General features: G+C 60.6%; 51 protein-coding genes and 2 pseudogenes (2 of these 53 only partly in view). 22 read left to right on the forward strand and 31 right to left on the reverse strand.

The genetic code is table 11. From position 1 onward, the window contains the following. Nucleotides 1-1,436, reverse strand: the 5' portion of a protein-coding gene (gene cls, locus JKA62_RS23745; RefSeq protein ID WP_011336657.1) for a cardiolipin synthase. 4 nt of this gene lie to the left of the window's left edge; 1,436 of the gene's 1,440 nt are visible here — the first part of the coding sequence; it begins with the start codon at nt 1,434-1,436; its stop codon lies beyond the left edge, outside the window. Nucleotides 1,437-1,582: 146 nt separating this feature from the next. On the opposite strand from cls, the gene JKA62_RS23750 reads away from it, so the two are divergent. Beyond that, nucleotides 1,583-2,101, forward strand: coding sequence for a DUF3617 domain-containing protein (locus JKA62_RS23750; RefSeq protein ID WP_007954220.1), 519 nt, complete (start codon nt 1,583-1,585; stop codon nt 2,099-2,101). A gap of 46 nt (nt 2,102-2,147) precedes the next feature. On the opposite strand, the gene JKA62_RS23755 is transcribed toward JKA62_RS23750, so the two are convergent. From JKA62_RS23755 to folE2, 6 genes are read right to left on the reverse strand one after another with little or no spacing between them, the layout of a single operon-like run. Beyond that, the gene (locus JKA62_RS23755) at nt 2,148-3,485 is read right to left on the reverse strand and encodes a dihydroorotase (RefSeq protein ID WP_201819731.1); all 1,338 of its coding nucleotides are present in this window, start codon (nt 3,483-3,485) and stop codon (nt 2,148-2,150) included. Between the two features lie 3 nt (nt 3,486-3,488). Further along, nucleotides 3,489-4,049, reverse strand: coding sequence for a gamma carbonic anhydrase family protein (locus JKA62_RS23760; RefSeq protein WP_011336655.1), 561 nt, complete (start codon nt 4,047-4,049; stop codon nt 3,489-3,491). Then, nucleotides 4,046-4,921, reverse strand: coding sequence for a metal ABC transporter substrate-binding protein (locus JKA62_RS23765; protein ID WP_201819733.1), 876 nt, complete (start codon nt 4,919-4,921; stop codon nt 4,046-4,048). Before JKA62_RS23765 ends, JKA62_RS23760 begins: the two co-directional genes overlap by 4 nt. Before the next feature lie 11 nt (nt 4,922-4,932). After that, a complete protein-coding gene (locus JKA62_RS23770) occupies nt 4,933-5,799 on the reverse strand; it encodes a metal ABC transporter permease (protein WP_201819735.1) in 867 nt (288 codons plus the stop codon). After that, nucleotides 5,799-6,467 (reverse strand): metal ABC transporter ATP-binding protein, encoded by a 669-nt coding sequence (locus tag JKA62_RS23775; RefSeq protein WP_011336652.1) that lies wholly within the window; start codon nt 6,465-6,467, stop codon nt 5,799-5,801. Before JKA62_RS23775 ends, JKA62_RS23770 begins: the two co-directional genes overlap by 1 nt. Continuing rightward, the gene (gene folE2 / locus JKA62_RS23780; protein ID WP_011336651.1) at nt 6,464-7,360 is read right to left on the reverse strand and encodes a GTP cyclohydrolase FolE2; all 897 of its coding nucleotides are present in this window, start codon (nt 7,358-7,360) and stop codon (nt 6,464-6,466) included. Before folE2 ends, JKA62_RS23775 begins: the two co-directional genes overlap by 4 nt. A gap of 84 nt (nt 7,361-7,444) precedes the next feature. Between folE2 and JKA62_RS23785 the strand changes: the two genes are divergently transcribed. Next, nucleotides 7,445-8,644 (forward strand): N-acetylmuramoyl-L-alanine amidase, encoded by a 1,200-nt coding sequence (locus tag JKA62_RS23785; RefSeq protein WP_201819739.1) that lies wholly within the window; start codon nt 7,445-7,447, stop codon nt 8,642-8,644. Here JKA62_RS23785 and JKA62_RS23790 read toward each other — a convergent pair. Next, the gene (locus tag JKA62_RS23790) at nt 8,641-9,015 is read right to left on the reverse strand and encodes a hypothetical protein (protein ID WP_011336649.1); all 375 of its coding nucleotides are present in this window, start codon (nt 9,013-9,015) and stop codon (nt 8,641-8,643) included. The two genes, JKA62_RS23785 and JKA62_RS23790, sit on opposite strands and share 4 nt — an antisense overlap. A gap of 223 nt (nt 9,016-9,238) precedes the next feature. On the opposite strand from JKA62_RS23790, the gene zigA reads away from it, so the two are divergent. Beyond that, the gene (gene zigA / locus JKA62_RS23795; protein WP_201819742.1) at nt 9,239-10,444 is read left to right on the forward strand and encodes a zinc metallochaperone GTPase ZigA; all 1,206 of its coding nucleotides are present in this window, start codon (nt 9,239-9,241) and stop codon (nt 10,442-10,444) included. Continuing rightward, the gene (locus tag JKA62_RS23800) at nt 10,444-11,094 is read left to right on the forward strand and encodes a DUF1826 domain-containing protein (protein WP_201819747.1); all 651 of its coding nucleotides are present in this window, start codon (nt 10,444-10,446) and stop codon (nt 11,092-11,094) included. Before zigA ends, JKA62_RS23800 begins: the two co-directional genes overlap by 1 nt. 4 nt (nt 11,095-11,098) lie before the next feature. Here JKA62_RS23800 and JKA62_RS23805 read toward each other — a convergent pair whose 3' ends face one another. Then, nucleotides 11,099-11,455: an NADH:ubiquinone oxidoreductase gene (locus tag JKA62_RS23805; RefSeq protein WP_201819750.1), complete on the reverse strand. Its 357-nt coding sequence runs from the start codon at nt 11,453-11,455 to the stop codon at nt 11,099-11,101. A 24-nt stretch (nt 11,456-11,479) separates the two neighbouring features. On the opposite strand from JKA62_RS23805, the gene JKA62_RS23810 reads away from it, so the two are divergent. Next, entirely contained in the window at nt 11,480-12,451 is a 972-nt protein-coding gene (locus tag JKA62_RS23810; RefSeq protein ID WP_201819753.1) for a CobW family GTP-binding protein, read from the forward strand. A gap of 1 nt (nt 12,452) precedes the next feature. Here JKA62_RS23810 and JKA62_RS23815 read toward each other — a convergent pair whose 3' ends face one another. Then, nucleotides 12,453-12,866, reverse strand: a complete 414-nt coding sequence (locus tag JKA62_RS23815) for a DUF3301 domain-containing protein (protein WP_011336644.1) — start codon at nt 12,864-12,866, stop codon at nt 12,453-12,455. 117 nt (nt 12,867-12,983) lie between these two features. Between JKA62_RS23815 and pdxY the strand changes: the two genes are divergently transcribed. After that, on the forward strand, nt 12,984-13,856 hold the full coding sequence (pdxY, locus tag JKA62_RS23820; RefSeq protein WP_011336643.1) for a pyridoxal kinase PdxY: 873 nt from the start codon (nt 12,984-12,986) through the stop codon (nt 13,854-13,856). Between the two features lie 43 nt (nt 13,857-13,899). Here the strand turns inward: pdxY and JKA62_RS23825 are convergent, their stop codons facing one another. After that, nucleotides 13,900-14,382, reverse strand: a complete 483-nt coding sequence (locus tag JKA62_RS23825; RefSeq protein WP_003229693.1) for an acyl-CoA thioesterase — start codon at nt 14,380-14,382, stop codon at nt 13,900-13,902. A gap of 282 nt (nt 14,383-14,664) precedes the next feature. On the opposite strand from JKA62_RS23825, the gene JKA62_RS23830 reads away from it, so the two are divergent. Further along, nucleotides 14,665-16,428 carry a cation:proton antiporter gene (locus tag JKA62_RS23830; RefSeq protein ID WP_011336642.1) on the forward strand — a complete coding sequence of 588 codons (1,764 nt, stop codon included), beginning with the start codon at nt 14,665-14,667 and terminating at the stop codon, nt 16,426-16,428. Nucleotides 16,429-16,449: 21 nt separating this feature from the next. Here the strand turns inward: JKA62_RS23830 and JKA62_RS23835 are convergent, their stop codons facing one another. The 4 genes and pseudogenes from JKA62_RS23835 to uvrD all read right to left on the reverse strand — a co-directional run. Then, nucleotides 16,450-16,857: an SMI1/KNR4 family protein gene (locus tag JKA62_RS23835; RefSeq protein ID WP_007954245.1), complete on the reverse strand. Its 408-nt coding sequence runs from the start codon at nt 16,855-16,857 to the stop codon at nt 16,450-16,452. Between the two features lie 138 nt (nt 16,858-16,995). Continuing rightward, nucleotides 16,996-17,874: a Tim44 domain-containing protein gene (locus JKA62_RS23840; RefSeq protein ID WP_007954246.1), complete on the reverse strand. Its 879-nt coding sequence runs from the start codon at nt 17,872-17,874 to the stop codon at nt 16,996-16,998. 175 nt (nt 17,875-18,049) lie between these two features. Further along, a complete protein-coding gene (locus tag JKA62_RS23845) occupies nt 18,050-18,490 on the reverse strand; it encodes an EamA family transporter (RefSeq protein ID WP_011336641.1) in 441 nt (146 codons plus the stop codon). A gap of 56 nt (nt 18,491-18,546) precedes the next feature. After that, nucleotides 18,547-20,727 (reverse strand): annotated as a pseudogene (uvrD, locus tag JKA62_RS23850) (DNA helicase II); the annotation flags it as partial. Between the two features lie 259 nt (nt 20,728-20,986). Here uvrD and JKA62_RS23855 point away from each other — a divergent pair. From JKA62_RS23855 to JKA62_RS23865, 3 genes are all read left to right on the forward strand, one after another. Further along, entirely contained in the window at nt 20,987-23,860 is a 2,874-nt protein-coding gene (locus JKA62_RS23855; RefSeq protein ID WP_201819757.1) for a GGDEF domain-containing phosphodiesterase, read from the forward strand. 150 nt (nt 23,861-24,010) lie between these two features. Beyond that, nucleotides 24,011-24,877 (forward strand): transcriptional regulator HexR, encoded by an 867-nt coding sequence (gene hexR / locus JKA62_RS23860; RefSeq protein WP_007954250.1) that lies wholly within the window; start codon nt 24,011-24,013, stop codon nt 24,875-24,877. Between the two features lie 108 nt (nt 24,878-24,985). After that, on the forward strand, nt 24,986-25,192 hold the full coding sequence (locus tag JKA62_RS23865; protein ID WP_007954251.1) for a PA3496 family putative envelope integrity protein: 207 nt from the start codon (nt 24,986-24,988) through the stop codon (nt 25,190-25,192). On the opposite strand, the gene JKA62_RS23870 is transcribed toward JKA62_RS23865, so the two are convergent. Further along, nucleotides 25,134-26,096, reverse strand: coding sequence for a LysR family transcriptional regulator (locus JKA62_RS23870; protein WP_007954252.1), 963 nt, complete (start codon nt 26,094-26,096; stop codon nt 25,134-25,136). The two genes, JKA62_RS23865 and JKA62_RS23870, sit on opposite strands and share 59 nt — an antisense overlap. Nucleotides 26,097-26,286: 190 nt before the next feature. On the opposite strand from JKA62_RS23870, the gene JKA62_RS23875 reads away from it, so the two are divergent. Together JKA62_RS23875 and oadA are read left to right on the forward strand one after the other, a co-directional pair. Continuing rightward, the gene (locus JKA62_RS23875; RefSeq protein WP_007954255.1) at nt 26,287-27,702 is read left to right on the forward strand and encodes an acetyl-CoA carboxylase biotin carboxylase subunit; all 1,416 of its coding nucleotides are present in this window, start codon (nt 26,287-26,289) and stop codon (nt 27,700-27,702) included. 11 nt (nt 27,703-27,713) lie between these two features. After that, entirely contained in the window at nt 27,714-29,522 is a 1,809-nt protein-coding gene (gene oadA, locus JKA62_RS23880; RefSeq protein ID WP_011336637.1) for a sodium-extruding oxaloacetate decarboxylase subunit alpha, read from the forward strand. Nucleotides 29,523-29,626: 104 nt separating this feature from the next. On the opposite strand, the gene JKA62_RS23885 is transcribed toward oadA, so the two are convergent. The 5 genes from JKA62_RS23885 to JKA62_RS23905 form a co-directional block, all read right to left on the reverse strand. Further along, nucleotides 29,627-31,093 carry an autotransporter outer membrane beta-barrel domain-containing protein gene (locus JKA62_RS23885; RefSeq protein WP_201819839.1) on the reverse strand — a complete coding sequence of 489 codons (1,467 nt, stop codon included), beginning with the start codon at nt 31,091-31,093 and terminating at the stop codon, nt 29,627-29,629. Nucleotides 31,094-31,293: 200 nt separating this feature from the next. Then, the gene (locus JKA62_RS23890; RefSeq protein ID WP_201819771.1) at nt 31,294-34,251 is read right to left on the reverse strand and encodes an autotransporter outer membrane beta-barrel domain-containing protein; all 2,958 of its coding nucleotides are present in this window, start codon (nt 34,249-34,251) and stop codon (nt 31,294-31,296) included. Between the two features lie 221 nt (nt 34,252-34,472). Continuing rightward, on the reverse strand, nt 34,473-35,144 hold the full coding sequence (locus JKA62_RS23895) for a GNAT family N-acetyltransferase (protein ID WP_201819774.1): 672 nt from the start codon (nt 35,142-35,144) through the stop codon (nt 34,473-34,475). 12 nt (nt 35,145-35,156) lie between these two features. After that, on the reverse strand, nt 35,157-35,603 hold the full coding sequence (locus JKA62_RS23900) for a GNAT family N-acetyltransferase (protein ID WP_085708799.1): 447 nt from the start codon (nt 35,601-35,603) through the stop codon (nt 35,157-35,159). A 10-nt stretch (nt 35,604-35,613) separates the two neighbouring features. Next, on the reverse strand, nt 35,614-36,237 hold the full coding sequence (locus tag JKA62_RS23905; RefSeq protein WP_041475468.1) for an FMN-binding negative transcriptional regulator: 624 nt from the start codon (nt 36,235-36,237) through the stop codon (nt 35,614-35,616). Nucleotides 36,238-36,329: 92 nt separating this feature from the next. On the opposite strand from JKA62_RS23905, the gene pdxR reads away from it, so the two are divergent. Beyond that, nucleotides 36,330-37,883, forward strand: coding sequence for a MocR-like pyridoxine biosynthesis transcription factor PdxR (gene pdxR / locus JKA62_RS23910; RefSeq protein ID WP_201819776.1), 1,554 nt, complete (start codon nt 36,330-36,332; stop codon nt 37,881-37,883). Between the two features lie 59 nt (nt 37,884-37,942). Here pdxR and JKA62_RS23915 read toward each other — a convergent pair whose 3' ends face one another. From JKA62_RS23915 to JKA62_RS23925, 3 genes are all read right to left on the reverse strand, one after another. Next, nucleotides 37,943-39,043, reverse strand: coding sequence for a polyamine ABC transporter substrate-binding protein (locus JKA62_RS23915; protein WP_011336630.1), 1,101 nt, complete (start codon nt 39,041-39,043; stop codon nt 37,943-37,945). After that, a complete protein-coding gene (locus tag JKA62_RS23920; protein WP_011336629.1) occupies nt 39,040-40,065 on the reverse strand; it encodes a histone deacetylase family protein in 1,026 nt (341 codons plus the stop codon). The genes JKA62_RS23915 and JKA62_RS23920 overlap by 4 nt, the downstream gene beginning before the upstream one ends. Nucleotides 40,066-40,197: 132 nt before the next feature. Continuing rightward, nucleotides 40,198-41,196 (reverse strand): AraC family transcriptional regulator, encoded by a 999-nt coding sequence (locus tag JKA62_RS23925; protein WP_011336628.1) that lies wholly within the window; start codon nt 41,194-41,196, stop codon nt 40,198-40,200. 397 nt (nt 41,197-41,593) lie between these two features. Between JKA62_RS23925 and JKA62_RS23930 the strand changes: the two genes are divergently transcribed. Next, entirely contained in the window at nt 41,594-42,058 is a 465-nt protein-coding gene (locus JKA62_RS23930; protein ID WP_011336627.1) for a hypothetical protein, read from the forward strand. Nucleotides 42,059-42,197: 139 nt separating this feature from the next. Here JKA62_RS23930 and JKA62_RS23935 read toward each other — a convergent pair. Then, nucleotides 42,198-42,344, reverse strand: a pseudogene (locus tag JKA62_RS23935) (asparaginase); the annotation flags it as partial. 519 nt (nt 42,345-42,863) lie between these two features. Here JKA62_RS23935 and JKA62_RS23940 point away from each other — a divergent pair. After that, entirely contained in the window at nt 42,864-43,319 is a 456-nt protein-coding gene (locus JKA62_RS23940) for a hypothetical protein (protein WP_146615280.1), read from the forward strand. 75 nt (nt 43,320-43,394) lie between these two features. Here JKA62_RS23940 and JKA62_RS23945 read toward each other — a convergent pair whose 3' ends face one another. From JKA62_RS23945 to aspA, 3 genes are all read right to left on the reverse strand, one after another. Beyond that, the gene (locus tag JKA62_RS23945) at nt 43,395-44,402 is read right to left on the reverse strand and encodes an asparaginase (RefSeq protein WP_011336626.1); all 1,008 of its coding nucleotides are present in this window, start codon (nt 44,400-44,402) and stop codon (nt 43,395-43,397) included. Nucleotides 44,403-44,501: 99 nt separating this feature from the next. Continuing rightward, on the reverse strand, nt 44,502-45,947 hold the full coding sequence (locus JKA62_RS23950; protein ID WP_011336625.1) for an alanine/glycine:cation symporter family protein: 1,446 nt from the start codon (nt 45,945-45,947) through the stop codon (nt 44,502-44,504). Nucleotides 45,948-46,388: 441 nt separating this feature from the next. Beyond that, complete coding sequence (gene aspA, locus JKA62_RS23955) at nt 46,389-47,813, reverse strand: aspartate ammonia-lyase (protein WP_039765095.1); 1,425 nt, start codon at nt 47,811-47,813, stop codon at nt 46,389-46,391. Between the two features lie 180 nt (nt 47,814-47,993). On the opposite strand from aspA, the gene JKA62_RS23960 reads away from it, so the two are divergent. Further along, complete coding sequence (locus JKA62_RS23960; RefSeq protein ID WP_011336623.1) at nt 47,994-48,905, forward strand: LysR substrate-binding domain-containing protein; 912 nt, start codon at nt 47,994-47,996, stop codon at nt 48,903-48,905. A 56-nt stretch (nt 48,906-48,961) separates the two neighbouring features. Here JKA62_RS23960 and JKA62_RS23965 read toward each other — a convergent pair whose 3' ends face one another. Next, nucleotides 48,962-49,588: a hypothetical protein gene (locus tag JKA62_RS23965; protein ID WP_011336622.1), complete on the reverse strand. Its 627-nt coding sequence runs from the start codon at nt 49,586-49,588 to the stop codon at nt 48,962-48,964. Between the two features lie 480 nt (nt 49,589-50,068). Here JKA62_RS23965 and purE point away from each other — a divergent pair, with 480 nt between their 5' ends. From purE to JKA62_RS23985, 4 genes are all read left to right on the forward strand, one after another. Next, nucleotides 50,069-50,560 (forward strand): 5-(carboxyamino)imidazole ribonucleotide mutase, encoded by a 492-nt coding sequence (purE, locus tag JKA62_RS23970; RefSeq protein WP_007954291.1) that lies wholly within the window; start codon nt 50,069-50,071, stop codon nt 50,558-50,560. A 10-nt stretch (nt 50,561-50,570) separates the two neighbouring features. Next, nucleotides 50,571-51,653: a 5-(carboxyamino)imidazole ribonucleotide synthase gene (locus JKA62_RS23975; RefSeq protein WP_011336621.1), complete on the forward strand. Its 1,083-nt coding sequence runs from the start codon at nt 50,571-50,573 to the stop codon at nt 51,651-51,653. A gap of 113 nt (nt 51,654-51,766) precedes the next feature. After that, nucleotides 51,767-52,012, forward strand: a complete 246-nt coding sequence (locus tag JKA62_RS23980; protein WP_003229635.1) for a GlsB/YeaQ/YmgE family stress response membrane protein — start codon at nt 51,767-51,769, stop codon at nt 52,010-52,012. A gap of 104 nt (nt 52,013-52,116) precedes the next feature. Further along, on the forward strand, nt 52,117-52,653 hold the full coding sequence (locus tag JKA62_RS23985) for a DUF3299 domain-containing protein (protein WP_201819780.1): 537 nt from the start codon (nt 52,117-52,119) through the stop codon (nt 52,651-52,653). Nucleotides 52,654-52,701: 48 nt separating this feature from the next. Here JKA62_RS23985 and JKA62_RS23990 read toward each other — a convergent pair whose 3' ends face one another. After that, entirely contained in the window at nt 52,702-53,601 is a 900-nt protein-coding gene (locus JKA62_RS23990; RefSeq protein ID WP_011336619.1) for a D-hexose-6-phosphate mutarotase, read from the reverse strand. A gap of 80 nt (nt 53,602-53,681) precedes the next feature. Beyond that, a complete protein-coding gene (locus JKA62_RS23995) occupies nt 53,682-54,086 on the reverse strand; it encodes an acyl-CoA thioesterase (RefSeq protein WP_003229628.1) in 405 nt (134 codons plus the stop codon). 377 nt (nt 54,087-54,463) lie between these two features. On the opposite strand from JKA62_RS23995, the gene JKA62_RS24000 reads away from it, so the two are divergent. Both JKA62_RS24000 and JKA62_RS24005 read left to right on the forward strand, forming a co-directional pair. After that, on the forward strand, nt 54,464-55,762 hold the full coding sequence (locus tag JKA62_RS24000) for an MFS transporter (protein WP_011336617.1): 1,299 nt from the start codon (nt 54,464-54,466) through the stop codon (nt 55,760-55,762). 154 nt (nt 55,763-55,916) lie between these two features. Continuing rightward, nucleotides 55,917-56,095, forward strand: partial view of a phosphate ABC transporter substrate-binding protein PstS gene (locus JKA62_RS24005; protein ID WP_011336616.1) — the beginning only. It continues 823 nt past the right edge of the window; the window shows 179 of its 1,002 coding nt (coding positions 1-179); it begins with the start codon at nt 55,917-55,919; its stop codon lies off the right edge, out of view.

The following is a 56,095-nucleotide window of genomic DNA, read 5'->3' on the forward strand; positions in this document are numbered from 1 at the left end:
AGAATCGGTGAAATCAGCCGGGCGATCCGCATGCCGACCTGTTGCAGGCGGTGGATCTCCCGGCTTTCTTCTTTGGCGACCTCGTAGGCCTGGGCGAAGTCGTCGTTGAGCATCTGTTCCACGCTGGCGGCGAATTCGCTGTCGACGGTCAGCAGCATCACCTCGAAATTAAGCCGGAACGAACGATTGTCCAGATTGGCGCTGCCGATGGCGCTGATTTCACTGTCGATCAACACCACCTTCTGATGCAGAAAACCCGGTTCATAGCGGAATACCCGCACGCCGGCGCGTACCGCTTCGAAGGCGTACAGGCTGGAGGCTGCGTAGACGATGCGGTGGTCGGGACGCGAAGGCAGCAACAGGCGCACGTCGACCCCGCGCAAAACTGCGAGGCGCAACGCCGCGAACACGGCTTCGTCAGGAATGAAGTAGGGGCTGGTGATCCACACGCGTTCGGTGGCGGCGTGTATGGCCTCAACGAAGAACAGCGAGCAGGTTTCGTAAGCATCCGCCGGGCCGCTGGCGAGCAATTGGCAAAGCACGCCGTCCTCTGGGTACGCGTCCGGCAGGATCAGCGGCGGCAATGACCGCGCGGCCCAGAACCAGTCTTCGGCAAATGACTCCTGCATGCACGCCACCACCGGGCCGCGCACCTGGACGTGGGTGTCGCGCCACGGTGCCAGCGGTGGTTTTTCACCCATGTATTCGTCGCCTACGTTGTGCCCGCCGACAAACCCGATCAGCCCGTCGACCACCACGATCTTGCGGTGGTTGCGGAAATTCACCTGGAAACGATTGAGCCAGCCGCTGCGGGTGGCGAACGCCTTGACCTCGACACCGCCATCGCGCAGCGCTTGCACGTAGCTGTGGGGCAGGGCGTGGCTGCCGATGCGGTCGTAGAGCAAATGAATCACCACGCCTTCGGCCGCTTTTTTCAGCAGCAGGTCGCGTAGGCGCTGACCAAGACGATCGTCGTGAATGATGAAAAACTGGATCAGCACCGCTTCCCGCGCCTGGTCGATTGCGTGGAAAATCGCCTCGAAGGTGGCGGCACCGTTGATCAGCAATCGCACTTCATTGTTGGCCAGGCACGGCATGCGTCCCAGCTTCGGCATCGCTCGCAATGAGTCGTAAGCATTCGAGGCGCGGGCGGTCAGGGCTTCTTCCACCCACGGCCGCCAGTTGAGTTCGGAAATCGCCTGGCGCATCTGTTCGTTGGCCTGGCGGCGGGCCTTGATGTAGCCATCGAAGGTGCTGCGGCCGAACACCAGATAAGGAATCAGGGTGAGGTAGGGAATGAAGATCAGCGACAGCGCCCAGGCGATCGAGCCTTGGGCGGTGCGGACGGTCAATACGGCATGGATCGCGGCGATCGAGCCGAGGGTGTGTATCAGGGCGATCAGATAACCGAAAATGTGCGGTCCGAAATAATCCATGGGGCAACCTTGCTCCTGAAGATTCAATGCTTAACAGACCATGTTCCATGGCGATTGTCGCTATTTGTTTTCAAGCTGCCAGCGCCGGTCATGAACCGAAACAGACGGCCGGCGTCTAACGGCCACTACTGATCAGGAGTTTTTCAATGAACGTTCGTCTGCTGGGTTTAGCGCTGGGCCTGGGTTTGGCCTTGCCGGTGGTTGCTCAGGCGCAAATGCTGCAGCCGGGATTGTGGGAAATGACGTCGAGCAATGTGAAGGTCGACGATCAGGTGATGGATGTGCAATCGATCCTCGGTCAGATTCAAGGCCAGATCACCCCGCAGCAGCGGGCTGAACTGGAGAAGCAGGGGATCAACATCGGCGGCAAGGGCATCCGCGCCTGCCTGACGCCGCAGCAGGTGGCGACCAACGATATTCCGCTGGCGGATCCGCAGTCGGGCTGCAAACAGCAGATCACCGAGCGTGTCGGCAACCAGTGGAAATTCCGCTTCAGTTGCCCGAAAGCCCAGGGCACCGGCGTCGCGACGTTCCTCAGTGACCGTGAGTTCACCACCGTCGCCAACGGTACTTTCAATGCCATCGGGATCAACCAGAAGGGCAGTCTGGAAACCCGGGCAGTCTGGTTGGGTCAGGATTGCGGCACAGTCAAACCGCGAGCGTAACGTCACTGTCGAAACCGCCTCCACATCGAGTGGAGGCGGTTTTTTTTCAGCGCATGAACCGCAGCGGCAATCCCTGGCAATTGTCATGGATCCGTTGGTCATGCCATGCAATCTGCCCCGACACTATCGTCGTGCTGACCCTATGCCGAAAGCTGCGCTGAGCGAACGGCGTCCAGCCGCATTGCGACAGAACCAGCTGGCGTGAAACCGCGACACCTTTTGGCTCCGGTTGAATCAACACCAGATCCGCCCAATACCCCTCACGCAAATAGCCTCGATCCGGAATGGCAAACAGATCCGCAACCCGGTGACTGATCTTGGCCACCAGCGTGGTGATCGGCAGCACGCCATCCGCCACCAGTTCCAACAACGCCGGCAGAGCGTGCTGCACCAGTGGCAGCCCGGACGGTGCCTGCTCATACGCTTGCTGTTTTTCTGCCCAGGTATGCGGTGCGTGATCGCTGCCGATCACGTCCAGTCGATTGCTCAGCAGTGCCTGGCGCAGAGCGTCACGATCGCTCTGGGATTTGATCGCCGGGTTGCATTTGATCAGGTTGCCGAGGTTCGGATAGTCACGGTCATCGAACAGTAAATGGTGCAGGCAGACTTCGGCGGTGATGCGTTTTTGCGTCAGCGGTTTATCTTCGAACAGGGCCAGCTCGCGGGCCGTGGTCAGGTGCAGGACGTGCAGGCGAGTGCCGTGACGTCGGGCCAGATCCACCGCCAGAGACGATGAACGAAAGCAGCTGTCGGCATTGCGGATCTGCGCGTGGGCATCGGGCGGCAGTTGGTTGCCGAAGCGTTCGCGCAGGTTTGTGGCATTCGCCTCGATGCTCGGTGTGTGTTCACAGTGGGCCAGCAGAATCGTCGGCACTTCAGCGAACAGGCGCTCGAGGGTGTGCGGGTCGTCCACCAGCATGTTGCCGGTGGACGCGCCCATGAACACTTTGACCCCGGCCACTTCGCTCGGGTTGAGTGCTGCGACCGTGTCCAGATTGTCGTGACTGACGCCAAAGTGAAAACCGTAGTTGGCCACCGAGCTGATCGCTGCCCGGCGCTTTTTGTCGGCCAGCGCGTCAAGGGTCAGGGTGGCAGGGTTGGTGTTCGGCATGTCCATGAAACTGGTGATGCCCCCGGCCACGGCTGCACGGGATTCGGTGTGGATACTGCCCTTGGCCGGCGCACCCGGCTCACGGAAATGCACCTGGTCGTCAATCATTCCCGGCAGCAGCCATTGGCCGTTGGCGTCGATTTCCCGGGTCGCGTTTTCACCTTCGATGCTGCCGGCGATCTTGACGATGCGCCCGTTGCTGACCAACAGATCGGCGTCGAACTCACGCCCCTCGTTCACCAGCCGCGCATTGCGAATCAGCACACTGCTCATGATTCAGAACTCGTTCTGCAGGGCTTTGTAGCCGCGCACCAGGTCGACGTTGGTGCGCGCCACGTCTTCGGAAAACTCCGAAGCGCTGACGCTCACTGGCGGGAATTGTGAGAGGTCGGTGCCCGGGCCGATGCGGGTGGTGGAGGGCACGTAGAACGCGTCCGGCAGATCCCGACCGTCGACCACCGAGTTGTGGCGCACTACGCAACCGTTGCCGACCACGCAGTTGAACAGAACGCTGTTGAAACCGATGAACACCCGGTCGCCGACCGTGCACGGGCCATGCACGATCGAGCGGTGGGCGATCGAGCTGAATTCGCCGATGGTCACCGCCGCGCCGGATTTGGAGTGGATCACCACGCCGTCCTGGATGTTCGAATTGGCGCCGATGGTGATCGGTTCCATCTCGCCCGTGGCGTCCACTTCATCAGCGCGGATCACCGCGTACGGGCCGACGAACACGTTTTCGCCGATCACCACTTTGCCGCAGATGATCGCGGTTTTATCGACGTAGGCAGACTCGGCAATCTGTGGCAAATCACCGGAAGGATTTTTACGGATCATGGTTGGCTCAGGGCTTGGTAAAGGGTGTTGAGGTTGTATTCGAACAGCCCGGTGAAGGTGCTGGCCGGGCCGCTGGCGGCGAGGGCGTCGGAGTACAGCGTGCCGCCGATGTGTGCGCCGCTTTCGTCGGCAATCTGTTTCAGCAGGCGCGCGTCCTTGATGTTTTCCATGAACACCGCTTTGACCTTGGCCTGGCGAATCTGGGTGATCAGCGCGGCGACTTCGGCAGCGGAGGGTTCGCGTTCGGTGGACAGACCTTGTGGCGCCATGAAGTCGATGCCGTAGGCCTGACCGAGATAACCGAAGGCGTCGTGGCTGGTAACGATCTTGCGGTTGCCCGGCGGCAGTGAACCGAGCTTGGCTTTCGCTTGGGCGAGGAGGGCGTAGATCTGTTTCAGGTAAGCCTGGCTGTTGCGCTCGTAGTCAGCTTTGTTGGCCGGGTCAGCAGCGATCAGCGCTTTGGTGATGTTGGCGACGTACAGCTCGGCATTCGCCAGGTTGTGCCACGCGTGAGGGTCGGGGACGGTTTCGCCGTCCTCATCCAGCGAGCGCGGAATCACGCCGCGACTGGCGCTGATCACCGGGGCTCTGGTGTCGGTGCTGGCGACCAGCCGATCCAGCCAGGGCTCGAAACCCAGCCCGTTCTTTACGATCAGTTTCGCCTTGAGCAGGGCCTTGGCGTCATCCGGCGTCGGTTCGTAAGTGTGGGCATCGGCGTCAGGGCCGACCATGTTGGTGATCTGGATATGCTCGCCGCCGACCTGATGCACCATGTCGGCAAGGATACTGAAACTGGTGACCACCGGCAGTTTTTCCGCCGCCGATAACGACATCGACAGCATCAGGCTGAACAGCACGAGTAGAGCGCGCATCGGGAAACACCTCATTGGGATGTGAGCAAAGGCGGGCGGCGCAACAGACCGTGAACCGGTCCGAACACCACGGACAACAAGTAGCCGGCACCGGCGACCAGCACGATGGCCGGGCCACTGGGCAGCGAGTAGTAGAACGACAGCAACAGTCCAAGCCATACCGAGGCGCAACCGATGAGCGCGGCGATGGCGATCAGGATCGGCAGGCGTCGGCTCCAGAAGCGAGACGCGGCGGCGGGCAGCATCATCAGGCCGACCACCATCAAGGCACCGATCGCCTGGAAACCGATTACCAGATTGAGCACCACCAGCGTCAGGAACACGCCATGGGCGACGGGGCCGAGTCGGCTGACCGTGCGCAGGAAAAACGGATCGAGCGTGTCGAGCAGCAACGGTTTATAGATCAGCGCCATGGCCATCAGGCTGAGCGCCGATACCCACAACATGCCGTGGAGGGTCGCGCCGTCCACCGCCAGTGCGGAGCCGAACAGCAGGTGCAGCAAATCGAGTCGCTTGCCGGCGATCCCCAGAATCAGCACACCGCTGGCCAACGAGATGGGATAGATCGCGGCGAGGCTGGCGTCTTCGCGCAGGCCGGTGCGTCGGGTAATCCACGCGGCGAGTCCGGCCATGCTCAGACCGGCACCGAGTCCGCCGAGGGTCAGCGCCGGCAGACTCAACCCGGCGAACCAGAACCCCAACGCGGCGCCGGGGAGGATGCCGTGGGCGACGGCGTCGCCGATCAGGCTCATCCGGCGCAGGATCAGAAACACGCCCAGTGGTGCCGTGCTGCACGCCAATACCAGACCGCCGAGCAGGGCGCGACGCATGAAGACGAACTCGTGGAACGGTTGCCATAAATGGCTGAGCGTCAGCATCAGGCTACCTGCGTGTGAGGCGTTTGCTGGATGAGATTGATGCTGCTGCCGTATGCGCAGCCGCTCGGTTTGATCAGCAAGGTCTGTGGAATGTGTTGGCGCACGGCGGCGAGGTCATGGCAAACCACGACCAGGGTTCGTCCTTGTTCATGCCAGGCGTGCAGGTGTTGCCACAACAATGTCTGACCCAGTTCGTCGAGCGCGGCGTGGGGTTCGTCGAGCAGCAGCAACGGTGTGTCGGCCAGACTCAATCGGGCGAGTAGGGCGCGTTGCAGTTCCCCGCCGGAGAGGGCCATCAGGGGACGATGTTCCAGTCCGCTCAGGTGCCAGTCTTCCAGTGCGGATTCGAGACGTTGGGCTCTCAGTTGCGACGACAGTCGGCGTCCCCAGAAACCGGCTGCCACCAACTCTTGAAGACTGATCGGGAACTGTCGATCCAGATGCTGTTGCTGAGGCAGGAAGGACAAACCGCTTTGGCGTGGGACACCCAACTCGACCTTGCCGGCCAACGGTCGCTGTAAACCTGCGATGACTTTGAGCAGGCTGCTTTTGCCACTGCCGTTGATGCCGATGATTGCCGTCATGCTGCCGCTTTCCAGCCTTAGGCTGAGCGGTGCAGTGAGCGGTTGGCCGGGTATTCCCCAGCTCAGGTTGTGGCAGCGAATCATGGCTGCTCCCGGCGCCAATGACTCTCGGCGACGGCGTCGTGAGCATGAAGGCTTTCGGCGTGGATGACTCGTACGTGGAATTGGCTGATACCGGGTGAGCCACGCAGTGCCAGGTTCAGGCGTCGTGCAGCGTCTTCGCAGAACATAAGGTTCTGGCCGTTGGCGAGGGCGAAGGCTTGTTCGTCGGCGCGTTTCACAGCGGTTTGCACGGCGGTGCCGAGGGCTGCTTCGGCGTCGTTGATGATGGACGTCAGCGGTAGTTCGTCGACGAATTCATCCAGGTGCAAATGTAGCTGGGCAGTACTGCGCTGGCTGTGAGGTGTGGCCACGATGCCTTGGGTCGAACCGAGCCACGCCAATACATCGGCGTGTTGCAGTGGTTTGTTGGCGAAGTCGTCGACGAATTGTTGCTGGATCAACTGCCTCGCCAATGCCGCAGAGCACGGGCAAGTTGAGGAATACGCGACGTCGATTTTCAGTTCCACGTGGAACACTTTGTTTTTTAGCTGGGCTGAAACAGTGACGGGATAGTTTTTCCATCCCGCCAAAGGGCTGACCAACGCGGGCCTTCTGAGGAGCAAATCAATATGGATATTAAGATAGGCGGCTTCGGACAGATCTTCGTGGCTGTCGAGAAAGCGCTGCAAAACTTGTCGTAAAAGGGCAGGAGAAAGGTTCTGCTGCTCCATCGCTTCCAGCCCCAGATAGAGCCGCGACATGTGAATGCCGCGTGCGTCTCCATCATCCAGGCTGACGCCTGCATCCGCTTTGGCAGCCAAGCGTTGGCCTTCGATAAACACAGGTAATGCGATGCCGCACATCCCCACCCATTCGAGAGGCAGGGCCTGGCGGGCGGCTTGAGCCGCGACATCCGGCAAAGTCAGCGCGTTCATGAGCAGTTCCATCATGGTAATTGAATTTGATGTTACATTATAACAATTCAAACCACGATGCCTTTTTCATGAACAGGCTTTCATATGCACAGACGTCACTTGCTCAACCTGATGCTGGCCAGCGCGGCCTTTGTTTTGCCTTTTTCGGTGTCCGCTACGCAGATACGCAATGCGCGGCTTTGGCGTTCGGATGACAAGCTTCGGCTGGTGTTCGATCTGAGTGGTTCCGTGAGCTACAAGACGTTTACCTTGAGTGCACCAGAGCGGTTGATCATCGATTTGAACGGCGCCAGCCTGATTGGGGACTTCAGCCAATTGACGTTATCCGGCACCCCTATTCATTCGATCCGCTCCGGCCATTTTGGCCAAGGGAACACACGGATCGTGCTGGATTTAAGCAGTCCGGTTCAGCTCAATTCATTCTTGTTGGCGCCTCAGGATGGGCAAGGACATCGCCTGGTTTTGGACTTGATGAGCGCATCAGCAGGAGTCCCGGCGAGCGTTCCACGTGAAACACTCCAGGAAAAATCTCACCCCAAGCGCGACATCATGGTGGTGGTCGACCCAGGTCATGGCGGGAAAGATCCGGGTGCAATCGGCGCCAAAGGCGAGCGAGAAAAGGATGTGGTGCTGTCCATCGCGCAACTGCTCGCACGTCGGCTTAAACGTGAGAAAGGCTTTGATGTGAAGCTGGTTCGTAACGAAGATTTCTTCGTCCCGTTACGCAAGCGTGTGGAAATCGCGCGTCAGCACAAGGCTGACATGTTCATCTCGGTGCACGCCGATGCTGCGCCGCGTCTGACCGCTTCCGGGGCGTCGGTGTATTGCCTGTCGGAAGGCGGCGCGACGTCCGCCACCGCGCGGTTCATGGCGCAGCGTGAGAACGGTGTGGATCTGCTCGGTGCAACCAGCCTGCTCAATTTCAAAGACAAGGATCCGATGCTCGCTGGCGTGATCCTCGACATGTCGATGAACGCAACCATCGCCGCCAGCTTGCAACTCGGAAACACAGTGCTGGGCAGCCTGGCTGGCATCACCACGCTGCACCAAAAGCGCGTGGAACAGGCTGGATTTGCCGTTCTGAAATCGCCGGATGTGCCGTCAATCTTGGTGGAAACCGGGTTCATTTCCAACGCACGGGACAGTCAGCGTCTGGGGACGGCGCGTCATCAGCAAGCCGTGGCAGACGGTTTGTTTGAGGGGTTGCAGCGTTATTTCCAGAAGAATCCACCTGTCGACAGCTATATGGCATGGCAACAAGAGCAGGAAGGATCGCCGGTTTAGCAGCCAGTGATCCGGCTGCAGGTGAACTTTGCACTGCTGCCGCCTGAGCTGGAGAACCGATTGATCGTCGTCCAGCCCACGCGGCGGTTGTAGCCAACCCAGGCTTCACCATCGGAAGCGATGCCGGTGAAAAAGGTCAGTTGCCCGTAGCGGCTGTTGGTTTGCGCCCAATAGCGGTTTCCCGCTTTCTCGAATCCGCGCAGGTAAATCGTGCTGCCGACGGTGTTGACGCTATAAGCGTTGCCGTTGCCATCAATGCACGCCAACAGGTTTGCGCTGCGCGTGCAATTGGCGAGTCCCGGCACTTGTGCTTCGGCTTTCAGCGTCAGTAATGCCAGGCAGATAAACGAGTATTTCAGCGCGGTTTTCATGATGTGACTCGGCGATGAATTGATTGCAGCTTCCAGCCCTTTGTCACTTTGAGCAAGAAGAGAGTGGATTGATTTTGTTGTTATACTATAACATTAGTCGGACAAGGCTTTCCGTGGCTTCCATTTCAAGCGTCCGTTTCCCTGGTGACCCCATCGAAGCCCAAGAACGCTCGCCTCGAGAGCCTCCAGCGCTGTTTAGCGACCGTCTGATGAGGTTTATCCAATGTCTTCCCGACTTCCCGTGACCGTTTTGTCCGGCTTTCTCGGTGCCGGAAAAAGTACACTTTTGAATTACGTACTACGTAACAGAGATGATTTGCGCGTCGCCGTTATCGTCAACGATATGAGCGAAATCAATATCGATGGCAGCGAAGTCCAGCGTGATGTCAGTCTGAACCGTGCCGAAGAGAAACTCGTGGAAATGAGCAACGGCTGTATCTGCTGTACGTTACGCGAAGACCTGCTTGAAGAGGTTAGCCAGTTGGCCCGTGAAGGCCGCTTCGACTATCTGCTGATCGAATCCACGGGAATCTCCGAGCCGTTACCCGTGGCCGAGACATTCACCTTCCGTGATGAGCAGGGGCAAAGCCTCGCTGACATCGCTCGCCTCGACACCATGGTCACTGTAGTCGACGGTATGAATTTCCTCCCGGACTACCACGCCGCTGAAAACCTCGCGTCCCGTGGCGAATTTCTTGGTGAAGAAGATGAGCGCTCGATCACCGATCTGCTGATCGAACAGATCGAGTTCGCCGACGTTCTGTTGATCAGCAAGATCGACCTGATCAGCAGCCGCGAGCGGGAAGAGCTGATGGCCATTCTCAGGCGCCTCAACGCTCAGGCCGAGATCATTCCGATGGTCATGGGTGAGGTACCGCTGGAGAAAATTCTCAACACCGGTCGCTTCGATTTTGAAAAGGCCGCCCAGGCCCCAGGCTGGTTGCAGGAATTGCGTGGCGAACATGTGCCGGAAACCGAGGAGTACGGCATCGCATCCACGGCCTATCGGGCGCGCCGGCCCTTTCATCCACAGCGTTTTTTCGACTTCATCGATCGTCCTTGGGTAAACGGCAAATTGCTGCGCTCCAAAGGCTTTTTCTGGCTGGCCAGCAAACCCACCGACGCTGGTAGCTGGTCTCAGGCAGGTGGCCTGATACGCCACGGTTTCGCCGGGCGCTGGTGGCGCTTCGTGCCAAAGGAACAGTGGCCGCAGGATCAGGAAAGTACCGCCGCGATCATGGAAAACTGGATCGCCAGCGTAGGCGATTGTCGCCAGGAGCTGGTGTTTATCGGACAGAACATCGATTTCGCACAGCTGTCGTCGGAACTGGATGATTGCCTGCTGACCGATGACGAAATGGCGCTCGGTACTCAAGGCTGGCTACAACTACGCGATCCGTTTGGCTCATGGCACGACGAGGTCGCCTGATGCTCGCCCTGAAATCGCTGCCAGGCAGCATTCGTCATCAGTCTTTCGGCCAGACCCCGCAGGCACTGGCGAACATTCTCGACGACGAGACCAACCTCGCGGTCTGGCAGCGCCAGATTCCGCTGCACATTGCCGAGTTCGCTGATTTGTTGTTGTCTCTGAACGAGCCTTACGCCGAGGCGCTTTGCCTGGAATTGCCGGACGAAGACGCCGAACCGGATCTCACGGGGCTGGCCAGCGGCTTTCGCGATCTGGAAGGCTACGAAGGGTTTATCAGCGACTTGAAATGGCTGGTCAGTGCCTTCGCCTGCTTGCTCGGCGCGCGGCGGATCGGCTTGCGCCTGCGTGTGCTGGACAAGGCCATGTGTCCGCGTTTTCACGTCGATCATGTGCCGGTGCGGTTGATCACGACCTATTCAGGCGTTGGCAGCGAATGGCTCAGGGAAGGGGAAATGGACCGTCGGCAACTGGGACAGCCGCAAGCCGAGCCGCAGGAAACTTCACGGATTCAGCAATTGAATCGGGGCGAAGTGGCGTTGCTAAAGGGCGAGAAATGGCACGGCAACGAAGGTTTCGGCCTGATCCATCGCTCGCCGCAACCGGCGCCGGGTGAGCGGCGGCTGATGCTGACCCTCGACTGGCTCGGATAGCGCCTCAGGGCTTGAGCCATTTCCCCTGGCTCTGAGTCTCGCAATAGGGCTGCAAATACGCCGCATCGGTGGCCACGCCGTAATAGTGGATATCTTGGCGATAAGGCATATTGGCGACTTGCGCGTTGCTGCACACGCCGAACGCGCCGGCGGGGCACTGCTCGACGTATTGAACCTCGACTTTCTGCCCGGCCAGGGTCGGCTGGCAGAAGCCGTCGCTGAACAGTTTTTCCGGGATGTTGCGGTTCTGCTGGCAGACCTTCACGTCGAGCCGCTCCGCCTGGCTGTGCACCACGCAGGCCTGTGCCAATGCCTGGCCAGATACCAGCGTCAGCAGCAACGACCATCCCATCCACCGCATCTTTGACCTCCAGAAACCTTGATCATGTTGCAGAACATTCCCACCCACGTCATCGCCGGCCCCTTGGGCGCGGGCAAGACCAGCCTGATCCGCCAGCTCATGGCCCAGAGACCGGAGGGCGAACGCTGGGCGGTGCTGATCAACGAGTTTGGCCAGATCGGTCTCGACGCTGCGCTGTTGACCTGCGAAGCCGATGGTATCGCACTGGGCGAAGTGGCCGGGGGCTGTTTGTGTTGCGTGAACGGTGCGCCGTTCCAGATTGGTTTGGGGCGATTGTTGCGCAAGGCACGGCCGGATCGCCTGTTCATCGAGCCCTCGGGGCTCGGGCATCCGGCGCAGTTGCTGAAGCAACTGAACGAGGCGCCGTGGCAAGGCGTACTCGCCGTACAACCTTGCGTGCTGGTGCTGGACGCCCAGGCCCTTTCCGAGGGCAAACCGCTACCGGACGCGCAGCAGGAAGCCTTGTCCAGCGCAGGCCTGCTGCTGTTGAACAAGGCAGAAAACCTCGACGAGCCCACGCGTGAGCGAATCGCCCGACAGTTGCCGCCTGTCCGACTGATCTGGACGCAGCAGGCGATGTTGCCGCTCAGCGAATTGCCGGGGCTGGCAGTACAGGCGCAGGCCGGTGTGGATAAGTTGATCGTGCCTCAGGGGCTGGCACAAATGCCGGCCATCTGGAGCGATCCGGCATTGCCGATCTGCCTGAGCCAGGCGCAGGAGAGTGGCTGGAGCATCGGTTGGCGCTGGCATCCGAGCCAGGTATTCGATGTATCGGGGATTACCCAATGGCTGAAAAGCCTGAACTGGCGCCGGGCCAAACTGGTGATTCACCAACCGGACGGCTGGCAGTCAGCCAATGCGCTGGATAATGCCGAGCTCAGCTGGCTGCCCAGTGAATGGCGCAAGGATTCCCGGATCGAGCTGATTTTCGACGAACCGCAGGCGGTCAGTGAATTACAGGCCGGTCTTGCCAGGTGTCGGCTTCACACAGGCTGATTCAAGGCTTCCACTTGGTGTGTTCCTGGCGCCACTGGCTCAGCTCGATCACTTCACCACGTGGCTTGGTCACTTCCACCACGGGCGGTGTGTCATCGAACGGTGCCGGGTAGGGCGCCAGTTCGATCTGCGCGCTGTGCGCACCGAACTGGGTGATGGTGCCGTTGTGCCGGGTTTCTCCGGTCACGGTAAATTCGAAATTGTAGACCCGGGCCAGGCGTCGCCGACCGCTGGCGTCCTTGATCAGGCCGATCTTCTTCAGCGCCACGTTACCGTCGAGCAACTCGACGCCGACATTCGCGCAATGTTGTTTGACCCGCTCCAGTGCCCGCTCGCGCAAGCCGTGGTTGTGCCAGAGCCACGCACCGGCGACGGCGAACAGCATCAGCACGAAAATGTTTTCCAGGGTGAGCATCAACACGAAACTCCAAATGATGGCGTCAGCTTAACTGCGTCGCCGGTCTGTCGTACAGGCTGCGTTTCGTCGCATACTGCGCGGCTTGAATTTCAATCGTTTTACGGAAAAACCCGAATGAAACGTACGCCTCATCTGCTCGCCATCCAGTCCCATGTGGTGTTCGGCCACGCCGGCAACAGCGCTGCGGTTTTTCCGATGCAGCGGGTCGGGGTGAATGTCTGGCCGCTCAATACGGTGCAGTTTTCCAACCATACGCAGTACGGTCAGTGGGCCGGCGAAGTGCTGGCGCCGCACCGGATCCCCGAACTGGTCGAAGGCATTGCCGCCATCGGTGAGCTCGGTAATTGCGATGCGGTGCTGTCAGGTTATCTCGGTAGCGCGGCGCAGGGCCGGGCGATTCTCAGTGGCATCGAGCGGATCAAGGCGGTCAACCCGAAAGCCCTTTATCTGTGCGACCCGGTGATGGGGCATCCGGAAAAGGGTTGCAGCGTTCCCGCCGAGGTCAGTGACTTCCTGCTGGAAGAAGCCGCTGCCGTTGCGGATTTCATGTGCCCGAACCAGTTGGAGCTGGACAGCTTCTCCGGGCGCAAGCCGCAGTCGCTGTTCGATTGCCTGGCGATGGCGCGGGCGCTGCTGGCGCGTGGGCCGAAAGCGGTGCTGGTCAAACATCTGGATTATCCGGGCAAACCGGCGGATGGCTTTGAAATGTTGCTGGTAACGGCCGAGGGCAGCTGGCATCTGCGGCGTCCGCTGCTGGCGTTTCCGCGTCAGCCGGTCGGTGTGGGCGATCTGACGTCCGGCCTGTTCCTGGCGAGAGTGCTGCTCGGTGACAACCTGGTGGCGGCGTTTGAATTCACCGCAGCAGCGGTGCATGAAGTGCTGCTGGAAACCCAGGCCTGCGCCAGTTACGAGCTGCAGCTGGTGCGAGCGCAGGACCGGATTGCGCACCCGCGGGTGAAGTTCGAGGCTACGCCGATCAGCCTCTGATCATTGCAGCACTCGCGGACCACGTCCGCGAGCGTGCTTTCACTCAGGCGTCGCCCTTGATTTCCTGATAGCGCTTTTCCAGCTCCTGACGGATCTGCCGGCGTTGTTGTGCCTGCATGTAGCGGCGCTTGTCTTCGCTGTTCTGCGGTTGCAGCGGCGGTACGGCGGCGGGTTTGCGTTGATCGTCCACCGCGACCATGGTGAAGAAGCAGCTGTTGGTATGGCGCACCGAGCGCTCGCGGATGTTCTCGGTCACCACTTTGATGCCGACTTCCATCGAGGTGTTGCCGGTGTAGTTCACCGACGCCAGGAAGGTCACCAGTTCGCCGACATGGATCGGCTCGCGGAAAATCACCTGATCCACCGACAGGGTCACCACGTAGCGGCCGGCATAACGGCTGGCGCAGGCGTAGGCCACTTCGTCGAGGTATTTGAGCAGGGTGCCGCCGTGGACATTGCCAGAGAAGTTGGCCATGTCAGGGGTCATCAGTACCGTCATCGACAGCTGGGCGTTTCCGGGTTCCATAACGTTCTCACGGGTCAAGGCAGGGTTGCTGGAAGAAACACCTCTGCGGGTGCCTGGTCGCTTTTCAAAAGCACCGATATCGGGACGCCAGGCAGCTGGTCGCCGTCACGCCCGAAGCGATCTGTTTCCATATATTGCACCGCCTTTCAGCCGGAAGTCGCGGTGTTACCCTGCAAAAGCGCCTCCCCAAGGGCGATTCCTACACCCAAAGCGGATTTTTACTCAGCTCGCCCAGACATTTCCCATGCCTGCGTGAGCCTCGTCATTCAAGGAGCCCACACCATGCATGCCATCAGCTTTATTCAGGATCTGGCGGTGATCATGCTGGTCGCAGGTGTGGTGACCGTGCTGTTCCACCGCTTCAAGCAGCCGGTAGTGCTCGGTTACATCGTCGCCGGCTTCATCATCGGCCCGCACACACCGCCGTTCGGCCTGATCCACGACGAAGAAACCATCAAGACCCTCGCCGAGCTGGGGGTGATTTTCCTGATGTTCTGCCTGGGCCTGGAGTTCAGCCTGCGCAAGCTGTTCAAGGTCGGCGCCACGGCCTTCATCGCGGCGTTCCTCGAAATTGTCCTGATGATCTGGATCGGCTACGAAATCGGCCGCTGGTTCGACTGGAACACCATGGATTCGCTGTTCCTCGGCGCGATCCTGGCGATTTCCTCGACCACCATCATCGTCAAGGCGCTCAACGACCTGAAGATGAAAAACGAGCGCTTCGCGCAGCTGATCTTCGGCGTGCTGATCGTCGAGGATATTCTTGGCATCGGCATCATCGCCTTGCTGTCGAGCATTGCGGTCAGCGGCACGGTGAGCTCCGGCGAAGTGTTTTCCACGGTCGGCAAGCTCTCGCTGTTCATGATCGTCGCCCTGGTAGTCGGCATTCTGCTGGTGCCGCGTCTGTTGGCTTACGTCGCCAGGTTCGAAAGCAACGAGATGCTGCTGATCACCGTGCTGGGCCTGTGTTTCGGTTTCTGCCTGCTGGTGGTCAAACTCGAGTACAGCATGGTGCTCGGGGCGTTCCTGATCGGCGCGATCATGGCCGAGTCGCGGCAACTGCTGAAAATCGAGCGCCTGATCGAGCCGGTTCGCGACCTGTTCAGTGCGATCTTCTTCGTCGCCATCGGCCTGATGCTCGATCCGATGATCCTTCTGCAATACGCGTGGCCAATTGCGGTAATCACTGTCGCCGTGGTGCTGGGCAAGATGCTGTCCTGCGGCCTCGGTGCCTTTATCGCCGGTAATGACGGACGCACCTCACTGCGGGTCGGGATGGGGCTTTCGCAGATTGGTGAATTCTCCTTCATCATCGCGGCGCTGGGGATGACCCTGCAGGTCACCAGCAACTTCCTGTATCCGGTGGCCGTGGCGGTTTCGGTGATTACCACGTTGCTGACGCCGTACCTGATCCGGGCTGCCGATCCGCTGTCGATCAAGCTGTCAGCCGCGATGCCGCAGCGCCTCGGTCGAGTGTTCGGAATGTACGGCGAATGGCTGCGTAGCATTCAGCCGCAGGGTGAGGGCGCGATGCTGGCGTCGATGATCCGGCGGATCCTGCTGCAGGTCGGGGTCAATCTGGCGCTGGTGATCGCGATCTTCTTTGCCGGCGCTTTCTTTGCCGGGCGCCTCTCGATCTGGATGCAGGAATGGATCAGCGACCCAAGCTGGCAGAAGGCGTTGATCTGGGGCGGGGCGTTGCTGGTGTCGTTGCCGTTCCTGATCGCGGCCTATCGCAAGCTCAAGGCGCTGTCGATGTTGCTGGCGGAGATGGGTGTGAAGCCGGAAATGGCCGGGCGTCACACACAGCGAGTGCGCCGAGTGATCGCCGAAGTGATCCCGATCATCTCGCTGCTGGTGATTTTCCTGCTGTTGGCAGCCTTGTCGGCCAGTATCTTGCCGACCAACAAGTTGCTGGTGCTGATCGCCGTGGTCGCGGCCGCCGTGGCGGCGCTGCTCTGGCGCTGGTTCATCCGGGTGCACACGCGGATGCAGGTGGCCCTGCTGGAAACCCTCGACAACCACAAGGAGTCGTCGGGGCACTGACCACCCATCAAGGCGGGCGTGTCAGCTTTCCAGCCAGACGTCCCGCGCCCAGTGCCAGACCGATTCCCAGGACTCTTCGGTGATCAGTTCTTCTTCGCCCGACCACAGCACCACGGTGCCGTCTTCTTCGACGCAGTAGTAGTCGTCACCGTCCTGGCAGATCGGGATCAGGTCCCGCGGCACGCCGGCATCCCAGGCGTTGGCAGCGACGTCCGGCAGGTAGGTGTGGGATTGCGGGTCGGTGACGGTCACTGGCTCCAGGCTGCCGTAAACCACGTCGCTGACGGTCAGCAGAAACTCTTTGAAGACGAACGGGATGTTGATGAAGAGTTCTTCTTCGATTTCCACCAACTGGTCTTCGTCGGGCAACTCCAAAGGAACCGGTACGGGTTCGTTGGCTTCGCGCAGTTGTTCGATGATTTCTTCCACGTCCGGGATCCTCTTGCTTGAATGGCGCGGTTTATATGGGGCGGTTTATACAGTAGCTCGCTATAGATGCAACCGCGAAATAGAAAACCCCGGCCGAGGCCGGGGTTTTCATTGCTGCACGTAAAACGTCGTAGGTGATCAGCCGTTCTGGCGGATACCGGCGACCAGCCAAGGCTGGTTGTCGCCCTGTGGACGTTCCATGTTCCAGCTTTCGCTGAACACTTCGCCCTGCTGGTCGAAACGCGAGGTCTTCGACACGCCGTTGAAGGTCAGGGTGGCGATGGTCTTGTCCGCACGGTCATCCACGCCATCCAGTTGCACCTGGAGATTGTCGATGTAGGTGGACTGGAAGGCGTCACCCAGCTCCGCGCGTTCGCGCTTGAGGAACTCGAACATCTGCGGAGTCACGAACTCGGCGATCTTGTCCATTTCGTTGGCGTCCCAGTGCTGCTGCAGCGCCTGGAAGTGGCTGCGGGCAGCTTCGAGGAAGCGCTGTTCGTTGAACCAGGCCGGCGCGTTGATCACCGGACGGGCGGCAGCAGGCGCGGCCGAACCACCGAAGATCGAACCCATGGCTGCCGGTTTCTGTTCGAACACTTCACGCTGCATCGGCGCGCCGGCCGGAGCGAACTGCTCCTGTTGCTTGCGGCGACGGGCGGCGATGAAGCGGAAGATCACGAACGCGATCACGGCCATGATCAGGATATCGAAGAACTGCATGCCTTCGAAGCCGCCGCCCATGAACATGGAAGCGAGCAGGCCACCGGCCGCGATGCCGGCCAGAGGGCCGAGCCATTTCGAAGCACCGCCGGCCTTGGCCGCAGCGCCCGCGGCACCGGCAGCACCAGCGGTCGCCGCAGCGCCGCCCATGCCTGGGGAAGAAGGAGCCATCTGGCTGGTCTGGTGCGTCGGCGCAGCGCCGGCGCTTTTGCCACCACCAAAGCGCTTGGCGTTGGCGTCGAGGCTCATCGTCAGGCCGATGCACAACGCCATGGCGATGCTAAGAAAACGTTTCATAAAGGGAATTCCCGTTTGTGGAGACACGCGCGCCATGTTGCACAGGTGAAGTGTTACTGGCTAGCGAGAGAGTGTTTCGGGCTTTTGCCTGACAGGTTACGTTCAGCTCGGTCAGGACAATAAGGCCATGTACTTTTGTCTGTAGGAAAAGGAGATAGGTTCAGCAGGAAATGGATCAGCGCCGCAAGGCCAGCATCACCACACCGGCGGTGATCAAGCCGATGCCGCCCCACTGGCGCAGGTCGAGTTTCTCGCCCAGCAGGATCACACCGAGCACCGCCACGAAGACCACACTGAGCTTGTCCACCGGGGCGACAAGCGATGCCGGGCCGACTTTCAACGCCCGGAAGTAGCACAACCATGAAGCGCCGGTGCCCAGGCCCGACAACAGCAGGAACAGGTAGCTCTTGGCGGAGATCGATCCCAGGGACTGATATTGGCCCGTGGCGTACAAAATCAAGGCCAGACTGACCAATACGACGATTGTGCGCAGCAGGGTGGCGAAGTCGGAGTTGACGTTTTCGATGCCGATCTTGGCGAAGATGGCCGTCAGTGCGGCGAAGGTGGCCGAGAGCAGGGCCCAGAATGTCCAGGAGGAAAAGAAGCCAGTGCCCATCGACGTTGCCTCCAGTGTTCGTTCCCGCGCCGGGCGCGGGACCGAACGGTGACGGATATGGCGTCCAGCTTCGCGTACCCGAGCCTCAGCCACTTGCTGCCTTCGGCGAAATTCACCTGCACCCGGGCCTGGGCGCCGGCGCCTTCGAAGTTGAGGATCACGCCGTCGCCGAAGATCGAGTGACGGACAGCCTGGCCAAGGCTCAGGCCGGTTTCCGGAATCTCGCTGCCGCTGAACAGGTTGCTGCCGCCCATCGACTGGTTACCGCCGAACGGCCGGCTGACGCTGTTGGACAGGCGTACTTCCTGAATCAGGCCTTTCGGTACTTCCCGTACGAAACGCGACACCTTGTTGTAGGTTTCGCTGCCGTACAGGCGTCGGGTTTCAGCATAGGTCATCACCAGATTCTGCATCGCCCGGGTAATGCCGACATAGGCCAGACGCCGCTCTTCCTCAAGGCGGCCCGGTTCTTCCAGGCTCATCTTGTGCGGGAACAAGCCTTCTTCCATGCCCACCAGGAACACGTAAGGGAATTCCAGGCCCTTGGCGCTGTGCAGGGTCATCAACTGAATGCTGTCTTCGTGCTCGTCGGCCTGGGTGTCACCGGCCTCCAGTGAAGCGTGGCCGAGAAATGCCGCCAGTGGCGTCAGTTCTTCGTCTTCTTCGGTGTTCTCGAAGTTGCGCGCAGCGCTGACCAGTTCCTCAAGGTTTTCCACCCGGGCCTGGCCTTTCTCGCCTTTTTCCGCTTCGTGGTAGGCGATCAGTCCGGATTGCTCGATGACGGTCTGGGTCATCAGGTGCAACGGCATCTCGGCGCACTTGGCAGCCAGGTTTTCGATCAGTTCGATAAACGCGCCCAGCGCACCGGCGGCGCGACCGGTCAGGCCTTTGTTGGTTACCAGCTGGCGCATGGCTTCCCACATCGACACATCGCTGTGACGGGCATGGTCGCGGATCGCTTCGACGGTTTTCTCGCCGATGCCGCGCGCCGGGACGTTGATCACCCGCTCCAGGGCCGCATCATTGCCGCGACCTTCCAGCAAACGCAGGTAAGCCATGGCGTTCTTGATTTCCGCCCGCTCGAAGAAGCGCTGGCCGCCATAGATGCGGTACGGAATGCGTTCACGCAGCAAGGCTTCTTCCAGAACGCGCGATTGGGCGTTGGAGCGGTAGAGAATCGCGATATCGCTGCGGGCCAAGCCGGTTTTCAGCGCGCTTTCGATGGTTTCGACAACGTAGCGTGCTTCATCGTGCTCGTTGAAGGCGGCGTAAAGATTGATCGCTTCGCCATCGCCGCCATCGGTCCACAGCTCTTTGCCCAGACGCCCGGTGTTGTTGGCGATCAGGGCGTTGGCGGCCTTGAGGATGCCGGCCGTGGAGCGGTAGTTCTGCTCCAGACGGATGGTCACCGAGTCCGGGAAGTCCGAAGAATACTGGTGGATGTTCTCGATTTTCGCGCCGCGCCAGCCGTAGATCGACTGGTCGTCGTCGCCGACCACCATCAGGCTGTCGCCGCCCTTGCCCAGCAGACGCAACCAGGCGTACTGCACGGCGTTGGTGTCCTGGAATTCGTCCACCAGAATGTGTCGGAAGCGCTTCTGGTAGTGCGCCAGCAGGCCCGGGTGGTCGCGCCACAGGTCGAGGGCGCGCAGCAGCAGTTCGGAGAAATCGATGACGCCGGCACGCTGGCATGCGGCCTCGTACGCTTCATAAATGCCGCGCATGGTGGCCAGGAACAGATCGCCGCTGGCTTGAATGTGTTGCGGACGCAGACCTTCGTCTTTCTGCCCGTTGATGAACCATTGGGCCTGACGGGCCGGCCAGCGTTGCTCGTCCAGCCCCAGCTCGCGGATCACCCGCTTGACCAAGCGTTGCTGGTCGTCGCTGTCGAGAATCTGAAAGGTCTGGCTCAGCCCGGCTTCCTGCCAGTGCGCCCGCAACAGGCGGTGCGCCAGGCCGTGGAAGGTGCCGACCCACATGCCGGCCGGGTTGATGCCCAGCAATTGCTCGATGCGGTGACGCATCTCTGCAGCGGCTTTATTGGTGAAGGTCACCGACAAAATCGAGTGGGGTGAGGCGTTCTCGACCTGGATCAACCAGGCGATACGGTGCACCAGCACTCGGGTTTTGCCGGAGCCGGCACCGGCCAGGACCAATTGACGACCAACGGGAGCCGCTACGGCCTGACGTTGGGCATCGTTGAGGGAGTTCAGCAGAAGGGAGAGATCATCGCGCATCGGGGCATTCTAGGGTGCGCCGCAGGCCCGGGCAAACCGAGCTTTGCATTAGCCGATGAAAGTGCTGCCGATGACGACCGGTCGGTCACCGGCTACAGGCGTTGGCCCGCCTGGCATCGGGGCTTTGGCGGGTGACGAGCGGTGGAAAAGTTTCGGTGAAATTATGATCTGGGGCAGTTTGGCAAGTGGTTCGGCTTGTGTATGCTCCGTCCACGTTTCCGGGCGCATGCTCACACTTATAAGAACAAGAACGTTGCCTATGACCCTCAGCTTCGACCTGTCGGGCCCCTCCGTGGAGCCTCGGGTGATCCGCAAGCTTTACGCCACCCAGATGGCGGTCGAGCGCACGCGCCTTCTTTATCAGGGTTCGCTGTTGCCCACCCTGTTCATGTTGATCAATGGTCTGGTCTGCGCCGGTCTGCTCTGGAGCCCGCAGCGTTACTTCGTGGTCAGCGTCTGGCTGGTGTGGCTGTTGTCGCTGGTAGCGTTGCGGGTGATTCAGGTCGCCGCGTTCGATTCGGCGATTCCCGATCGCCAGGCCCAGCCGATCTGGGGGCGGATGTTCCTGCTCGGCTCGACCATGACCGGCCTGACCCTGGCCGGCGCCGGCATCGCGTTGGTCCCCGCCGACAATTTCATGCAGCAGGCCTGGGTGTTCGGCCTGATCGGCGCCGCGACCCTGTCGGCCAGCGTGGCCTACGCCGTGAGCATTCCGGCCTTTCTTTCCTTTACCTTGCCGTGCCTGTTGCCGGCCATCGGCTATCTGTTCTGGGGCGGTGACGAACTGGCGCGCGGCTGGGGCTGGCTCGGACTGATCCTGCTCGGCTCGCTGAGCGTGGTGGCGTGGCAGGTCAATCGGCTGATCGATCGCGGTTTGCTGCGGCGCTTCCAGAACCAGCACCTGATCGAATACCTGCAACAAGCGCAAACCCGCAGCGAACAGCTCAATCAGGAGCTGGCGAAGGAAATCGAACACCGGCGCTGCGCCGAGAGCAAGCTGCGCGAGGCGCAGGTCGAACTGGAAGACCGGGTCGCCCAGCGCAGCCGGGAACTGGACGTCGCCAACCAGGCCCTGAGCAAAAGCGAGGCGCGCCTGGCCCTGGCATTGAAGGCAAGTGAGTTGGGGCTGTGGGACTGGAACCTGCAGACCGACGAAGTTCACCACACACAGATTCAGGAACTGTTCGGTATTGATCCGGAATACGTCACCGGGCTGCTCAGGCACCTGCGGCCAAGGCTGCACCCGGAAGATGTGCCGCCGCTCAAGCGCGCGTTGATCGAGCACTTGAAGGGGCGCACCGAGGATTATCAGATCGAGTACCGCGTGCGCCATGGCGACGGTCATTGGGTCTGGATCGAAGACCGTGGACGTGCAGTGGAGCGCGACGAGAACGGGCGGGTCATCCGCATGGTCGGCACCCGCCGCGACATCAGCGTCAGCAAAAGCCTGGAAGCCCAGCAGCAGCTGGCTGCGACGGTGTTCGAGGCCGCCAGCGAAGGCATCGTGATCCTCGACCCGAATTATTCGCTGATCGCCATCAATCAGGCCTTCAGTCGGGTCACCGGCTATGACATCGGCGACATGCTCGGGCGCAACGTCGTCGAATTGCCTTGCAGTCGCGACGCCCGTCGGCACTACGTCGCGATCCGCCACGCGCTGGAGCAGCACGGCAGCTGGCAGGGCGAACTGGTGGAAACCCGCAAGAACGGCGAGCTGTATCCGCAGTGGCTGCAGCTGAATGCCGTGCGCGACAGTCGGGGCAATGTGAGCCATATCGTCGGCTTCTTCGCCGATCTGTCGGCGCGCCGCGAATCCGAAGAGCGCATGCGCTACCTGACCCACTACGACGAGCTCACTGGCCTTGCCAATCGCTCGCTGTTTCGCGAACGCCTGCACGAAGCCCATCAGCGCGTGCGACAGGGCGGGCGTCGGAGTCTGGCGTTGCTGCACATCAATCTGGATCGCTTCAAGCTGCTCAACGACAGCCTCGGTCACGAGATCGCCGACCAGTTGCTGCAAAAGATGTCCCGGCGTCTGGTCAATGCTCTTCCGGAAGCCGACACCATCGCCCGGCTGTCCGGCGATGAGTTCGCGGTACTGTTCGACGCCTACGGCAACCTGTCGAGCCTGGCGCGGGTCGCTACCCGGTTGTCGAGCAAGCTGCGACTGCCGTTGACGGTCGAAGGGCATGAACTGGTGGTCAGTGCCTCGATGGGCATCAGCATGCTGCCGGACAATGCGCGGGAGATTTCCGCGCTGGTCAGCCAGTCGAACATGGCCATGCAACATGCCAAGCACCTGGGCGGCAACAACTTCCAGTTCTACACCGACAGCCTGCAGGCCAGCACGCTGGAACGCCTGCAACTGGAAAACCAGCTGCGCAAAGCCATCGAGGACAAGCAGCTCAACGTCTTCTATCAACCGAAACTGTGCCTGGCGACCGGCCGTCTCAACGCGGCGGAAGCGCTGGTGCGTTGGGATCACCCGACCATGGGCCGGGTACCGCCGGGGGATTTCATCGGTCTGGCGGAGGAGACAGGGCTGATCGGGCCGATCGGTGAGTTCGTGCTGCGCCAGGCCTGCTGGCAGGCGTGCGAATGGCAGCGTCAGGGGCTGGCGCCGATCCGGGTTTCGGTGAACCTGTCGGTGCATCAACTGCGTCAGGGCAAACTGGTCAGTCTGGTGCGCCAGGTGCTGGAGGAAACCGGGCTGGCGCCGCACTACCTCGAACTGGAGCTGACCGAAAGCCAGTTGCTCGACAGCGTCGAACACATCATCGCCACGTTCCAGCAGTTGCGGGATCTGGGGGTGAAGCTGGCCATCGACGATTTCGGTACCGGCTATTCATCGCTGAGCTATCTGAAACGGATTCCGGTGGACTACGTGAAGATCGATCAGGCCTTTATCCGTGGATTGGGCGAGGGCAGCGAAGACGCGGCGATCACCCGGGCGATCATTGCGATGGCTCACGGGTTGTCACTGAAAGTTGTCGCCGAAGGTGTCGAGCGTTCCGAGCAACTGGCGTTTCTGAAAGCTGAAGGTTGCGACGAGGTGCAGGGCTATCTGATCAGCCGTCCGGTGGAGGCGGTCGGCCTTGCCGCGTTGCTGCGTGAACAGGAAAAACCGCTGTAAAGGGCTACATGCAGCGCATGTCGCCTGATCCGGGGGGATCCAGTTACGCATTGAGCAGGCAAAAAGCCGATTCATGTAGTATAACTACAAGCTTGCTACATCCCCGGCATCTGGCCAAAGCACATCTTTCCATAACAAGAGTCCAGCCCCTTGAATCTGCTGCAACACATCGCCCAGTCACGTCACCTGTTACGCAAGTCGGAGCTCAAGGTCGCCGACCACGTGCTGCTTGACCCTGCGGCGGTGATGCACAGTTCCATGGCCGACCTGGCCCACAGCGTCGGCATCAGCGAGCCGACCATCGTGCGCTTCTGCCGGGCCATTGGTTGCTCCGGTTTCCAGGATCTGAAACTCAAGCTCGCGCAAAGCCTCGCGGCCGGCGCCAGCTTCGGTCAGTTCGCGATCCATGAAGACGATTCCGTCGCCGACTACAGCCTGAAAATCTTCGACACCACCTTGCACACGCTGATGGAGGTTCGCGAAAAGCTCGATCCTCTGGAGCTGCAACGGGCGGTGACGCTGATGTCCCAGGCCCAGCGCGTCGAGTTCTATGGTTTTGGTGCGTCGGGCGCGGTGGCGGCGGATGCGCAGCACAAGTTCTTCCGTCTGCTGCTGACGGCAGCGGCGTATTCCGACCCGCACATGCAGGCGATGTCGGCGGTGACGCTGAAGCCCACCGACGTGGCGATCTGCATTTCCCAGTCCGGCCGCTCCAAAGACCTGCTGATCACCGCCAACCTCGTTCGCGAGAGCGGGGCGTCGCTGATTACCTTGTGCCCGAGCCAGACGCCGCTGGCCGAGCTGTCGACCGTCAACCTGGCGATCGACGTTCACGAAGACACCGAAATCTACACCCCGTTGACTTCGCGTATCGCTCACCTGGTGGTGATCGACGTATTGGCGATGGGCGTGGCCATGGCGCGCGGGCCGAGCCTGGTCAACCACCTCAAGAGCGTCAAGCGCAGCCTGCGCAGCTTGCGGCTGTCGCCAAAATCGGTAAAAGCGCTGGACGACTGATTGTCTTGGGGTGACGGCAATCTTCATCTGCCTGTAACCCCGACGAAGCTAAACCGTCATCCCCCAAGCCTATCGTGAAACTCCCGTAATCGCCTTGGGAGACTCGAAATGGCTCAGCCTTACGAAGAACGCAACAGCGCCGCGAAAACCCGTCGTCAGCAGGAAGACCAGCGCCGCATGGAGTTTCGCCGCGCTATCGAAGATCGCTTCGAACTCCGCCAGCTTCAGGCCGAAATCGGCGATTTTCCCGAGGATATCAATCACTGGCAGGCAGCACCGGCAGCTTCCCGTCGAAGCGCTCAACCAGCGCGCTGATCTGCACCCGTTCGCTGCGGATAAACGCCAGGAAGGCGTGCGCCACCGGTGACAGCCGTTTGGCTTTGGCTTGCACCAGGCACCAACTGCGAAACAGCGGCAACTCTTCGACTGGCAGCTCGACCAGGCCGCCGGTCGCCAGCTCCAGGTTCAGGGCGTGGCGTGTCAACAGCGCCAGGCCCAGACCCGCCACCACGCATTCACGCTGGGCTTCGGCTGACGCCACTTCCTGGGTCTGGGTGAAGTGCACGCGCTTCTCTTTGAAATACTCCTCGCAGGCCAGTCGCGTGCCCGAGCCGGGTTCGCGGATCAGCAAGGTATACGGTTCGAGATCCTGCAAGCGCAGCGGGCCCATGTGTGCCAACGGATGATCCGGACGCGCCACGGCGACGATCGGATTGTTGAGGAACGGCAGGAACTCCAGGCCCATGTCCTGTGGCACCATCGACATGATCACCAGATCGTCGCGGTTGTCGGAGAGCCGGCGGATGACCTGGCCACGGTTGACCACCGTCAGTTGCAGGTTTACTTCGGGATGCTGGCGCTTGAACGCCGCGAACAGGTGCGGCACGAAGTATTTGGCGCTGGATTCCACCGCCAGCTTCAACTGGCCCTGCAGTGAGCCCTGCATGTCCGACAGTTGCATGTCGAGGTTTTCCAGGCGGCCGAAAATGTCCCGGCTGGCGCGCTGAAGTGCTTCGGCGGCCTCGGTCATGTAGAGCTTTTTGCCGACGTAATCGAATAATGGCTGGCCGATCAGCTCTTCGAGCTGACGAATCTGTAGGCTGACGGCCGGTTGCGTGAGCGACATTTCCTCGGCCGCTCGGCTGTAGGAACGTAAATCACACACTTCGTTGAAGATCTGCAATTGACGCAATGTCATACGCATCAGGGACTTACGCATTTTCTACCGACTCTGGCCATTGGCTGATGCGATGACTATAAGTCTTTACTTATGCCTGACCCAATTTTTATTCATTTTTGTTAATCCCTTGTCAGCGCTAGTGTGGGGCCGAGACCAGATTGAAACATTTGGTCACGTGCCGACCTGGGTCTAGCAGGTCGTGGTGCCACCGGCTCAAGGGAACCTCCAAGTGATAACAAAGATCCTGATCGCCAACCGTGGTGAGATTGCCGTACGAATCGTGCGTGCCTGCGCCGAGATGGGCATCCGCTCGGTCGCGATCTACTCCGACGCCGACCGGCATGCCTTGCATGTGAAGCGTGCGGACGAGGCCCACAGCATTGGTGCCGAGCCGCTGGCCGGTTACCTGAACCCGCGCAAGCTGGTGAACCTGGCCGTGGAAACCGGTTGCGATGCGCTGCACCCCGGCTACGGTTTCCTCTCGGAAAACGCCGAGCTGGCAGACATCTGCGCCGAACGCGGGATCAAATTCATCGGCCCGTCGGCGGAAGTCATCCGCCGCATGGGCGACAAGACCGAAGCGCGCCGCAGCATGATCAAGGCCGGCGTGCCGGTCACGCCGGGCACCGAAGGCAATGTCTCGGGCATCGAGGAAGCATTGAGCGAGGGCGACCGCATCGGTTACCCGGTCATGCTCAAGGCCACTTCCGGTGGTGGCGGTCGCGGTATCCGTCGCTGCAACAGCCGCGAAGAACTCGAACAGAACTTCCCTCGCGTCATTTCCGAAGCCACCAAGGCCTTCGGTTCGGCGGAAGTGTTCCTGGAAAAATGCATCGTCAATCCCAAGCACATCGAAGCGCAGATCCTCGGCGACAGCTTCGGCAACGTCGTGCATCTGTTCGAACGTGACTGCTCGATCCAGCGCCGTAACCAGAAGCTGATCGAAATCGCCCCGAGCCCGCAGCTGACCCCGGAACAGCGCGCCTACATCGGCGACCTGTCGGTGCGTGCGGCCAAGGCCGTGGGCTACGAGAACGCCGGCACCGTGGAGTTCCTGCTCGCCGAGGGCGAGGTGTACTTCATGGAGATGAATACCCGGGTGCAGGTGGAACACACCATCACCGAAGAAATCACCGGGATCGACATCGTCCGCGAACAGATCCGCATCGCCTCCGGGCTGCCGCTGTCGGTGAAGCAGGAAGACATCCAGCATCGCGGTTTTGCCCTGCAATTCCGAATCAACGCCGAAGACCCGAAAAACAACTTCCTGCCGAGCTTCGGCAAGATCACGCGCTACTACGCCCCCGGCGGCCCGGGCGTGCGTACCGATACGGCGATCTACACCGGCTACACCATTCCGCCGTTCTACGACTCGATGTGCCTGAAACTGGTGGTCTGGGCGCTGACCTGGGAAGAGGCCATGGACCGTGGTCTGCGCGCCCTCGACGACATGCGCCTGCAAGGCGTGAAGACCACCGCCGCGTACTACCAGGAAATCCTGCGCAACCCGGAATTCCGTAGCGGCCAGTTCAATACCAGCTTCGTCGAAAGCCACCCCGAACTGACCAACTACTCGATCAAGCGCAAACCCGAAGAGCTGGCCCTGGCCATCGCCGCCGCCATCGCCGCCCACGCAGGCCTGTGAGGAATAGAACAATGACTAAAAAGATTTTCGTAACCGACACCATCCTGCGCGACGCCCACCAATCGCTGCTCGCCACCCGCATGCGCACCGAAGACATGCTGCCGATCTGCGACAAGCTCGACAAAGTCGGCTACTGGTCACTGGAATGCTGGGGCGGCGCAACCTTCGACGCCTGCGTACGTTTCCTGAAAGAAGACCCGTGGGAGCGCCTGCGCCAGCTGCGCGCCGCGCTACCCAACACCCGTCTGCAAATGCTCCTGCGCGGGCAGAACCTGCTGGGCTACCGCCACTACAGCGATGACGTGGTCAAGGCGTTCGTCGCCAAGGCCGCGGTCAACGGCATCGACGTGTTCCGCATCTTCGACGCGATGAACGATGTGCGTAACCTGCGCGTGGCGATCGAAGCGGTGAAAGCTGCCGGCAAACACGCCCAGGGCACCATTGCTTACACCACCAGTCCGGTGCACACCATCGACGCGTTCGTTGCCCAGGCCAAGCAAATGGAAGCCATGGGTTGCGACTCGGTGGCGATCAAGGACATGGCCGGTCTGCTGACCCCGTACGCCACCGGTGAGCTGGTGCGTGCACTGAAAGCCGAGCAGTCGCTGCCAGTGTTCATCCACTCTCACGACACCGCCGGCCTGGCAGCGATGTGCCAGCTCAAGGCCATTGAAAACGGTGCCGACCACATCGACACCGCGATCTCCAGCTTCGCGTCGGGCACCAGTCACCCTGGCACCGAATCGATGGTTGCTGCGCTGAAAGGCACCGAGTTCGACACCGGTTTGAATCTGGAGCTGCTGCAAGAGATCGGTCTGTACTTCTACGCCGTGCGCAAGAAGTACCACCAGTTCGAAAGCGAATTCACTGCCGTCGACACTCGTGTTCAAGTCAACCAGGTGCCGGGCGGGATGATTTCCAACCTGGCCAACCAGTTGAAAGAGCAGGGCGCTCTCAACCGCATGGGCGAAGTGCTGGCGGAGATCCCGCGCGTACGTGAAGACCTCGGCTTCCCGCCGCTGGTGACCCCGACTTCGCAGATCGTCGGCACCCAGGCGTTCTTCAACGTGCTGGCCGGCGAGCGCTACAAGACCATCACCAACGAGGTGAAGCTCTACCTGCAAGGCGGCTACGGCAAGGCGCCCGGCACTGTGAACGAGAAGCTGCGTCGCCAGGCCATCGGCAGCGAAGAGGTGATCGACGTACGCCCGGCCGATCTGCTCAAGCCGGAAATGACCAAGCTGCGTGCCGATATCGGCGCATTGGCCAAGTCCGAAGAAGACGTGCTGACCTTCGCCATGTTCCCGGACATCGGCCGCAAGTTCCTCGAAGAGCGTGCCGCCGGCACCCTCACCCCGGAAGTGCTGCTGCCGATCCCGGAAGCGGGCAAGGTGGCTTCGGCTGGCGGCGAAGGCGTACCGACCGAGTTCGTCATCGACGTTCACGGCGAAACCTACCGCGTGGACATCACCGGTGTCGGCGTCAAGGCTGAAGGCAAGCGTCACTTCTACCTGTCCATCGACGGCATGCCGGAAGAAGTGGTGTTCGAACCGCTCAACGAATTCGTCGGCGGCGGCAGCAGCAAGCGCAAGCAGGCTTCGGCGCCGGGTCACGTCAGCACTACCATGCCGGGCAACATCGTCGATGTGCTGGTCAAGGAAGGCGATACCGTCAAGGCCGGCCAGGCTGTGCTGATCACCGAAGCGATGAAGATGGAGACCGAAGTCCAGGCGGCGATTGCCGGCAAGGTCACCGCCATCCACGTAGCCAAGGGCGACCGGGTCAACCCGGGCGAAATCCTGATCGAGATCGAAGGCTGAGATAACGGCCTCGATACAACGCTTTAAACCTCGGGGGGGCATGTGCTCCCCTTTTTTTTGCTTTCAGGTTGCTGCCGCAACGTGCGGCAGCAGCCAGTCTGGACTCAGAACGCCATTCGCCACTGGCCCGATACGCCGTGGTTTCGGCTGTCGGTACCGATCTCGCCCGACAAGCCAATGCCGAATGTGTGGCTGGACGAGACGGCCAGATCAAGCCCGGTGTCCAGCGTCAGGCTATTGCGATCCAGCTCTGCGCCGTAAACGGTGTAGCCATGGCCGCCGGCGACCAGACGTTGTCGGGTGCTGGTGTAGGTCTCGCCGTAAACGTGTTTCCATCCCGCGCTGAATCGTGGCGTGAGGCGCATACCGTTATCCAGTGTGCTGACGTTCGCCATGCGCAGACCGACGGTAGTGTTGAAGTTGCCTTGGGATTGATCATCCACCCTGAGCGCCGCCGCCCCGCCTTTCTCGGTGTAGCCGTCACGCTGATAGCGTTGATAGCCGATACCGACAAAGGGCTCGATGCTGACGTTGGCCCGCCCCAGGTTGTATCCCGACTCGATGAACACTTGCTGGGTGCTGGCCTGGTAGTTGCCTTTGAGTCGGTCATGGAAGCGGCCGAACGCGACTTCGCGACGGGTACTGCCTTCATGGTTGCTCCAGGCTGCGCCGAGCCGAAGTGCGAACGAACCGGTCTGGCGCATGGCGTAGGCGCCGAGGTGCCAACTGTCGAGATCGCCGTCCAGTTCCTCGCTATCAATACGCGTGTCGGAGGTGCCGCCCATCAAGCCCAGTCGCCATTCTTCGTCGAGGCGCCAGTCCGCACCGAGCAGCAGTCCTTTGGTGGAATGCTGCATGGGCTCCACATCGCGATCCAGTTTGCCGCTATGACCGAGGGCTTGCAGCCAGATCCTGCCGCTCTCGGCGTTTCCGGCCGCGTGGCGGGGTGCGCTTGGCTGGTTGTCATGCTGGTCGTCGAGCTGAAGCATGGCCGACAGCAGGCTGGCGCTGACCGGTGTGACGCTGCTCAAGGTGGCCTTGGCGAGGTTGGCGTTGCTGCCGCCGGACAATTGATTGAGGGCGAGTGCTGCGGTGGTTTCGTCGGCAGCGAGCAGAGCCGCAATGGCTGAGTTGCCTGCTGGTGAAGGGGAGTCCGTTGACGGTGGCTGGTCAGCCAATGAGGCTTGTTGAGTCGCAGGCGTTTCGGCCAGAACCGGTTCCGGTAAGGGCGCTGGTTTTTCCAGGCTTTCTTTGAGTGCGCTGCCGCTCTCTGTCGTGGCAATTTTTTTGGATGAAATGTCGTCGGCTGTGTGAGCGGGGACCACGGGAATCTCAGTGCTGACGGGGATTTTTTCCAGGGGGGGAGCGATCTTTTCCTCACGCGTTGTTTCTTCAGCGAGCTTGAGCGGAGCAGGTTTGTCCTTAGGTTTGCGCGGGTTCTTGGGTTTCACCTCTTTCACGACAGACGTGTCTGGCTCAGTCTGCTCCGCAAGAGAAAACTCTACGCAACCGACTGCCAGCGCAACCGCGAGGACAAGATGTTGGAGCTTGTATTTGCATTGAATGGGCATTCCGTTTGCCTCAGGTGAAATGAGGCCAAACTGTAAAAGTCGATGCCGGTCCACCGATGCCGGGCAATTCCGAGCCACATGCAGGTGATCGCGTCTGCTTTTGTAGCCCGGTCGTCGGCGGGAGGCGAGCCCGCCATGATTACCCAACCATCCAGACGCCTTTACCTACAACTTCCGCTGAAATCCAGATTGGCGAAATCTCAAAAACTCATCTGCCATTGCCCGATCAACCCGTGATTACGGCTGTTGCTGCCAATCTCGCCGCTGTATCCCAGGCCCAGCGTATGCCGCGCGGAAATACCAAGATCCAGCCCTGCTTCCAGCACCAGACTGTCACGATCCAGCGAGCTGCCATCGACACTGAACGCCGTGCCGCCGACCACAAACGCCTGACGGGTCGAGCTGCTGACATCGCCGTAGGTGTGCTTCCAGCCGGCGGCCATTCGCGGGGTGAAGCTCATGCCATTGTCCAGCGAGCCGAGGTGCGCCAGGCGCAGGCCGAAGGTGCTGCTGAAGTTGTCCTGAGTCTGACTGTCAACTTGTAACGCCGCCGCACCGCCCTTTTCCTGATAGCGCTCGCGGTGATAACGCTGATAGCCGAGGCTGGCGAACGGTTCGGCGCTGAGCCGGCCAGTGCCCATGGCGTAGCCGAGTTCGGCGAAGGCTTGCTGGCTGTCGGCATCGTAATCGCCTTTGGGGCGGTCGCTGAAACCGTTGAACGCGATGGTGCGCTTGCTTTCGCCCTGATGACCGCTGTAAGCCGCGCCCAGGCGCAAGGCCAGCGGGCCGTTTTGATGCTGCGCATAAACACCGGCGTGCCAGCTCTCGACATTGCCGTCGACGCCGGTGGCATCCAGATCGGTCTTCGAATAGCCACCGAGCACACCCAGACGCCATTGCGGATTCAGTGCCCAGTCGGCACCGAGCACGCTGCCTTTGGTGCGTTGTTCCAGGCCGCTGCTGCCGTGTTCGCCATCGAGCTTGCCGTAGCCGCCGATGGCCTGCAGCCAGAGCCGGCCACGGGCGTTCGGATCATTCAGGTTTCGCGCTTCGGACGGTACGCCGTTGGCCGCGAGGATCGGCGTATCACGCTGATCGAGGCCGACCAGCAAGCCTGGGCTGCCACCGATTTGCTGCATCGCCGAGAGCATGCTGCTGCCGACCTGGCTGCTGGCGCCGAGGGTGGCGCTGGTCAGGTTGGCGTTGCTGGCGCCGGCCAGTTGCTCGATGGCCGCGCCTGCACTGCTTTGAGTGGTGTTGAGCAACGCGTTGTACAGCGCATTGTTCTTGCCGATCGAGGCCAGGCTGTTGGCGGCGTTGCTGCCGTTGCCGGTGGCGGCGAATTCATTGAAGGCCACGTCATTGCGGGTGTAAGTCAGGTCGACCTGCGTTGGCGTGTAAGCGAGGGTCGGCGTGAGGAAGGCGTAGTCGCTGGTGACTGCACCGAATGTGCCGTTGACCCGCGCAGCTTGCAGCACCGTGTAATGGCTCTGCCACGGATAGGTGCCGCTGCCGGGATTGACCGCCAGCGTTGCGCCATTGAGGTTGGCCGTGCCGCCGACCTGAACCGGCGCGCTGCTGCCATCGGCGTTGACGCCGTAGGCGAGGGTGGATGTGCTGCTCATGTTCAAATCGTGCACGACGGTCGCGGTGCCGAAGCGGGTGTCGGTGCGCAACGTGCCATTGACGCTGAGGTTGCCCACTGAACCACCCCCGGCGTACACACCTCCGGCGTCCACGGTCAGATTGCCGGCGATACCGCCCTGGTTGACCAACGTGGCGCCGTTGCGCACGGCACCGCCGTCGCTGAAGTCGCCGCTGCCGGTGAGCGTCCAGGCGCCTTGTTTGACTTCCAGCCATTCAAAGTTGCGGCTGGCACCGAAGCTGCCGCCCGCCGCGTCGTCCATCACCACGCGGTCATATCCGCTGCCACCGTCGACCACGCCGACAAAGCGGCTGCCGTTGCGCAGGGTCAGGCTGTCATCGCCGCCGCCCAGGTCAAGCGCCAGACCGTTGCTGCCGCTGATGGCGCCGCCGTTGATCACGCTGTCGGCGAATTCACCGACGAACTTCACGCCGAAACCGTCGAGGCCCTGGATCGTGCCGTAGTTCTCCAGCGTGGTGGCCGCCAGCCCTGAACCACCGCTGCCGTCGTCCACCAGAATCGCGCTGTTGGCGCCGCTGACCAGCGCATCCTTGGCGTTGAGAATGTAACCGCCGCCCAGCGCGATGCCTTCACTGCCATTGGCGAAACCGCCCTTGTCCACACCGCCGGCGCCGACGCCCTGAATGGTGCCGTAGTTTTCGATGTGAGCGATGTTGTCGATGTCTACGCCGTCACCGTCGCCATTGGCTTGCAACCCTGAATAGGCGCCGGTGATGGTGCCGTGATTGATCACCGTGCCGTCGCCGTCGGAACCGAAACCGGAGCCGTTGCGCCCGATGATCTGCCCGTAGTTGACCAGCGTTGCTCCGAGGTCGGTGGTGATGCCATGACGGCCGCCGGAAATCACGCCGTAGTTGGTCACGGTGACGCCGGTCGCGGTGTCGATATCGATGCCGTCGAACTTCTGATCGGCGTTGTGCGAGTCGCCAGTGGAAATCTCGCCGTAGTTGCTGATGGTCGCGTTGGCGCCGGTTTTCATGCCGTCGCTGGCGTCGCCACGAATCAGCCCGCTCGCGCGGTTGATGATCGTGGTTTTCACCCCGTCACTGCGCAACGCATCCAGATCCAGCCCCTGGCCGGTGGTTGAGCGAATGGTGCCGCTGTTGTCGATCAACAGACTGCCGCTGACGAAGTTGCTGTCGATGCGAATCGCGTCGTTGGAACCGAGAATCTGCCCGCCGCTGCGGTTATAGATGGCGTAGTTGCGTGCCTGGGTCAGGTCGCCGCTGCTGTCGATAGCCCGGCCGCCGCTGGAAATGATCTTGCCGGCGTTATCGATGATCACACCGACGCCGCTGGTGCCGTCCTTCAGGCTCACAGCCTTGCCGCTGTTGGTGATGCTGCCCGGCGCCGAAATCGTCAGTGTGTCTTTACCGCCCAATGTTTGCGACGCGGTGGTGGCGGTGTCGATCTGCACGGTCTTGCCGTGGGCGGCGCTGGTGGCGATCAGCAGGGCAATGGCAAACGACAGGCGCTGGGGCGGGAAGGGCATGGGCAGAACGTCCTTTTTGTTATAAGCGGGGCGTCCTGTATAGCGGAGGGTTTTTACAGAATGATGTACGGCCTATGTGCATTCTTTTGCAGTTCAGGCCTCAGATTTGGACGTTCATCTGCAATTCATCGCAGATCCGACGGTGGTGCAGAGTCGAAATCGCAGCCTTGGACATCGCTTGAATGAGATGCCGCAGGCTGCGCTCTTTTACGTTCACTGGCTCAACCGCGGCACTCAACCAACCCCTTCACCTGCCCATTCGCCGTCTGATTCTCATCGCTCAACCAGCGCTCGACCCCCGCCGCAATCGCCGGCCATTCCGAGTCCAGAATCGAGTACCACGCGGTGTCACGGTTCTGGCCCTTGACCACCATGTGCTGGCGGAACACGCCTTCGAAGCTGAAGCCCAGGCGCTCGGCAGCGTATTTGGAGCGGGCGTTGCCGTTGTTGCATTTCCATTCGAGGCGGCGGTAGCCGAGGGCGAAGGATTCTTTGGCCAGCAGGTAGACCGCCTCGGTGCTTTTCGGCGAGCGCTGCATCGGCGCGCCAAAGGTGACGTGGCCGATTTCGATGCGGCCCTGGGCCGGGACGATCGACATCAGGCTGAGGATGCCTTGCACCTGGCCGCTGGCGCGGTCGATGACGCTGAAGAAATACGGATCGCTGTGGGCGGCGTGGTTGTTCAGCCAGTCATTGAAGGCGCTGCGCTCCGGAAACGGGCCGTAGGGCAAGTAATCCCAGAGTTTCGGGTCTGCGCCGGGGCCTTGCAGAGCGTTGAACAGGTCGTCGCCGTGCCGCGTCGGGTCGAGTTTTTCCAGGCGGATGAAGCGGCCTTCGATCAGGGTGGTGGAGGGCGGCGGTACGCCTTTCCAGTCAGCAAGAGAATTCGTCATGCACGTGGCTCCTTAAATGGCTTTGCGAAACTGGATGAAACCCGGGCGTTCGGCGATGCGCTCGTAGAGCTGGATCGCCGTGGCATTGGTTTCGTGGGTCAGCCAGTGCACCTTGCAGCAACCGCCGGCCTTGGCCGTGGCGTACACGTGTTCGATCAGCAGGCGGCCGACGCCGGTGCCACGGGTTTGCGGCTCCACCAGCAGGTCTTGCAGGTAGCAGGAGTTTTCGATGCTCCAGTTCGAACGATGGTAGATGAAATGCACCATGCCCACCGCTTTGCCGTCGGCCCAGGCGAGGGCGGCGTGGGTCGGCTCGTTCGGGTCGAGAAATCGCTGCCAGGTACTTTGGCTGACGGCGTCCGGCAATTCCGTGTTGTAGAAGCGCAGGTAGGCCTGCCACAGCGGTAGCCACGCCGCGTGATCGGCGGCGCTGACCGGGCGGATGTCGATCTGACTCATGGTGATTTCCTTAACGCATCAAGTGAGCGAGGGTTTGATCGTTGATGTCGGGGCTGGCGGCCAGGCCTTCGCGTACGCCGGCGATATCTTCGGCGCTGCGGTTCTGGCTGAGCTTGCGCTTGCCTTCGAGGCGGTCGATCGGAATGGCGAACCCGACGATGGCCTTGAGCATGCCGTCGATGTAATCCGCCGGAGCATCGTCGACCGACCAGGGCTGGTCGCGACCCGCTTCATGGCGGTCGGTGAGGGTGCTGACGATGTCCAGCAACCGACCGCCATCGCTGAAGGTTTCGGCGTGACCGTAGGCGTGCACAGCGACGTAGTTCCAGGTCGGCACGACTTTGCCGTGCTCGGCCTTGCTCGGGTAAAAGCCCGGGCTGACGTAGGCATCGGCACCGGGAAAAATCACCATCGCCTCGGCGCCGTCGCGCAGGTCTTTCCACTGCGGATTGGCCTTGGCCAGATGCCCGTACAGCGTGCCGTTCGGACCTTGTTCACGATGCAGCAGCACTGGCACATGACTGGCCTGCAAGCCTTGTTCGCCATGGGTGACCAATATGGCGAGGCGGGTGGCGAGGATCAGTTCGTGCAGTTGGGACAGGTCGTCGATGGCAAAGGCGCGGGGCGTGTACATGGAGAAAATTTCCTTGGCGAATGCCAGCATCGTAGGCAGGCTATTGGTCTGTTGTAAGAGCCATTGATGACCAATTTCATAGGTCCATTGTCATGCCCGATTCGACCACGCTGTCGCTGCCGTTCAACCCTGCCGGTATCGAACTCGACCGCCGCAAAGGCCTGAGCCGTCAGCTCTATCAGGCCTTGCGCCTGCGGGTGCTCGACGGGCGCCTGGCCAGCGGCACGCGCCTGCCGGCCAGCCGCGATCTGGCGGCAGCGTTGGGGATTTCCCGCAACAGTGTGGTGCGTGCCTACGATCAACTGTATGCCGAAGGTTTCATTGAAGGCCGGGTCGGGGATGGCACTTATGTGGCGCAGTTACCGCAATCGGTGGCGCCCGCGAAAAAATTATCCACAAAAGTATCCACAGGGTTTTCAACAGACTTACCCACAGCCTTATCCACAATTTCGGCCAATTCCACTGGGGATTTATCCAGCAAGGTTATCCACAGCGGTGCATTGCAGCGGCTTGAGCAGAACCATTTGCCGACGCCACCAAGCGGTCCGCCGCGAGCATTCCGGGTCGGTGTTCCGGCGTTCGATCTGTTCCCGTTCGACGTCTGGGCCAAGCTGAGCGCGGCGTTCTGGCGCAAACCCGATTTGCAGCAACTGTGTTACGGCGACCCGGCGGGCGATGCGCGCCTGCGCGGGCTGATCGCCGCTTATTTGCGCAGTTCGCGCGGCATGCAGTGCTCGGCTGAGCAAATTGTGATCACCAGTGGCGCGCAACAGGGAATCAGCCTTTGTGCACAGTTGCTGGTGGAGCCGGGCGCCGGCGTGGGCATCGAGAATCCCGGCTATCGCGCAGCGGGTCATGCGTTCGCCTTGGCCGGCGGTCGATTGCACGGCATTGCGGTGGATGAGGAGGGCATCGACTGCGCGGCACTGGCGGCCGCCGAAGATTGCCGGGTGGCGTATGTCACACCGTCTCATCAATACCCGACCGGGGTGGTGATGAGCCTGGCGCGACGTCTGGAACTGCTGGCCTGGGCCGAGCGCACCGGCGGCTGGATCGTCGAGGACGACTACGACGGCGAGTATCGCTACACCGGCGCACCCTTGGCCCCGCTGGCGGCGCTCGACCGCCAGGGCCGCGTGTTGTATGTCGGCACCTTCGGCAAAGTCGCGTTCCCCGCGCTGCGCCTGGGGTATCTGGTGTTGCCGCCGACACTGGTGGAGGCGTTTGCGCAGCGGCGGGCGGTGGATGTCCGGCATTCCGAAGTGAGCACTCAAGCGGTGATGGCCGAATTCATGGCGGCCGGGCACTTTCAGCGGCACATCCGGCGGATGCGTCGGGCAGCCCTGAGTCGGCGTAACGCACTCATCAATGGTTGGCCGCAAGGATTGGCGGGTGTGGGGGAATTGCCGGCGGTGTCAGCGGGGCTGCATCTCACCGTGGCGGTCGACAGTGTGGCCCGCGAACAACAGTTGATCGAGCAGGCCGCCAGCGTGGAGGTGGAGATCCATGGCTTGAGCAAATATTGGCTGCCGGACTCGACGACGCCGCTCGATCAGCGCGCCGGTCTGGTGCTGGGTTTTGCGGCGGTGCCGGAGCCGGCGATCGAGTCGGCCCTGGCCCGTTTGCGGCAAGCCTGGGGTGAGTGAAGACGCAGCGTCGGTATCCAAAGACCCGCCGGGGCGGGTCCGGGTTGGATGAGCAAGTTTCAGGTGCCGGATTTGATCTTCGTCCACGCCCGCGTGCGTGCCCGTTCCGCATCGCGCGGTAATGGCTGAAGGGTGTACAGCGTATTCATCGCCGCATCGGTCGGGTACAGATTCGGATTGTTGCGAATCGCCGGGTCGACCAGTTCGGTGGCGTCCTTGTTCGGGTTCGGATAACCGACAAAATCGCTGACCGGCGCGATCACCTGCGGTTGCAGCAGGTAGTTGATGAAGGTGTAGGCGTCCTGCGGGTTCTTCGCGCCTTTCGGGATCGCGAGCATGTCGAACCAGATCGGGGCGCCTTCTTTCGGCAGGCGCATGTCCACCACCACGCCGTTCTTCGCTTCCTTGGCGCGGTTGGCCGCTTGCGAGAAGCTGCCCGAATAACCGACCGCGACGCAGATGTCGCCGTTGGCGATGTCGGCCATGTACTTGGACGAATGGAAGTAGGTCACGTACGGGCGAATCTTCATCAACAGCGCTTCAGCCTTGGCGTAGTCCGCCGGGTTCTTGCTGTTGGGATCCAGGCCGAGGTGTTGCAGGGCCAGCGGCAGGATCTCCGACGGCGAATCGAGCAGGGCCACACCGCACTGCTTGAGCTTGCTGATGTTCTCTTCCTTGAAGATCAGGTCCCAGCTGTCCACCGGCGCGTTGTCGCCCAGCGCGGCCTTGACCTTGGCCGGGTTGAAGCCGATCAGGATGGTGCCGTACATGTACGGCACGGCGAACTGGTTGCCCGGATCGTTGGCTTCGATCAGCTTCATCAGTTTCGGGTCGAGGTGGTTCCAGTTCGGCAACTGGCTGCGATCCAGCGGCTGGAATACCCCGGCCTCGATCTGCTTGGCGAGGAACACGTTGGACGGCACCACCACGTCGTAGCCGGAGTTGCCGGTCAGCAGCTTGGCTTCCAGTGCTTCGTTGGTGTCGAAGATGTCGTAGACCAGTTTGGTCTGGCTGTTCTGCGCCTTGAAATCTTCCAGCGCCTTGGGGGTGATGTAGTCGAACCAGTTGTAGACGCGCAGGGTGCGTTCTTCGGCGTGTGCGGCGCCGCTCAGCAGCGCCGCGCACAACGCCGGCGCGATGAATTGCTTGAGTCTGCTCATTGTTCGAAACCTTCAAGCACGTTCACCGCGTTGATGCCGATTTCTTCCACCGCGTAGCCACCTTCCATGACGAACAGGGTCGGTTTGCCGAGGGCCGCGATGCGCTTGCCCATGGCCAGGTAGTCCGGGCTGTCGAGCTTGAACTGCGAAATCGGATCGTCCTTGAAGGTGTCCACACCCAGCGACACGACGATGATGTCGGCGCCGTAGTTGTCGATCTCCTGGCAGGCCTGATCCAGTGCCGCACTCCAGATATCCCAGCCGGAACCGGCTGGCAGCGGATAGTTGAAGTTGAAGCCTTCCCCGGCGCCTTCCCCGCGTTCGTCTTCGTAGCCGAGGAAGAACGGGAATTCCGCTTCCGGGTGGCCATGGATCGAGGTGAACAGCACGTCGCTGCGCTCGTAGAAAATCGATTGGGTGCCATTGCCGTGGTGGTAGTCGACGTCGAGGATCGCGACCTTCTTGTGGCCCTGATCGAGGAATGCCTGCGCGGCGATGGCGGCGTTGTTGAGGTAGCAATAACCGCCCATCAAATCACCGGCAGCGTGGTGTCCCGGTGGACGGCACAGGGCGAAGGCACCGCGGGCGCCGCGCTGGATTTCCGCTTGTGCGGTCAGCGCCACTTGCGCCGCGCTGTACGCCGCTTGCCAGGTGCCGGCGGTGATCGGCGCGCCTCCGTCGAAGCTGTAATAGCCGAGCTGGCCGTGCAGGCTGGTCGGCTTGACCTGACGCAAGGTGCGCGCCGGCCAGGTGTAAGGCAGCAAGTCGCCGTCGGTGTTGAACTCGGTCCAGCGTGCCCACGCGCCTTTGAAAAAGTCGAGGTAGTCGCGGCTGTGAATGCGCTCGATCGGCCCGAGGCCGAAATCCTTCGGTGCCTCGACCGGGCCGAGGTTTTGATTTTTTACCCGTTGCAGCACGTGGTCGGCGCGCGACGGCATCTCGAAGCAAGGCTTGAGTTGCCCGTCGATCAATTCGCAGCGGCCATGGTGCAGGTGGTGATCGTCAGAGTAGATCGTCAGCATTTGTTGTTCTCCGCAGGGGCTGATTCGGTTGATCACAGTGTTGCGGCGTGAGCCGAATCGGAGAACGGCCAGAGAGGCCAAAAGGGGATCGATGTGGCCAAAAATACTGACCTGATATCGCCCCTCGACGGTTTAACCGTGTGGCCGGAATTGACTCGGTGCCACACCGCTCCAGCGCACGAAGGCATGGCGGAAGCTTGCGGTCTCGCTGAAGCCGAGGGTTTCGGCGATGCGATAAATCGGCAACTGATCCTCGCAAAGCATCTGCTTGGCCCGCTCGAAACGCAGTTCGTCGAGCAATTCCTGATAGCTGCAACCCATGTCCTTCAGATGCCGGCGCAGGGTGCGCGGCGAGCAGTTCATCTGTTGCGCCAGGCCTTCCAGCCCCGGTGCGGCGTTGAGTTGGGCGCTGAGCAACTGGCGGATCCGACCCAGCCATGCCTGGCGGCCGGTGAACTCGGTGTTCTGTTTGCGGCAACGCTCGGCCATGGCCTGGTGGGTGATGATGTCGGCCAGCGGCAGCGGCTGGTCGAGCCAGCGCCGGTCGAAGGCGAAGGCGTTGTCCTTGGCGCCGAAGTGCAGCGGCGCCTTGAAGTGTTCGGCGTAGCTGTCGCGGTAATCCGGCGCGGCGTGTTCGAAGCGCGCGGCCAGCAATGGCAGCGGATGGCCGAGCAGGTCGTCGCAGATGACTTTCAGCGACACCAGACAGAACTCGGCGTTGAATACGGCCATCGCCGGGCTTTCGCGGTAATCGGCGGCGACGAACCAGACGCGCTCGCCGTCGTCTTCCAGGCTCAGTTCGAAAAGTGTTCCCAGCAGCGCCGGATAACGGATCGCCAGCCGCAAAGCGTCACCGAAGGTGGCACAGGTCAGCAGCGCGTAACCGAGGATGCCGTAGCAGGAAACATGCATGCGCCGGCCCAGCTCCAGGCCGATGTCGTGCTTGAGCGCGACCGCATTGGCGCAGACCTGCATCTCCTGATTGGTGGTAATGCGGGTGTCGGCCCGGCTTAGATCCGCCGCGCTGATGCCGCTGCCGGCGAGCAGTGCTTCGCTGGACAGGCCTTGATCCCTGAAGGTGTTGAGCACCAGGGCGACGGCGTTGAGGGTGGTGAGGTGGGAGTGAAGCATAGGATCTTCCAGCCGGGCGGTGCCGGAAAGGCGAGCAAGTTATGTGCCGGCGACAGCTGTCGAAAATCAGCAAGATAACTTTGCCCGATTCGTTAGTTGGACGATTTGTTGTTTTTTAAATGCTCATCACAAGCAAAAAATAGAAATTTGGCAGTAATAAGTTAGAGCGGCGCTCAATTAATTTATATTATTTGATATTTGCTGGCTACTGTCAGAAGTTACAGGTTTTTCCCGTAAAGTGTACCGTTTGTCGGGAGCGGTTTTTGGTTTGACTTGGTGCACTTCCGCATCTATTTTCGAATGGTCGTGTCACTGGATTCGGCCTGTTGGAGTACGATCAATCTGGAGTTGGCAATGGGTTGACGGCTTTCATTCTGGCAAATTCATAGACTGAACCATGGCAGTAACAGATGTGAAATCCAGTTTTATCCCTACGGAGAATCAGGCAATGAAATCTTTTGAAGATCTGAATAAAAAAATCGATCTAATCGCGAAAAACGCGCTTGAGGGCGAGATTAAGATAAATCGTGATGGGCAAGATGTCAGGCTCTCTGCCTACAGGCTTGACCCTGAAAGTAATATTTTGATTGCTTTCGCCATTTTGGGTCCTGACAATAAACTCGAGCAAACGATCGCGTTCTTCATTGATGCAAAAGATCTTGGAAAAAAGGTTCGTATTCCAGAAGAGTACGGGTCCATTCAAGCTATCTACAAAGATGAACATAATATTGCTACGAGCGGGGTCATCCAAATAAATCGGGATCCCATCGGCGGATATTTTTACGGAATCGTGGAGGCCGAGTTCGCTCATCCAGACAGCACGATCAAACAGTTAAAAGACGGCATTTTCAGCATCAAGTGATTAACGCAAATCTTCACGTATCGAGAGCGAGAAGCCTGTGGAGTTGTCCAGGTCTATTGACCCTGCCCCCTAACATCCATTGGGGCAGGGCCATATCTATCCGGCTGCAGGTTTGTACGTCGAATCAGATTAGCTCACTTCATAGATCGAGTTCGACCAGACGTCGTACTTCGGCCGTTTCAAGGCCTGCCCCCACCAGCAAGGCATTCAACTTGCCAAACGCTGCCTCACGATTCATCCCGCCACCGGACAGCATGCCCACACCACGCAAGCGGCTGCCCGCTTCGACTGCGTGACCGCAACCACGAAGATGCACGCCCGGCGCCAGGCCGTGGCCGACTCGTTCCGCCGCACCGATGCTGCTGCCGGCCAGCAGCGCTTCGCTGGACAGGCCCTGATCCCTGAAGGTGATGAGCATCAGGGAGACGGCGTTGAGGGTGGTGAGGTGGGAGTGGAGCATGGGAATGTCCTGAGCGAATACAACTTTGAAGGGGCAAATTACATGCCACCTGCCGGTTTAAGTTGTTTGCGCTAATTAAAGTTAACAGAGGAGACCAGATTGATTTGTTAGTTATAGGGTCATGGCTCCCGCCTGTTTAACTTAATGCGAGATTGCTCTTTTGACGAGTGTCAGAAGTAACAAGTTTTCAAATATAAGTGCACCGTTGGTCGTTTAGTTACTGGTTTTCTTGATTTTCGTTTTTTATTTGATTTGTATTTTCTGGGGCTACGCTCAAGTTTGCAGTCGTAATGTCTGTGAAGTTTTTCAATAGAGGAGAATGGGAAATGAGTTCGAAAGATAGTGATGTCGAGGCTCAATGGGATGATATGGAAAATATGGGAAAAATATGGAAATGGAAAGAATCCTGCAACTGAGGGGCACGTTGAAGGGGCAGTAGGTAACAAACACTTACTCTCTGATGCCGACTCCTTTGTGGTAAATAATGGTCAACACGGAAGAAGTATAATTCTTATATTTAAGAGCAAGCATTCTAATTTTAACCTTGAGATCCAAGAGTCAGCGCTGAACTTGAGTACCTATACACTTCAAATGAGTAAGCGCGAATATTTAAATACGAAGCTAAGTGTTGGTGATGTGCGTTGGTGGGCGGACACAGCAATTATTTTAAATACAACGTTTGACAGCGTCACGGGAAAGTATGAATGCGACGTTAGAGCAACAGTTTATCGTGGTGATCCGCAAAATCCTGAAACGGAAAAATTGGCGGCGCATCTCTTTATTGTTCAGTCTGTGAAATAGTTGATACCCCTCCATTGGCAGTAAGGAGGGGTATTTTTGATCGTCATTGATCAGTTGACTGCAGAACGAACCAAGTTACAAAGACAGTTCTCCACAGAGATCCAGTTCCACAAGCTGCCGAATGTTTGTTACTTCGAGTCCTGCCCCCAGCAACCCGTGTAACTTGCCGAACGCTGCCTCGCGAGTCATGCCGCCACCGGACAACACGCCAACACCGCGCAAGCGGCTGCCGGCTTCATACACATCCAGTTCCACACCGCCTTCATGGCACTGCGTGACCGCCACCACGACCACGCCGCTGTCCCGCGCCCGGCCGAGGCTGGCGAGGAATTGCGGGTTGTCGCTCGGCCCGGTGCCGCTGCCGTAGCACTCCAGCACCAGACCCTGAATGCCGCTGTCGAGCAGGCCGTCGATGATCTCGGCGCCAATGCCCGGGAACAGCGGCAACACGGCAACTTTTGCCAGTTGCTTCGGTTGGTTGTAGTTCAACGCTGCTGGCAGGGAAGTGGCTTTCACGCCGCCACCCTGGCGCTCCAGGCGTTTGAACGGGTGACGGCCGAAGCTGCGCACTTTTGCGCAACGGGTCGGCGCCAGCAGCTCGCCGTGGAAGTACAGGTGCACGCCCGGCGCCAGGCCGTGGCCGAGGGCGACCAGTGCGCCGCTGAGGTTTTCCCAGGCGTCGCTGTCGGTGACGCCGGCCGGCAGCATCGAGCCGGTGAAGCACACGCGGGCGTGCAGGCCGAGCAACTGGAAGCTCATGGCGGCGGCGCTGTAGGCCAGGGTGTCGGTGCCGTGCAGGATCAGCACGCTGTCGCAACCTTGCACATCGACGGCGTCGACCACCGCTTCACGCAGTTGCTGCCAGTACGCCGGGGTCATGTTGGCGCTGTCGATCAGCGGCGACATCTCGCGAAAGCGCCACTGCGGCACCACCAGCTCCGGCTGGCTGTGCAGGTAATCGCGCATCCGCGCTTCGAAACCGGAGGCCGGGGCCAGGCCATTGGCGCTGGCCTGCATGCCGATGGTGCCACCGGTGTACAGCACCATGACGTGCTGGGCGGCAGGGTAGGTCGAGGAATTCATGGGGAGTTCTCCTGAACGAGGACAGCATGCGGTCGAGCATGACGCCGACCGCTGCTTGTGTCACGCCGGGCGCAGGATCTGCGCCCGGTTTTTACCCGATCAGCGTTGCGCTGCCGGGATGCCTTGCGGCTGAGCGTTGGCCTGGGTGTCGGCCGACGGGTTGGCAGGCCAGGCTTTCAGGTCCAGATCCAGGTCGCTGAACTTGCTGGAGTCGAACACCGGTTGGTCGACGCCTGCGCGGCGCTGCGCATCGTAGTCGCGCATCACGCGCATGCCGACCTTGAACAGCAAGGCCAGGGCCATCAGGTTGACGAAGGCCAGGCAGGTCATGGTGATGTCGGCGAAGGCGAACACGGTCGACAGATCCTGCATCGAACCCCAGACCACCAGCGCCAGCACCAGACCGCGGAACGTCATCAGCGCAGCGCGGTTGCGGGTGAGGAACTGCAGGCTGTTTTCGCCCAGGTAGTAGTTGTAGAGGATGCACGTGAAGACGAACAGCGACAGCGCGACGCTGACGAACATGCGGCCCCAGTCACCCACCACGGCGGCCAGCGAGTTCTGGGTCAGGACGATGCCGTCACCTTCGAAGCCCGGGGTGTAGAAGCCCGACAGCAGGATCAGCAGTGCGGTGCAGGTGCAGATCACGAACGTGTCGAGGAACACGCTGAACGCCTGAACCACGCCCTGAGCGCCCGGGTGCTTCACGGCGGCCACGGCGGCGACGTTCGGCGCACTGCCCAGGCCCGCTTCGTTGGCGAACACGCCACGTTTCACGCCCATCACGATTGCGCTGCCGAGCAGGCCGCCGAAGGCCGGGTCGAGACCGAAGGCGCTTTTGAAGATGGTGACCAGCATGGCTGGCACGTGTTCGATCTGGGTGCCGATCACATACAGGGTCACGCCGATGTAGGCCAGGGTCTTGATCGGTACCAGCAGGTCAGACACCGAAGCGATGCGCTTGATGCCGCCGATGAAGGTGATGGCCAGCAGCACTGCCAGGACGATGCCGGTGTGTTGCGGGTCGAAGGCGAAAGCGTTTTGCAGCGAGTGGGTCACGGTGTAGGACTGCAGGCCGATGAAGGCGAAGCCGTAGGTGACCAGCAGCAGGATCGAGAACACCACCGCCATGCCCTTGAGCTTCAGGCCGTGCTGGATGTAGTAGGCCGGACCGCCACGGTACAGGCCGTCGCCATCGGCGCGCTTGTAGACCTGGGCCAGCGTACATTCGAAGAAGCTGCTGGACATGCCGACCAGTGCGGTCACCCACATCCAGAACACCGCACCCGGACCACCCAGGGTCACGGCGATGCCGACACCGGCGATGTTGCCTGCACCGACGCGGCCGGCGAGGCTGAGCATCAGGGCCTGGAACGAGCTGAGTTGCCCGGCGCTGCCTTTGAGGCTGTCGCGGAACACCGCGAACATGTGGAAGAAGTGGCGCAATTGAACGAAACGCGAGCGAATCGTGAAGTAGCTACCGAGCCCGACAATGAGCACGATCAGTACTTTCCCTGAGAGGAAGTCGTTGATGACTTCGAGCATGGATTTTTCCTCGCTGTTTATTGTTTAAGCAAATGCTGGATGGTCAGAAACATCGCGTTACACCGGTGTGCGTGCGGCACAACGGGCGAGGCGAGGGTTCGTCCCGGATCCATATCGCGGGTTTGTTATTAGTTCGGGTTTCGCATGGGTTATGGCCTCGTTACCGACGACCGCTCACGCGAAGAGGGGCGGCACTATACCGATCAGTGCGGCGCCCGTCTGCACGGTTGTGGTGCAAGCGACGAAACGAAGCTTTGAAACACCCGACGTTACCGGCGTCGGGTTTGTGTGAAAGCTGATTGGCGGTCAGTTTTCATACATACGGTTCTCAGGTTCAAACAGTTAAAAAAAAGGGCTCGGGGAACGATCCCCAAGCCCTCAAAAGGTGAGAGGTGTCTAGTCCCTCGACCTGGTGAGCGGTGCTACAAGTAACGCGTCGGATCAGGCCTTCAGAGGCACCAGACGCGGAGCAATCATGTTTTCCGGGCGCAGGATGTCGGCGAGCATGGCTTCGTCGAGCAGACCTTCTTCGCGCACCAGTTCCAGTACGCCGCGGCCGCTTTCAAGGGCGATACGGGCGATGCGGGTGGCGTTTTTGTAGCCGATGTACGGGTTCAGTGCGGTGACCAGGCCGATCGAGTGTTCGACCAGTTCGCGGCAGCGCGCTTCGTTGGCGGTGATGCCGACGATGCAGTGCTCGCGCAGCATGTCCATGGCGCGTTGCAGCAGGCGGATCGAGTCGAGGATCTTGAAGGCGATCAGCGGCTCCATCACGTTCAGCTGCAGCTGGCCGCCTTCGGCTGCCATGGTCAGCGCCAGATCGTTACCGATGACCTGGAATGCCACTTGGTTCACGGCTTCCGGGATTACCGGGTTGACCTTGCCTGGCATGATCGAGCTGCCTGGCTGACGCGCCGGCAGGTTGATTTCGTTGATGCCGGTGCGCGGGCCGCTGGACAGCAGGCGCAGGTCGTTGCAGATCTTCGACAGCTTGACCGCGGTGCGCTTGAGCATGCCGGAGAACAGCACGAAGGCGCCCATGTCGGAAGTGGCTTCGATCAGGTCAGCGGCTGGAACCAGCGGTTGACCGCTGATCAGCGCCAGACGCTGTACGGCCAGGGCCTGGTAGCGCGGGTCGGCGTTGATGCCGGTACCGATCGCGGTGCCGCCCAGGTTCACTTCAGTCAGCAGTTCCGGGGCCAGCGTCTTCAGACGGGCCAGGTCTTCGCCCATGGTGGTGGCGAAAGCACGGAACTCTTGACCCAGGGTCATCGGCACGGCGTCTTGCAGCTGGGTACGGCCCATCTTCAGGACGTGGTTGAATTCTTCACCCTTGGCCGCGAATGCCTGAATCAGGCTGTCGAGGCTGGCCAGCAGCGCGTCGTGACCCAGCAGCAGACCCAGGCGGATCGCGGTCGGGTAGGCGTCGTTGGTCGACTGCGCCATGTTCACGTCGTCGTTCGGGTGCAGGTACTGGTATTCGCCTTTCTGGTGACCCATCGCTTCCAGCGCGATGTTGGCGATCACTTCGTTGGCGTTCATGTTGGTGGAGGTACCGGCGCCACCTTGAATCATGTCGACCACGAACTCTTCGTGGAAATCGCCGCGGATCAGACGGGCACAGGCTTCGCTGATGGCAGCGTGCTTGGCTTCGCTCAGGTGACCCAGCTCGCGGTTGGCGTCAGCGGCAGCCTGTTTGACCATCGCCAGACCGACAACCAGCTTCGGGTAGTGCGAAATCGGAACGCCCGAGAGACGGAAGTTGTTCACCGCTCGCAGGGTCTGGATGCCGTAATACGCTTGAGCAGGGACTTCGAGGGTGCCAAGCAGGTCGTTTTCTGTGCGGAATGATGCAGCGGAGGACATGATAGAAATCATCTCGATATGGACCCGGTCTGTGCCGGAACGCTGCGAATGCTAGGCTTGTGGGAATTTTTGGGCCAATGCTGTTAAACACTGCCCTATGCACATTCGGCATAATGCCCGTGTGACGCCGCGTGCGCGGCAGACGTGTGACCTGTTTTGGTGCGTGTCCGGGAGGACGTGATGAATCTGGAAAGCAAATGGCTCGAGGACTTCAGTGCTCTGGCCGCCACCCGCAGCTTCTCGCAGGCGGCCGAACGGCGCTTCGTGACCCAGCCGGCGTTCAGTCGGCGGATCCGCAGTCTGGAAGCGGCTCTCGGACTGACGCTGGTCAACCGCTCGCGTACGCCGATCGAGCTGACGGCGGCGGGGCAACTGTTCCTGGTAACCGCGCGTACCGTGGTCGAACAGCTCGGTGAAGTGCTGCGCCATCTTCATCATCTGGAAGGCGGGCAGGGCGAAGTGATCCAGGTCGCGGCGGCGCACTCGCTGGCACTCGGCTTCTTTCCGCGCTGGATCGCGCAACTGCGCAACGAAGGCCTGAACATCGCTACCCGGCTGGTCGCGACCAACGTTGGCGACGCGGTGCACGCGCTGCGTGAAGGTGGTTGCGATCTGATGCTGGCGTTCTACGACCCGGACGCCGCCATGCAGATGGACCCGGAAATCTTCCCGTCGCTGCACCTGGGCCAGACCGAAATGCTTCCTGTGTGTGCGGCAGATGCCAATGGCAAACCGTTGTTCGATCTGGAAGGCGAGGGCAGTGTGCCGTTGCTGGCGTACAGCGCCGGGGCGTTTCTCGGGCGTTCGGTGAATGGCTTGCTGCGCCAGCGTCAGCTGCGCTTCACCACAATCTATGAAACCGCCATGGCCGACAGCTTGAAAAGCATGGCGCTGGAAGGTCTCGGCATTGCCTGGGTGCCGCAACTCAGCGTGCGGGCTGAACTGGCCCGCGGTGAACTGGTGGTTTGCGGCGGCTCGCAATGGCATGTGCCGCTGGAGATTCGCCTGTACCGCTGCGCGCTGGTGCGCAAGGCCAACGTGCGGTTGTTGTGGCGCAAGCTTGAAGGTGGTGCGGCGGGCTCCTCATCTTGATGGAGCACTGATAGCGCGTAACGGAAAGCCGGGAATGAAGCAGGCGTGTATCTGCTTCAGCCCTCTTCATCATCATATTCGGGGCGCGGGACTGCTCGTGTCGGACCTGATGTTTTCTTTGCGTCCAGATAGGCTCGGATGTTCTCTCGGTTTTTATCACTGAAGCGATCGGCATCGTGGCGAAGTTCAGAAAAATCATCAGTCGGTTTCATGACTGTTTCACTCCACCAACCGTTGTATAAGACTTCGCTGTCTTGGTGTACTGCATTGAACATATGGCCAACTTCGTGAGCAGCGGTGCGACGTTTTTCTATTGAGGCTATACCCGCGTAGCCTGGCAAATCGGCAATTCCTAGTACTTGGCTATTGATAGCGCTGCGCGTCAGTAGCAAGAATTTGTTGAAGCGCGGGTTCAGATCTTTCCTCGGACGGTTGCGTCGGTAGTTGTCGACGGCGATTTTCCAGGCGCTCAGCGAAGTGCTGGCATCACTGTTTTTATACGGATGATTGGTCAGACCTGGCGCCTCTTCCGGGCTGATCAGGCGAATCAACATCTTGCGGCCGGAAATACTCTCCATTTCCTCGGAGAGCCACGAGAAACAATTTTCGTAAAGGTCGTCTTTACTGTAATCAGCCAAGTCCTGGTGGATGAAGACAAGTAGCGCCAGTGGTTCCTTGAACATGGTTATCCTTTTTATGATTTTGGTGCTTCGTCAGTTGGAATGACGTAGCCGGTTTGTGTTGAGTTTTGTGGTAAAGATGTGCTGTTGAATGTTTTTTGGATGCCCGGTTATTCAATTGAGTAGTGAGCGTCGGGAGTGGGTTGAATATAAACTATTAATCGTTGATTACTTTCTGGAGTGTTTTTGTTTTTATTGCGTGAAGTTAAGGGAAGTGTCGAAGTGCAGTCGCCATGCAATCAAGCGGGTGTTTTTTAAGTTGGGAAAATCCAAGGTGTATTCTTGATTTTTGAGTCAGTAAAGTCAGGTATTCAAGGCAGATGACAGATGGTCGCAACGGGGGCTGTTTATTGCTTTCTTTGCGGTATACTGCGCGGCCTTCGGCCGGTTCGTCCGGCCATTTTTCCTACAACAAGCCACGCATCCTGCGTGGCTTGTTGTTTTTGACGCGCCTGCGGGCGCCCAGAGAGAAGAGGCGCGACGATGAGTGCACTGGTTGGCGTGATCATGGGCTCCAAGTCCGATTGGTCCACCCTTAGCCACACCGCCGATATGCTGGAAAAGCTCGGCATCCCTTACGAGGTCAAGGTGGTTTCCGCCCACCGCACCCCGGATCTGCTGTTCCAGTACGCCGAAGAGGCTGAAGGCCGCGGCATCGAGGTGATCATCGCCGGTGCCGGTGGCGCAGCCCACCTGCCAGGCATGTGTGCGGCCAAAACCCACCTGCCGGTGCTGGGCGTGCCGGTGCAGTCAGCCATGCTTTCGGGCGTCGACTCGCTGCTTTCGATCGTGCAGATGCCGGCCGGTATTCCGGTTGCCACTCTGGCCATCGGCAAGGCCGGTGCGATCAACGCAGCCCTGCTGTCGGCGAGCATCCTGGGCGCCAAGCATCCGCAATTCCACGCGGTACTGAAAACCTTCCGTGCCGAGCAGACAGACAGCGTCCTGGACAATCCAGACCCACGTATTGCCTGAGGTTGTTGAGATGAAAATCGGTGTAATCGGTGGCGGCCAGTTGGGTCGCATGTTGGCCCTGGCGGGCACCCCGCTGGGCATGAACTTCGCTTTCCTCGACCCTGCGCCGGACGCTTGCGCCGCTGCGCTGGGCGAACACCTGCGGGCCGATTACGGCGATCAGGATCACCTGCGTCAATTGGCCGATGAAGTCGATCTGGTGACCTTCGAGTTCGAAAGCGTCCCGGCGGAAACCGTGGCGTTCCTTTCGCAATTCGTGCCGGTCTACCCGAGCGCTGAAGCCCTGCGCATCGCCCGCGACCGCTGGTTCGAAAAGAGCATGTTCAAGGACCTGGGGATTCCGACCCCAGCGTTCGCCGACATCCAGTCGCAAGCCGACCTGGACGCCGCCGTTGCGTCGATCGGCCTGCCGGCCGTCCTGAAAACCCGCACCCTGGGTTACGACGGCAAGGGCCAGAAAGTCCTGCGCAAGCCGGAAGATGTGGTCGGTACCTTCGCCGAACTGGGCAGCGTGCCTTGCCTGCTGGAAGGCTTCGTGCCATTCACTGGCGAAGTGTCGCTGATCGCCGTGCGCGCCCGCGATGGCGAGACGAAGTTCTATCCACTGGTGCACAACACCCACGACAGCGGCATCCTCAAGCTGTCGGTCGCCAGCTCCGATCACCCGCTCCAGGCCCTGGCCGAAGATTATTCCAGCCGCGTGCTCAAACAGCTGGATTATGTCGGTGTGATGGCGTTCGAGTTCTTTGAAGTCGACGGCGGCCTCAAGGCCAACGAAATCGCACCGCGCGTGCACAACTCCGGGCACTGGACCACCGAAGGCGCCGAGTGCAGCCAGTTCGAAAACCACCTGCGGGCCGTTGCCGGTCTGCCGCTGGGTTCGACCGCCAAGGTCGGCGAGAGCGCGATGCTCAACTTCATCGGCGTTGTTCCGCCGGTTGAAAAAGTCATCGCCATCGACGATTGCCACCTGCATCACTACGGCAAGGCCTTCAAGGCCGGGCGCAAGGTCGGTCACGCCAACCTGCGCTGCAAGGACAAGGCGACCCTCGAGCAACAGATTCTCAAGGTCGAAGCGCTGATCGCCGAGTAACGACAGTTTCATCTGGCAGCGGCGGAACCATTAAGGGGCCGCCGTTCTCTGATGGCAGGATGCGAAAGTCTGGCTAGGCTTCATCGCATATCTACCATTCAGAGGGAAATGCCATGGGAATTATCGGAACCATCTTTATCGGCCTCATTGTCGGCCTGCTGGCGCGGTTCCTGAAACCGGGCGATGACAGCATGGGCTGGATCATGACTATCCTGCTCGGTATCGGCGGTTCGCTGGCAGCCACCTACGGCGGCCAGGCCCTGGGCATCTATCAGGCCGGTCAGGGCGCAGGCTTCATCGGCGCACTGGTCGGCGCGATCGTGCTGCTGGTGATCTACGGCCTGATCAAAAAGAACTGATCCAAAGCGACAAAACCCTCTCTGCCAATCCGGCGGGGAGGGCTAAAATGCTCGGCGATTCAGCGTTTCCTCCTTACTTCGAGCATCCTTTACCGAGCACCTTCATGCGCCGTTTTCTGTTGACTCTCCTTTTGCTGGGCAGCGGTCTGGCCCACGCCGGCGATCTGCCGGAAACCGACTGGCTGGAACTGATGCCCAAGTCGGATCAGAAAGCCCTCGAGGCCATGCCTGAAATCGATCACAACTCCCCGGAAGCCACCGGCACCTTCACCCAGAAGGGCGGGATGAAGCAGGCCAAGGGTTTGCCGGCGGTGATGTATTCGACCAAGACCGTGGCGTCGATGAACGACAAACACATCCGCATCGGTGGGTATCCGGTGCCGCTGGAATCCGACGCCAAGGGTCGCAGCACGCTGTTCTTCCTGGTGCCGTACCCGGGCGCCTGCATCCATGTGCCGCCACCGCCACCGAATCAACTGGTGCTGGTGCGTTATCCAAAAGGCTTGAAGCTGGATGACATCTATACGCCGCTATGGGTGACCGGCACGCTGAAGATCGAAAAGGTCAGCAATGATCTCGCCGACGCGGCCTATGCGCTGGAGGCAGACAAGGTGCGGGTGGTGCAGGAATCGGATCTGTAATTCAGACCCGCAAAAAAAAACGCAGCCCCAGGGCTGCGATTTTTGTTTTCAGAGTGGCTGGCTGCCGACGCTGACACCCATGGTGTGACTGGCATCCGGCGCCAGGTTCATCACATCACTCATCACGTTCGCCGTCTCGATGCAGAGCATGCGCTGCCAGCCATCGTTGTCCATGTCGCTGAGCGCAGCGGCGCGGTCGATCCACGGGTTCCAGATCACCGCCGTGCGGGAGCCGGTGGTGGTCAGCACGATGCGCCGTTCCCAGGCCGGGTCGACGATGCTCAGTTGCGCAGGGGCGTCGAGGTAGATGCGGTCGGTTTCCCCGGCAAAACGCAGATCACCCTGCTGGGTGAAGGTTTTCCAGTCGTCCAGGGTCTCGATGTAATCCAGGCCATCCACGCCTTCGACGCGCACGTTGCGCACATCGCTGACCGCGAAATAGCTGTGCAGCGCCTGACTGATGCTGACGGTGTCGGTGCCACGGTTGTGGCTGGTCAGACTGATGTGCAACTGATCGTCGAGGCGCAGGGTCAGGGTCAGGTCGACCTGATGCGGCCACTCCGGAAAACCGCCCTCGGGGTAGGGCAGCTTGAATTCCACTTTCAGGCTTTCGCCTTCGGTTTCGATGCCGCCCAGTTCCCAATCCATCGCCCGGACAAATCCGTGGGCACCGGCCGGTTCTTCACTCGTGCGCATCGCCTGCACGTTCTGCGGGTTGCGTTCGAACTTGCCGAACCACGGCCAGCATACCGGCACACCGGCGCGGATGCTCTTGCCGGTCTTGAACACGGCCTTGTCGTTCAGCCAGATCAGGGGCGGCTGGCCGTCCACCTGATAACTGAGGATGTGCGCGCCTTGCTGGGCCACCAGCACTTCGGCCTGACCGTGGCGGATGCGCCAGCAGTTCAGTTCATCCAGTTTCACGGCTTCAACGTTGGGCGTGTTCATGGGACAACTCTCGATCAGCAACTTGGACAACTCTCGATCAGCAACTTGGACGACTATCGACCGTGAAACGGCCGCGAGGTTTAACGTGCGCGTGGCGGAACCGAACGGGTGCGGCCGCTGCCATCGATGGCGACGAACACGAACACCGCTTCGGTCACTTTACGCCACTCGCTGGACAGCGGGTCGTCGCTCCACACCTCGACCATCATCTGGATCGAGCTGCGACCGATTTCCAGGGTCTGGGTATAAAAGGACAATTGCGCGCCGACAGCCACCGGCACCAGAAACGCCATGCGGTCGATGGCCACGGTCGCGACACGGCCACCGGCAACACGGCTGGCCATGGCCGTGCCGGCCAGGTCCATCTGCGCCACCAGCCAGCCGCCGAAAATATCGCCGAAGCCGTTGGTTTCGCGGGGAAGCGCGGTGATTTGCAAGGCCAGGTCGCCTTGCGGGATCGGATCTTCTTGTTCGAGCTCTATCATGCCGGGGGGCCTCTGACCCGTGACTCTTCGTTGGGTATTGCTGGTGGTAGCCGTCTTCGGGAAAAACGATTCAGCACCGAACATACTACGTTCGTCACGTTTTCCATCAGGCGCCTAAGGAGAAACTCTGCGAAACCGGCTAATCCCGAGCAAGGGTCGGGCCAACGGCGTTTTCGCACAGCAACCCCTTACAAACCGGAGCAAGGTGGCGAGTATATCGATCGGTAGACTCCGCGACGACCGTCCGGTTCTGATTTCGACCGGCAAATACGCACCTCTATGTGCTTTTTCGAACAATTTGCTATGGTGCCGAACCTGCCCGAGCCACAGCCAGCGTTGTTGTGGCGGCAGATCCGACTATAAGAGAAGACCTTGCCATGACCACAGCGCCCTCGAGCCTCGCGCAGCCCGACCAACCCGCACGACCGTTGACCCGCAATGACTACAAGACTCTGTCGCTATCGGCCCTGGGGGGCGCGCTGGAGTTCTACGATTTCATCATCTTCGTGTTCTTTGCCACCGTGGTCGGCAAATTGTTCTTCCCGGCCGACATGCCCGAGTGGCTGCGCCTGATGCAGACTTTCGGCATCTTCGCCGCCGGTTACCTCGCGCGGCCGCTGGGCGGGATCGTGATGGCGCACTTCGGCGACCTGCTGGGGCGCAAGAAAATGTTCACCCTGAGCATTTTCATGATGGCCGTGCCGACCCTGATCATGGGCCTGCTGCCGACCTACGCGCAGATCGGCCTGTGGGCGCCGATTCTGTTGCTGTTGATGCGCGTCATTCAGGGCGCGGCGATTGGCGGTGAGGTTCCGGGGGCGTGGGTCTTCGTTTCCGAACACGTGCCCGGCAAGCACATCGGCTACGCCTGCGGCACTCTGACCAGCGGCCTGACGGCGGGTATCCTGCTCGGCTCGCTGGTCGCCACTGCGATCAACAGCATCTATACCCCAACGGAAGTCTCGGATTACGCCTGGCGGATCCCGTTCCTGTTGGGTGGCGTGTTCGGTCTGTTCTCGGTCTACCTGCGTCGCTGGCTGCACGAAACCCCGGTGTTCGCCGAACTGCAACAGCGCAAGGCGCTGGCCGAAGAAGTGCCGCTGCGCGCCGTGCTGCGTGACCACCGCGGGGCGATCGCGGTGTCGATGCTGCTGACCTGGCTGCTATCCGCCGGCATCGTCGTGGTGATCCTGATGACCCCGACCGTGCTGCAGACGGTCTATCACTTCTCGCCGACTACCGCGCTGCAATCCAACAGCCTGGCGATCGTGTTTCTGAGCTTCGGCTGCATCATTTCCGGTGCGCTGGCGGATCGCTTTGGCGCCGGTCGCGTGTTCGTATTCGGTTGCCTGGGCTTGCTGGCCAGTTCCTGGACGTTCTATCACAGTCTCGCCGATCACCCGGACTGGCTGTTCCCGCTGTACGCGCTGACCGGTTTCCTGGTCGGCACCATCGGCGCGGTGCCATATGTGATGGTGAAGGCGTTTCCGCCGGTGGTGCGCTTCAGTGGTCTGTCCTTCTCTTATAACGTCGCTTACGCGATCTTCGGCGGCCTGACCCCGATGGTCGTCAGCCTGCTGCTGAAAGAAAGCGCGATGGGGCCTGCCTACTATGTGGCGGTGCTGTGCGGGATGGGGATCCTGGTCGGCGCGTGGTTGTGGAGCAAAGGTCGCTAAGCCATCTTCACACTTGCCGTTACAACTGAAAGGCCAGCCTTCCGACAGGGATGCTGGCCTTTCATCCAATTGTCATATTTCAGCCATAGAGTGTTCACACGGCCTGCTGATACTTGGCCCCGACTTAACACACCCTATCTGCTAGGAGTAAGGCATGAAACTGAAGCGTTTGATGGCGGCAATGACTTTTGTCGCTGCTGGCGTTGCGACTGCCAACGCGGTTGCCGCTGTTGACCCTGCTATCCCGAGCTACACCAAGACCACTGGTGTGTCGGGCAACCTGTCCAGCGTCGGTTCCGATACCCTGGCCAACCTCATGACCCTCTGGGCTGA

This window comes from Pseudomonas sp. B7, from assembly GCF_016735645.1.
Classification (GTDB): Bacteria; Pseudomonadota; Gammaproteobacteria; order Pseudomonadales; family Pseudomonadaceae; genus Aquipseudomonas; species Aquipseudomonas glycinae.

What these genes read in the sequence shown, in the direction of transcription:
- JKA62_RS23750 (WP_007954220.1), top strand. Translation starts at nt 1,583, where the DNA reads ATGAACGTTCGTCTGCTGGGTTTAGCGCTGGGCCTGGGTTTGGCCTTG.
- JKA62_RS23755 (WP_201819731.1), bottom strand. Translation starts at nt 3,485, where the DNA reads ATGAGCAGTGTGCTGATTCGCAATGCGCGGCTGGTGAACGAGGGGCGT.
- JKA62_RS23760 (WP_011336655.1), bottom strand. Translation starts at nt 4,049, where the DNA reads ATGATCCGTAAAAATCCTTCCGGTGATTTGCCACAGATTGCCGAGTCT.
- JKA62_RS23765 (WP_201819733.1), bottom strand. Translation starts at nt 4,921, where the DNA reads ATGCGCGCTCTACTCGTGCTGTTCAGCCTGATGCTGTCGATGTCGTTA.
- JKA62_RS23770 (WP_201819735.1), bottom strand. Translation starts at nt 5,799, where the DNA reads ATGCTGACGCTCAGCCATTTATGGCAACCGTTCCACGAGTTCGTCTTC.
- JKA62_RS23775 (WP_011336652.1), bottom strand. Translation starts at nt 6,467, where the DNA reads ATGATTCGCTGCCACAACCTGAGCTGGGGAATACCCGGCCAACCGCTC.
- folE2 (WP_011336651.1), bottom strand. Translation starts at nt 7,360, where the DNA reads ATGAACGCGCTGACTTTGCCGGATGTCGCGGCTCAAGCCGCCCGCCAG.
- JKA62_RS23785 (WP_201819739.1), top strand. Translation starts at nt 7,445, where the DNA reads ATGCACAGACGTCACTTGCTCAACCTGATGCTGGCCAGCGCGGCCTTT.
- JKA62_RS23790 (WP_011336649.1), bottom strand. Translation starts at nt 9,015, where the DNA reads ATGAAAACCGCGCTGAAATACTCGTTTATCTGCCTGGCATTACTGACG.
- zigA (WP_201819742.1), top strand. Translation starts at nt 9,239, where the DNA reads ATGTCTTCCCGACTTCCCGTGACCGTTTTGTCCGGCTTTCTCGGTGCC.
- JKA62_RS23800 (WP_201819747.1), top strand. Translation starts at nt 10,444, where the DNA reads ATGCTCGCCCTGAAATCGCTGCCAGGCAGCATTCGTCATCAGTCTTTC.
- JKA62_RS23805 (WP_201819750.1), bottom strand. Translation starts at nt 11,455, where the DNA reads ATGCGGTGGATGGGATGGTCGTTGCTGCTGACGCTGGTATCTGGCCAG.
- JKA62_RS23810 (WP_201819753.1), top strand. Translation starts at nt 11,480, where the DNA reads ATGTTGCAGAACATTCCCACCCACGTCATCGCCGGCCCCTTGGGCGCG.
- JKA62_RS23815 (WP_011336644.1), bottom strand. Translation starts at nt 12,866, where the DNA reads ATGCTCACCCTGGAAAACATTTTCGTGCTGATGCTGTTCGCCGTCGCC.
- pdxY (WP_011336643.1), top strand. Translation starts at nt 12,984, where the DNA reads ATGAAACGTACGCCTCATCTGCTCGCCATCCAGTCCCATGTGGTGTTC.
- JKA62_RS23825 (WP_003229693.1), bottom strand. Translation starts at nt 14,382, where the DNA reads ATGGAACCCGGAAACGCCCAGCTGTCGATGACGGTACTGATGACCCCT.
- JKA62_RS23830 (WP_011336642.1), top strand. Translation starts at nt 14,665, where the DNA reads ATGCATGCCATCAGCTTTATTCAGGATCTGGCGGTGATCATGCTGGTC.
- JKA62_RS23840 (WP_007954246.1), bottom strand. Translation starts at nt 17,874, where the DNA reads ATGAAACGTTTTCTTAGCATCGCCATGGCGTTGTGCATCGGCCTGACG.
- JKA62_RS23845 (WP_011336641.1), bottom strand. Translation starts at nt 18,490, where the DNA reads ATGGGCACTGGCTTCTTTTCCTCCTGGACATTCTGGGCCCTGCTCTCG.
- JKA62_RS23855 (WP_201819757.1), top strand. Translation starts at nt 20,987, where the DNA reads ATGACCCTCAGCTTCGACCTGTCGGGCCCCTCCGTGGAGCCTCGGGTG.
- JKA62_RS23865 (WP_007954251.1), top strand. Translation starts at nt 24,986, where the DNA reads ATGGCTCAGCCTTACGAAGAACGCAACAGCGCCGCGAAAACCCGTCGT.
- JKA62_RS23870 (WP_007954252.1), bottom strand. Translation starts at nt 26,096, where the DNA reads ATGCGTAAGTCCCTGATGCGTATGACATTGCGTCAATTGCAGATCTTC.
- oadA (WP_011336637.1), top strand. Translation starts at nt 27,714, where the DNA reads ATGACTAAAAAGATTTTCGTAACCGACACCATCCTGCGCGACGCCCAC.
- JKA62_RS23885 (WP_201819839.1), bottom strand. Translation starts at nt 31,093, where the DNA reads ATGCCCATTCAATGCAAATACAAGCTCCAACATCTTGTCCTCGCGGTT.
- JKA62_RS23890 (WP_201819771.1), bottom strand. Translation starts at nt 34,251, where the DNA reads ATGCCCTTCCCGCCCCAGCGCCTGTCGTTTGCCATTGCCCTGCTGATC.
- JKA62_RS23895 (WP_201819774.1), bottom strand. Translation starts at nt 35,144, where the DNA reads ATGACGAATTCTCTTGCTGACTGGAAAGGCGTACCGCCGCCCTCCACC.
- JKA62_RS23900 (WP_085708799.1), bottom strand. Translation starts at nt 35,603, where the DNA reads ATGAGTCAGATCGACATCCGCCCGGTCAGCGCCGCCGATCACGCGGCG.
- JKA62_RS23905 (WP_041475468.1), bottom strand. Translation starts at nt 36,237, where the DNA reads ATGTACACGCCCCGCGCCTTTGCCATCGACGACCTGTCCCAACTGCAC.
- pdxR (WP_201819776.1), top strand. Translation starts at nt 36,330, where the DNA reads ATGCCCGATTCGACCACGCTGTCGCTGCCGTTCAACCCTGCCGGTATC.
- JKA62_RS23915 (WP_011336630.1), bottom strand. Translation starts at nt 39,043, where the DNA reads ATGAGCAGACTCAAGCAATTCATCGCGCCGGCGTTGTGCGCGGCGCTG.
- JKA62_RS23920 (WP_011336629.1), bottom strand. Translation starts at nt 40,065, where the DNA reads ATGCTGACGATCTACTCTGACGATCACCACCTGCACCATGGCCGCTGC.
- JKA62_RS23925 (WP_011336628.1), bottom strand. Translation starts at nt 41,196, where the DNA reads ATGCTTCACTCCCACCTCACCACCCTCAACGCCGTCGCCCTGGTGCTC.
- JKA62_RS23930 (WP_011336627.1), top strand. Translation starts at nt 41,594, where the DNA reads ATGGCAGTAACAGATGTGAAATCCAGTTTTATCCCTACGGAGAATCAG.
- JKA62_RS23940 (WP_146615280.1), top strand. Translation starts at nt 42,864, where the DNA reads ATGTCGAGGCTCAATGGGATGATATGGAAAATATGGGAAAAATATGGA.
- JKA62_RS23945 (WP_011336626.1), bottom strand. Translation starts at nt 44,402, where the DNA reads ATGAATTCCTCGACCTACCCTGCCGCCCAGCACGTCATGGTGCTGTAC.
- JKA62_RS23950 (WP_011336625.1), bottom strand. Translation starts at nt 45,947, where the DNA reads ATGCTCGAAGTCATCAACGACTTCCTCTCAGGGAAAGTACTGATCGTG.
- aspA (WP_039765095.1), bottom strand. Translation starts at nt 47,813, where the DNA reads ATGTCCTCCGCTGCATCATTCCGCACAGAAAACGACCTGCTTGGCACC.
- JKA62_RS23960 (WP_011336623.1), top strand. Translation starts at nt 47,994, where the DNA reads ATGAATCTGGAAAGCAAATGGCTCGAGGACTTCAGTGCTCTGGCCGCC.
- JKA62_RS23965 (WP_011336622.1), bottom strand. Translation starts at nt 49,588, where the DNA reads ATGTTCAAGGAACCACTGGCGCTACTTGTCTTCATCCACCAGGACTTG.
- purE (WP_007954291.1), top strand. Translation starts at nt 50,069, where the DNA reads ATGAGTGCACTGGTTGGCGTGATCATGGGCTCCAAGTCCGATTGGTCC.
- JKA62_RS23975 (WP_011336621.1), top strand. Translation starts at nt 50,571, where the DNA reads ATGAAAATCGGTGTAATCGGTGGCGGCCAGTTGGGTCGCATGTTGGCC.
- JKA62_RS23980 (WP_003229635.1), top strand. Translation starts at nt 51,767, where the DNA reads ATGGGAATTATCGGAACCATCTTTATCGGCCTCATTGTCGGCCTGCTG.
- JKA62_RS23985 (WP_201819780.1), top strand. Translation starts at nt 52,117, where the DNA reads ATGCGCCGTTTTCTGTTGACTCTCCTTTTGCTGGGCAGCGGTCTGGCC.
- JKA62_RS23990 (WP_011336619.1), bottom strand. Translation starts at nt 53,601, where the DNA reads ATGAACACGCCCAACGTTGAAGCCGTGAAACTGGATGAACTGAACTGC.
- JKA62_RS23995 (WP_003229628.1), bottom strand. Translation starts at nt 54,086, where the DNA reads ATGATAGAGCTCGAACAAGAAGATCCGATCCCGCAAGGCGACCTGGCC.
- JKA62_RS24000 (WP_011336617.1), top strand. Translation starts at nt 54,464, where the DNA reads ATGACCACAGCGCCCTCGAGCCTCGCGCAGCCCGACCAACCCGCACGA.